At 63.4% G+C, this 56774-nt stretch carries 52 protein-coding genes, 1 other RNA gene and 5 pseudogenes (2 of these 58 only partly in view); 22 read left to right on the top strand and 36 right to left on the bottom strand.

Features of this window, described 5'->3' with window-relative positions; genetic code table 11:
* A protein-coding gene (cobF, locus tag NKK47_RS04000) for a precorrin-6A synthase (deacetylating) (protein WP_352456518.1) crosses the window boundary here: on the top strand, window positions 1-237 show its 3' end. Its footprint begins 537 nt before the window's first position; the window shows 237 of its 774 coding nt (coding positions 538-774); its start codon lies beyond the left edge, outside the window; it ends in the stop codon at window positions 235-237.
* Window positions 238-270: 33 nt separating this feature from the next.
* On the opposite strand, the gene NKK47_RS03995 is transcribed toward cobF, so the two are convergent.
* The 6 genes from NKK47_RS03995 to NKK47_RS03970 all read right to left on the bottom strand — a co-directional run bounded on the left by NKK47_RS03995 (window position 271) and on the right by NKK47_RS03970 (window position 4819).
* On the bottom strand, window positions 271-612 hold the full coding sequence (locus NKK47_RS03995; protein WP_023676697.1) for a winged helix-turn-helix domain-containing protein: 342 nt from the start codon (window positions 610-612) through the stop codon (window positions 271-273).
* A gap of 81 nt (window positions 613-693) precedes the next feature.
* Window positions 694-1806, bottom strand: a complete 1113-nt coding sequence (modC, locus tag NKK47_RS03990; RefSeq protein WP_352456519.1) for a molybdenum ABC transporter ATP-binding protein — start codon at window positions 1804-1806, stop codon at window positions 694-696.
* Window positions 1803-2507 (bottom strand): molybdate ABC transporter permease subunit, encoded by a 705-nt coding sequence (gene modB / locus NKK47_RS03985; RefSeq protein ID WP_023676699.1) that lies wholly within the window; start codon window positions 2505-2507, stop codon window positions 1803-1805. The genes modC and modB overlap by 4 nt, the downstream gene beginning before the upstream one ends.
* A gap of 15 nt (window positions 2508-2522) precedes the next feature.
* A complete protein-coding gene (gene modA, locus NKK47_RS03980; protein WP_352456520.1) occupies window positions 2523-3314 on the bottom strand; it encodes a molybdate ABC transporter substrate-binding protein in 792 nt (263 codons plus the stop codon).
* A 285-nt stretch (window positions 3315-3599) separates the two neighbouring features.
* Complete coding sequence (locus tag NKK47_RS03975; protein ID WP_352575146.1) at window positions 3600-4394, bottom strand: thymidylate synthase; 795 nt, start codon at window positions 4392-4394, stop codon at window positions 3600-3602.
* 113 nt (window positions 4395-4507) lie between these two features.
* Window positions 4508-4819, bottom strand: a complete 312-nt coding sequence (locus NKK47_RS03970; RefSeq protein WP_023676702.1) for a DUF2853 family protein — start codon at window positions 4817-4819, stop codon at window positions 4508-4510.
* Window positions 4820-4982: 163 nt separating this feature from the next.
* On the opposite strand from NKK47_RS03970, the gene ssrA reads away from it, so the two are divergent.
* Window positions 4983-5338, top strand: a transfer-messenger RNA (tmRNA) gene (gene ssrA / locus NKK47_RS03965).
* 97 nt (window positions 5339-5435) lie between these two features.
* On the opposite strand, the gene NKK47_RS03960 is transcribed toward ssrA, so the two are convergent.
* A complete protein-coding gene (locus tag NKK47_RS03960; protein ID WP_352575144.1) occupies window positions 5436-7232 on the bottom strand; it encodes an acetolactate synthase 3 large subunit in 1797 nt (598 codons plus the stop codon).
* A 401-nt stretch (window positions 7233-7633) separates the two neighbouring features.
* On the opposite strand from NKK47_RS03960, the gene NKK47_RS03955 reads away from it, so the two are divergent.
* Window positions 7634-8374, top strand: coding sequence for an SDR family oxidoreductase (locus NKK47_RS03955; RefSeq protein WP_352456522.1), 741 nt, complete (start codon window positions 7634-7636; stop codon window positions 8372-8374).
* 66 nt (window positions 8375-8440) lie between these two features.
* On the opposite strand, the pseudogene NKK47_RS03950 reads toward NKK47_RS03955, so the two are convergent.
* Window positions 8441-9262: pseudogene (locus NKK47_RS03950) on the bottom strand (LysR family transcriptional regulator); the annotation flags it as partial.
* A 101-nt stretch (window positions 9263-9363) separates the two neighbouring features.
* Window positions 9364-10569 carry a multidrug effflux MFS transporter gene (locus NKK47_RS03945; RefSeq protein ID WP_352575142.1) on the bottom strand — a complete coding sequence of 402 codons (1206 nt, stop codon included), beginning with the start codon at window positions 10567-10569 and terminating at the stop codon, window positions 9364-9366.
* Between the two features lie 168 nt (window positions 10570-10737).
* On the opposite strand from NKK47_RS03945, the gene NKK47_RS03940 reads away from it, so the two are divergent.
* From NKK47_RS03940 to NKK47_RS03925, 4 genes are all read left to right on the top strand, one after another.
* Window positions 10738-11427 carry a TetR/AcrR family transcriptional regulator gene (locus tag NKK47_RS03940; RefSeq protein WP_352456524.1) on the top strand — a complete coding sequence of 230 codons (690 nt, stop codon included), beginning with the start codon at window positions 10738-10740 and terminating at the stop codon, window positions 11425-11427.
* Window positions 11428-11561: 134 nt separating this feature from the next.
* Window positions 11562-12098, top strand: a complete 537-nt coding sequence (locus NKK47_RS03935; protein WP_023676707.1) for an SspB family protein — start codon at window positions 11562-11564, stop codon at window positions 12096-12098.
* A gap of 18 nt (window positions 12099-12116) precedes the next feature.
* Entirely contained in the window at window positions 12117-12320 is a 204-nt protein-coding gene (locus NKK47_RS03930; RefSeq protein ID WP_023676708.1) for a DUF4169 family protein, read from the top strand.
* 20 nt (window positions 12321-12340) lie between these two features.
* The gene (locus NKK47_RS03925; protein WP_352456525.1) at window positions 12341-12562 is read left to right on the top strand and encodes a ribbon-helix-helix domain-containing protein; all 222 of its coding nucleotides are present in this window, start codon (window positions 12341-12343) and stop codon (window positions 12560-12562) included.
* 3 nt (window positions 12563-12565) lie between these two features.
* On the opposite strand, the pseudogene NKK47_RS03920 reads toward NKK47_RS03925, so the two are convergent.
* Window positions 12566-14079: pseudogene (locus tag NKK47_RS03920) on the bottom strand (chloride channel protein).
* Window positions 14080-14233: 154 nt separating this feature from the next.
* On the opposite strand from NKK47_RS03920, the gene NKK47_RS03915 reads away from it, so the two are divergent.
* Window positions 14234-14671: a MarR family winged helix-turn-helix transcriptional regulator gene (locus tag NKK47_RS03915; protein ID WP_352575140.1), complete on the top strand. Its 438-nt coding sequence runs from the start codon at window positions 14234-14236 to the stop codon at window positions 14669-14671.
* An 11-nt stretch (window positions 14672-14682) separates the two neighbouring features.
* Here NKK47_RS03915 and NKK47_RS03910 read toward each other — a convergent pair whose 3' ends face one another.
* The 4 genes and pseudogenes from NKK47_RS03910 to NKK47_RS03895 form a co-directional block, all read right to left on the bottom strand.
* On the bottom strand, window positions 14683-18780 hold the full coding sequence (locus NKK47_RS03910; protein ID WP_352575139.1) for an AsmA family protein: 4098 nt from the start codon (window positions 18778-18780) through the stop codon (window positions 14683-14685).
* A 114-nt stretch (window positions 18781-18894) separates the two neighbouring features.
* Window positions 18895-19413, bottom strand: a pseudogene (locus NKK47_RS03905) (hypothetical protein).
* Between the two features lie 103 nt (window positions 19414-19516).
* Entirely contained in the window at window positions 19517-20074 is a 558-nt protein-coding gene (locus tag NKK47_RS03900; protein WP_352575137.1) for a hypothetical protein, read from the bottom strand.
* Between the two features lie 5 nt (window positions 20075-20079).
* Window positions 20080-21498 carry an FAD-binding oxidoreductase gene (locus NKK47_RS03895; RefSeq protein ID WP_352575136.1) on the bottom strand — a complete coding sequence of 473 codons (1419 nt, stop codon included), beginning with the start codon at window positions 21496-21498 and terminating at the stop codon, window positions 20080-20082.
* 119 nt (window positions 21499-21617) lie between these two features.
* On the opposite strand from NKK47_RS03895, the gene NKK47_RS03890 reads away from it, so the two are divergent.
* Window positions 21618-22103, top strand: coding sequence for a thioesterase family protein (locus NKK47_RS03890; protein ID WP_352575134.1), 486 nt, complete (start codon window positions 21618-21620; stop codon window positions 22101-22103).
* Between the two features lie 147 nt (window positions 22104-22250).
* Entirely contained in the window at window positions 22251-22448 is a 198-nt protein-coding gene (locus NKK47_RS03885; RefSeq protein ID WP_023676715.1) for a hypothetical protein, read from the top strand.
* Window positions 22449-22520: 72 nt separating this feature from the next.
* Here the strand turns inward: NKK47_RS03885 and NKK47_RS03880 are convergent, their stop codons facing one another.
* Entirely contained in the window at window positions 22521-23000 is a 480-nt protein-coding gene (locus NKK47_RS03880; RefSeq protein WP_352575223.1) for an Lrp/AsnC family transcriptional regulator, read from the bottom strand.
* A gap of 90 nt (window positions 23001-23090) precedes the next feature.
* Here NKK47_RS03880 and NKK47_RS03875 point away from each other — a divergent pair, with 90 nt between their 5' ends.
* The gene (locus tag NKK47_RS03875) at window positions 23091-23999 is read left to right on the top strand and encodes an EamA family transporter (protein WP_352575133.1); all 909 of its coding nucleotides are present in this window, start codon (window positions 23091-23093) and stop codon (window positions 23997-23999) included.
* Here the strand turns inward: NKK47_RS03875 and NKK47_RS03870 are convergent, their stop codons facing one another.
* Window positions 24000-24899, bottom strand: a complete 900-nt coding sequence (locus NKK47_RS03870; protein WP_352575131.1) for a dienelactone hydrolase family protein — start codon at window positions 24897-24899, stop codon at window positions 24000-24002. It lies immediately after the preceding gene.
* 253 nt (window positions 24900-25152) lie between these two features.
* Between NKK47_RS03870 and NKK47_RS03865 the strand changes: the two genes are divergently transcribed.
* Window positions 25153-25302, top strand: a complete 150-nt coding sequence (locus tag NKK47_RS03865; protein WP_352575129.1) for a hypothetical protein — start codon at window positions 25153-25155, stop codon at window positions 25300-25302.
* Window positions 25303-25311: 9 nt separating this feature from the next.
* Entirely contained in the window at window positions 25312-25743 is a 432-nt protein-coding gene (locus NKK47_RS03860; protein ID WP_352575128.1) for a hypothetical protein, read from the top strand.
* Between the two features lie 10 nt (window positions 25744-25753).
* Here the strand turns inward: NKK47_RS03860 and NKK47_RS03855 are convergent, their stop codons facing one another.
* On the bottom strand, window positions 25754-28066 hold the full coding sequence (locus NKK47_RS03855; protein ID WP_352456533.1) for a glucose/quinate/shikimate family membrane-bound PQQ-dependent dehydrogenase: 2313 nt from the start codon (window positions 28064-28066) through the stop codon (window positions 25754-25756).
* Between the two features lie 251 nt (window positions 28067-28317).
* Here NKK47_RS03855 and NKK47_RS03850 point away from each other — a divergent pair, with 251 nt between their 5' ends.
* Entirely contained in the window at window positions 28318-31041 is a 2724-nt protein-coding gene (locus NKK47_RS03850; RefSeq protein ID WP_352575127.1) for an ATP-dependent helicase, read from the top strand.
* A gap of 55 nt (window positions 31042-31096) precedes the next feature.
* Here NKK47_RS03850 and NKK47_RS03845 read toward each other — a convergent pair.
* Window positions 31097-31342, bottom strand: a pseudogene (locus tag NKK47_RS03845) (helix-turn-helix domain-containing protein); the annotation flags it as partial.
* A gap of 190 nt (window positions 31343-31532) precedes the next feature.
* On the opposite strand from NKK47_RS03845, the gene NKK47_RS03840 reads away from it, so the two are divergent.
* Window positions 31533-32471 (top strand): Bug family tripartite tricarboxylate transporter substrate binding protein, encoded by a 939-nt coding sequence (locus NKK47_RS03840; protein ID WP_352456535.1) that lies wholly within the window; start codon window positions 31533-31535, stop codon window positions 32469-32471.
* A gap of 111 nt (window positions 32472-32582) precedes the next feature.
* On the opposite strand, the gene NKK47_RS03835 is transcribed toward NKK47_RS03840, so the two are convergent.
* The 5 genes from NKK47_RS03835 to NKK47_RS03815 all read right to left on the bottom strand — a co-directional run bounded on the left by NKK47_RS03835 (window position 32583) and on the right by NKK47_RS03815 (window position 37572).
* Entirely contained in the window at window positions 32583-33632 is a 1050-nt protein-coding gene (locus NKK47_RS03835; RefSeq protein WP_352456536.1) for an ABC transporter permease, read from the bottom strand.
* On the bottom strand, window positions 33629-34426 hold the full coding sequence (locus tag NKK47_RS03830) for an ATP-binding cassette domain-containing protein (protein WP_352456537.1): 798 nt from the start codon (window positions 34424-34426) through the stop codon (window positions 33629-33631). The genes NKK47_RS03835 and NKK47_RS03830 overlap by 4 nt, the downstream gene beginning before the upstream one ends.
* 85 nt (window positions 34427-34511) lie before the next feature.
* The gene (locus NKK47_RS03825; RefSeq protein WP_352456538.1) at window positions 34512-35525 is read right to left on the bottom strand and encodes a substrate-binding domain-containing protein; all 1014 of its coding nucleotides are present in this window, start codon (window positions 35523-35525) and stop codon (window positions 34512-34514) included.
* A gap of 107 nt (window positions 35526-35632) precedes the next feature.
* On the bottom strand, window positions 35633-36538 hold the full coding sequence (locus tag NKK47_RS03820) for a sugar phosphate isomerase/epimerase family protein (RefSeq protein ID WP_502896708.1): 906 nt from the start codon (window positions 36536-36538) through the stop codon (window positions 35633-35635).
* On the bottom strand, window positions 36538-37572 hold the full coding sequence (locus NKK47_RS03815) for a Gfo/Idh/MocA family protein (RefSeq protein WP_352456540.1): 1035 nt from the start codon (window positions 37570-37572) through the stop codon (window positions 36538-36540). The genes NKK47_RS03820 and NKK47_RS03815 overlap by 1 nt, the downstream gene beginning before the upstream one ends.
* A gap of 195 nt (window positions 37573-37767) precedes the next feature.
* Here NKK47_RS03815 and NKK47_RS03810 point away from each other — a divergent pair, with 195 nt between their 5' ends.
* Complete coding sequence (locus NKK47_RS03810) at window positions 37768-38793, top strand: LacI family DNA-binding transcriptional regulator (RefSeq protein WP_352575126.1); 1026 nt, start codon at window positions 37768-37770, stop codon at window positions 38791-38793.
* A 10-nt stretch (window positions 38794-38803) separates the two neighbouring features.
* On the opposite strand, the gene NKK47_RS03805 is transcribed toward NKK47_RS03810, so the two are convergent.
* From NKK47_RS03805 to NKK47_RS03780, 6 genes are read right to left on the bottom strand one after another with little or no spacing between them, the layout of a single operon-like run.
* Window positions 38804-39721 (bottom strand): ribokinase, encoded by a 918-nt coding sequence (locus NKK47_RS03805; RefSeq protein ID WP_352575124.1) that lies wholly within the window; start codon window positions 39719-39721, stop codon window positions 38804-38806.
* Complete coding sequence (locus tag NKK47_RS03800; RefSeq protein ID WP_023676730.1) at window positions 39718-40593, bottom strand: MurR/RpiR family transcriptional regulator; 876 nt, start codon at window positions 40591-40593, stop codon at window positions 39718-39720. Before NKK47_RS03800 ends, NKK47_RS03805 begins: the two co-directional genes overlap by 4 nt.
* On the bottom strand, window positions 40590-41567 hold the full coding sequence (locus NKK47_RS03795; protein ID WP_352456543.1) for an ABC transporter permease: 978 nt from the start codon (window positions 41565-41567) through the stop codon (window positions 40590-40592). The genes NKK47_RS03800 and NKK47_RS03795 overlap by 4 nt, the downstream gene beginning before the upstream one ends.
* A gap of 16 nt (window positions 41568-41583) precedes the next feature.
* Entirely contained in the window at window positions 41584-43110 is a 1527-nt protein-coding gene (locus tag NKK47_RS03790) for a sugar ABC transporter ATP-binding protein (protein WP_352575122.1), read from the bottom strand.
* Between the two features lie 54 nt (window positions 43111-43164).
* Window positions 43165-44223, bottom strand: coding sequence for a sugar ABC transporter substrate-binding protein (locus NKK47_RS03785; RefSeq protein ID WP_352575120.1), 1059 nt, complete (start codon window positions 44221-44223; stop codon window positions 43165-43167).
* A gap of 42 nt (window positions 44224-44265) precedes the next feature.
* Window positions 44266-45255 (bottom strand): TIM barrel protein, encoded by a 990-nt coding sequence (locus tag NKK47_RS03780; protein ID WP_352575119.1) that lies wholly within the window; start codon window positions 45253-45255, stop codon window positions 44266-44268.
* 248 nt (window positions 45256-45503) lie between these two features.
* Here NKK47_RS03780 and NKK47_RS03775 point away from each other — a divergent pair.
* Window positions 45504-46984 (top strand): annotated as a pseudogene (locus NKK47_RS03775) (esterase-like activity of phytase family protein).
* 148 nt (window positions 46985-47132) lie between these two features.
* Here NKK47_RS03775 and NKK47_RS03770 read toward each other — a convergent pair.
* Window positions 47133-47921, bottom strand: coding sequence for a L,D-transpeptidase (locus NKK47_RS03770; RefSeq protein ID WP_352575117.1), 789 nt, complete (start codon window positions 47919-47921; stop codon window positions 47133-47135).
* A gap of 192 nt (window positions 47922-48113) precedes the next feature.
* Between NKK47_RS03770 and NKK47_RS03765 the strand changes: the two genes are divergently transcribed.
* Entirely contained in the window at window positions 48114-49586 is a 1473-nt protein-coding gene (locus tag NKK47_RS03765) for an MATE family efflux transporter (protein ID WP_352575115.1), read from the top strand.
* Between the two features lie 9 nt (window positions 49587-49595).
* Here the strand turns inward: NKK47_RS03765 and NKK47_RS03760 are convergent, their stop codons facing one another.
* Window positions 49596-50804: an MFS transporter gene (locus NKK47_RS03760; RefSeq protein ID WP_352575113.1), complete on the bottom strand. Its 1209-nt coding sequence runs from the start codon at window positions 50802-50804 to the stop codon at window positions 49596-49598.
* 156 nt (window positions 50805-50960) lie between these two features.
* Here NKK47_RS03760 and NKK47_RS03755 point away from each other — a divergent pair, with 156 nt between their 5' ends.
* Window positions 50961-51536 carry a TMEM175 family protein gene (locus NKK47_RS03755; protein WP_023676740.1) on the top strand — a complete coding sequence of 192 codons (576 nt, stop codon included), beginning with the start codon at window positions 50961-50963 and terminating at the stop codon, window positions 51534-51536.
* 7 nt (window positions 51537-51543) lie between these two features.
* Here the strand turns inward: NKK47_RS03755 and NKK47_RS03750 are convergent, their stop codons facing one another.
* Entirely contained in the window at window positions 51544-51825 is a 282-nt protein-coding gene (locus NKK47_RS03750) for a hypothetical protein (protein WP_029351415.1), read from the bottom strand.
* 129 nt (window positions 51826-51954) lie between these two features.
* Here NKK47_RS03750 and NKK47_RS03745 point away from each other — a divergent pair, with 129 nt between their 5' ends.
* Window positions 51955-52827: an SDR family NAD(P)-dependent oxidoreductase gene (locus tag NKK47_RS03745; RefSeq protein WP_352456548.1), complete on the top strand. Its 873-nt coding sequence runs from the start codon at window positions 51955-51957 to the stop codon at window positions 52825-52827.
* A 69-nt stretch (window positions 52828-52896) separates the two neighbouring features.
* Here NKK47_RS03745 and NKK47_RS03740 read toward each other — a convergent pair whose 3' ends face one another.
* The 3 genes from NKK47_RS03740 to NKK47_RS03730 form a co-directional block, all read right to left on the bottom strand.
* Window positions 52897-53328 (bottom strand): low affinity iron permease family protein, encoded by a 432-nt coding sequence (locus NKK47_RS03740; protein WP_352456549.1) that lies wholly within the window; start codon window positions 53326-53328, stop codon window positions 52897-52899.
* 169 nt (window positions 53329-53497) lie between these two features.
* Entirely contained in the window at window positions 53498-54139 is a 642-nt protein-coding gene (locus NKK47_RS03735; RefSeq protein ID WP_352575111.1) for a DapH/DapD/GlmU-related protein, read from the bottom strand.
* Window positions 54140-54236: 97 nt separating this feature from the next.
* Complete coding sequence (locus NKK47_RS03730) at window positions 54237-54725, bottom strand: CreA family protein (protein ID WP_502904971.1); 489 nt, start codon at window positions 54723-54725, stop codon at window positions 54237-54239.
* A 253-nt stretch (window positions 54726-54978) separates the two neighbouring features.
* On the opposite strand from NKK47_RS03730, the gene NKK47_RS03725 reads away from it, so the two are divergent.
* Both NKK47_RS03725 and NKK47_RS03720 read left to right on the top strand, forming a co-directional pair.
* Entirely contained in the window at window positions 54979-55557 is a 579-nt protein-coding gene (locus NKK47_RS03725; protein WP_352575109.1) for an SCO family protein, read from the top strand.
* 11 nt (window positions 55558-55568) lie between these two features.
* Complete coding sequence (locus tag NKK47_RS03720) at window positions 55569-56441, top strand: 50S ribosomal protein L11 methyltransferase (RefSeq protein ID WP_352575108.1); 873 nt, start codon at window positions 55569-55571, stop codon at window positions 56439-56441.
* A 39-nt stretch (window positions 56442-56480) separates the two neighbouring features.
* On the opposite strand, the gene NKK47_RS03715 is transcribed toward NKK47_RS03720, so the two are convergent.
* Window positions 56481-56774, bottom strand: partial view of a hypothetical protein gene (locus tag NKK47_RS03715; protein ID WP_352575106.1) — the 3' portion only. Its footprint extends 51 nt past the window's final position; only the last 294 of its 345 coding nucleotides appear in the window; its start codon lies beyond the right edge, outside the window; its stop codon occupies window positions 56481-56483.

The following is a 56774-nucleotide window of genomic DNA, read 5'->3' as shown; positions in this document are numbered from 1 at the left end:
AACGCCGGCAGCACCATCGTCATGCTGGACGGCAAATGCGCCTTCAACACGCTGGACGACAACGACGTCACCGTCCACTGGGGCGCCTATCTCGGGACGCCCGACGAGATCGTCATCTCGGGCCGGATTGGCGACGTCGGCGACAAGATCGTGAGCACCCGTGAGCAGGCCCGCCGGAAAAAAGGCTGGATCATGGACACCTATCTGCTGCGCAAGCCGGGCGAGCCTAAGAAGTAACAGGGATCACACGCGGCATGAATTCCGCCGGCGTCACGCTGCGTCGATCTCGGCCTGCAGCGCCTCCATATGCGCCGCCGCTGCTGAAGACGCAGCCCGCTCGATCGCGCGGAAGCGGCTGACCACAGCAAGCCCGACCGACGTCAACTGGGCGCCACCGCCTTTTTTGCCGCCCGTCTGTGCCGCAACCAGCGGCTTGCCGAACACGCGGTTCATGTCTTCGACCAGATCCCAGGCGTGCTTGTACGACATCTCCATGCCGCGTGCCGCGGCCGAAATCGAGCCGAAGGCGGCGATCTGTTCCAGAAGCTCGATCTTGCCCGGTCCGATGCGGCCATCTGGATCGAGATTTATCCGCAAACTCAGCGACGGCATTTGCTCCTCCGCGGTGACGCCATTCTACAAGTTCTGCAGCGATACCGCTATTCTAAAACGATATAGCGAATCATCGGCCGTTCACTCATCCGCCTCGGCGGGCAGGCCGGCGCCGGTATTCGCCCGGTCGAAGCTCACCGTCTTGACCACGGCGAAGACCTGTCGACCAAGCCGAAGCCCCAGTGTCTGCCGCGACTGTTCGGTGATGCGGGCAAGCACGGTTGCGCCATTGCAGTCGAGGCCAATCTCGACCGTAGGCCCTTCGCCCGGCTGTATCGCCACGATCGTGCCCGGCAATATGTTGAGCGCGCTGAGGCCAACCGGCTGCTCGGTGGCGATCATCACGTCGCGGGCACGGATGCGCACGCGCACCGGCGCAGCGACTGGCGTTGCCAGAAGCGGCACCCGGATCTCGCCCGCCAATGAGCCTAGCACCGTCATGCCAAAGGCTTCGTCGTGGCGCAGAACCGCGGTATCCAGCACGGCACCGCCCTCGCCGCGCTCTTCGGCCGGCAATAGATCCAGACGCTGCATGATCGCTCCGGTCGGACCGGAAGCGGCGACCTTTCCTTGCATCAGCACCACGACGTCGCTCGCCAGCCGCGCCACTTCGGCGATCGAGTGGCTGACATAGACGATCGGGATTTTCGTCTCGTCGCGCAGCCGCTCGATATAAGGCAAGATCTCGGCCTTGCGCCCCTCGTCGAGCGAAGCCAGCGGCTCGTCCATCAGCAGCAATTTCGGACTGGCAAGCAGCGCCCTGCCGATTGCCACACGCTGCTTCTCGCCACCGGAGAGTTTTGCCGGCCGCCGGTCGAGCAAATGGCCGATCCCGAGCAGTTCGACCACGCCATTGATATCCGCGTAACGCTCGGCAGCCGGCGTGAACCAGCGGCCATAGCGCAGATTGCTCGCCACGCTCATATGCGGAAACAGCCGTGCATCCTGGAACACCATGCCGATCCGCCGTTTGTGCTTCGGCACGAACAGACCGGCATCGCTATCGACCAGCACGCGGCCCTCGGCCGCGATACGACCTTTGTCGGGGCGGATCAGCCCGGCAATCAAATTGATCAGCGTCGTCTTTCCGGAGCCGGAAGGCCCGAACAGCGCAGTCAGCCGCCCGGCGCTCTCGAAGCGGGCATTGACGGCGAAATCGCCAAGCCGGTGGCTGATGTCGACCTGAACCGTCATTCGATGTCCATCCGCCGGCCGACGCGCCGCGCCAGCACTTCCGAGGCAACAAGTGCCGCCATCGAGATGACGATCGAGATCAGCGTCAGCCTGAGCGCGCCGGCGTCGCCGCCGGGAACCTGCGTGAAAGTGTAGATCGCCGACGGTAGCGTCTGCGTCTCGTTCGGAATGTTGGAGACAAAGGTGATCGTCGCGCCGAATTCGCCCATCGCCTTGGCGAAGGAGAGGATCGCACCGGCGATCAGCCCGGGCAGGATCAGCGGCAGCGTGATCGTGCCAAATACCCATAGCGGATTGGCGCCGAGCGTGCCTGCGGCCGCCTCGATTTTGCGGTCGACGGCCTCGATCGACAGCCGGATGGCCCGCACCATCAGCGGAAAGCCCATCACGCCGCAGGCGAGCGCGGCGCCAGTCCAGCGGAAGGAAAAAACGATGCCGAAATGTTCGGCCAGGAAAGCGCCGGCCGGACCACGCTTGCCGAAGGTCAAAAGCAGCAAATAGCCGGTCACCACCGGCGGCAGGATCAGGGGCAGATGCACCAGACCATTGAGCAGCGTCTTGCCCCAGAACTGGCCGCGGGCAAGCACAAGAGCGATCAGAATGCCCGGCGGCAGGCTGGCAATCATCGCCACGGTCGCCACCTTGATCGACAGCCGGACCGCATTCCATTCGTCGGGAGCGAGATCCAGCAGCCAGTTCATGTGCGGTGCCGTACGTCAGTTGCTCGGCGCGAGGATTGTAAAACCTTGCGCCTTGAAGAGTTCGCCAGCCTTGGCGGATTGCAGGCATTTCAGGAATGCCGGGGTATCCCTGCTCTTCGAATCCGCAAGCTGGGCGACTGGATAGATGATCGGCGGATGGGTACCCGCGGGGAAAGTGCCGACCACCTTCACGCCAGGCTCCGCATGCGCATCCGTGGCATAGACGATGCCGAGTGCTGCCTCGCCGGTCGATACCAGTTTTAGAGCGGCGCGGACATTCTCGGCCTGCGCCACCTTGCCTTCGACGGAAGACCAGACACCGAGCGATTCGAGCGCCGCCTTGCCGTATTTGCCGGCTGGCACTGCCTTGACATCGCCCATGGCAAGTTTGCCGTTACCGACCAGCCCGGCAAGATCGAACCCCTTTTCGATCCTGGTCTCGACCTTGGAATCCCGCGGAGCAATCAGCACGATCTGGTTACCGAGCAATTTCACTTCGGTGCCGGGCTTGGTCAGCTTCCTGTCGGCAAGATATTTCATCCAGTCGAGATCGGCCGAGATGAACAGGTCTGCCGGCGCGCCGCTTTCAATCTGCCTGGCCAGCGCCGAGCTCGCCGCGTAGGAAATGGTTGCCGCCTCGCCGACATCGGCCTCGCAGGCCTTGTTGACGGCATCGAGCCCGTCCTTCAGGCTCGCTGCGGCAAACACGACCACCTTGTCATCGGCATGGGCCGCCGGCACCGCGGCCATCAGGATGGCGGCGAGACCCGCGATGGCAATCGTCGTCGAACCTTTGCGCGCCAGCATGAAACTCTCCTCGTCTCGGAACGCCCGAAGCCGTCCATCGATATATTCATGTGAACATAACAAGGAAAGGCTCTTTACCGGCGACGGCATTCTGAACCGAGGTTTTCCCGGCCTGCGACAATCGTCGTTGGATACAGCGGCGTCGAAGCCGAAGGAAATATTCACATGAAATCAGCGACCCGGGATTGGGCGTGAGGTCGACGTCTGCCGATCGAGATGGATGCTGACAACGCCCGAGGGCGCAGCCGCAGTAGGCAATGTCGATATGCACGGTCAGCTATGGTGCTAGACCGCGATCGGCGCCTTGATCGTCGCGTCGGCGAAATAGTTCTCGAGCCGGAAATCCTCGAAGCGGAAGGCAAAGAGATCCTTCACCTCGGGATTTATCCAGAGCGTCGGCAACGCCTTGGGCGTGCGCCGCAATTGTTCGCGCGCCTGCTCGAAATGGTTCGAGTAAAGATGCGCGTCGCCGAGCGTGTGGATGAAATCGCCGGGTTTCAATCCGGTTACGTGCGCCACCATCAGCGTCAGCAACGCATAGGAAGCGATGTTGAACGGCACACCGAGAAAGATATCGCCCGACCGCTGATAGAGCTGGCAGGAAAGCTTGCCTTCAGAAACATAAAACTGGAACAGGCAATGGCAGGGCGGCAACGCCATGGCCTCCACCTCGGCCGGGTTCCACGCCGAAACAATCAGCCGCCGCGAATTAGGATTTTTGCGTATTTCCTTCAGAAGATTCGCAATCTGGTCGATGGCGCCGCCATGGCCGTCCGGCCACGACCGCCACTGTTTGCCATAGACCGGGCCGAGATCGCCGTTCTCGTCGGCCCATTCATCCCAGATCGAGACGCCGCGATCGTTAAGATATTTGATGTTGGTGTCACCGGCCAGGAACCACAAAAGCTCGTGGATGATCGACTTGAGGTGCAGCTTCTTGGTGGTGGTGACCGGAAAGCCGCGGGCCAGGTCGAAGCGCATCTGGTAGCCGAATACCGAGCGTGTTCCGGTGCCGGTACGGTCACCGCGATCAGCGCCGTTTTCCAGCACATGCTTCAGAAGGTCGAGATACTGGCGCATCGGCTCCGGTCCGATTCGGGTTGTCAGCCATCATAGCCGAATGACCGTCGGCCGAACACAGCAAAGCGAGACGATTCCAGCAGAAGCCTCACCGGCACCGGCGGCGAGGTTGCTCAGAGCGAGCCGAGCATGCCCAGATCCTTGGCGACGAGATAATAGAACGTCACCCGGCTCTTGCTGTTGTCGGCCGCCATCGCCTTGCAGGTCTTTTCGATAGCCGCATCTGCCTTGGCGCCGTCGGTGACGCCGAGCTTGCCGGCGACCCAGCTGTTCCTGACGCGCTTCAGTTCCTCCGGGTCGGTGCAGGACACCAGCGAGGAATCGCGGTTCCTGAGCGCGATGCCCAGATGCTTGACGATCTTGGCGACCGCGTCGGCATCCGCCGCCGCATCATATTTCTTTACGTCTGCGAGATAGTCGGCCATCGAATTTCCCCTCGTCGGCGCCACGGGATCCGGTCGATGAGGATTGTGGCGCGCTGCCGCAAATAATGCGCTAGGTCTCCTCACCGCCACAAAGCTTCGGTTGAGACCGGTGGCAAGTCAACCCCTTCATGGTCCACTTTGACACGGACGAAAGTGGCATTCCGGCCTTTCATTTTCCACCGCCAGTCCCTATATTCGCTTCGTCGGCTTGACCGACTATGGCGATAAACAGGCGATGAAATAAGCCGTTCGGACCCGGGGGCGGTACCCGGCGCCTCCACCAAAAACCGCTGCTCAAGAGCGGCTTTTGCTGGGGGCGAAATAGGATCGACGAAGGTGTAAAGATCGTACTTTTGCCCGGCATTGTACCACCGTTATCGGGCTAAACTTATAGTTGCCAACGACAACTATGCGGAAGCGCGTCTCGCCGCGTAAGCGGTGCGATAGCTTCAATTCAAGCCCTAGTGGTTCGCACTTCTAGGCGGGGTTCGGAGGTACCTGGCAACAGAAACCTCCATTTCTCCCCTTTTTGATATGTGCGGCTGCAGGCTCGCCCGATATGTGCAACTGCAGGTCTGGGCTTTTTACGCCCTGATACGCCCTGGCGCCGCGGCGTTCATACCAGTCCCTGGCTGATCGTTTCGATCGCGCTGCCAAAGGTCTCGTCGGTCGCCTCATGTGACAGAAGCATCTCATTGTGCGCCCTGCCCGTCCTGATCATCGGAAAACAATTGGCGAGCTTGGCAACACGACAGTCAAGGAGCACCGGCCGGTCCACATCGATCATTTCCTGGATCGCATCATCAAGGTCGGCTGGTTTGTCGCAGCGCAGGCCGACCGCTCCGAACGCCTCGGCCAATTTGACAAAATCGGGCAAGGCCTCGGAATAGGAATGCGCGAGGCGGTTGCCGTGAAGAATTTGCTGCCACTGGCGAACCATGCCCATATATCCGTTGTTCAGAATGAATATCTTGATCGGCGCGTCGTACTGGACTGCCGTCGACATCTCTTTCATGGTCATCTGAACCGATGCGTCGCCGGCGATATCGATGACGAGGCTGTCCGGATGTGCGATCTGCACGCCCAGCGCCGCCGGCAGGCCGTAGCCCATCGTCCCAAGGCCGCCCGAACTCATCCAGCGGTTCGGCTTTTCGAAGCCGTAGAATTGGGCCGCCCACATTTGATGCTGGCCCACTTCAGTGGTGATGTATGTGTCGCGATCCTTCGTCAGCGCGTAGAGACGCTGCACCGCGTATTGCGGCATGATCACGTCCTTGTTCATCTCATAGGAGAATGAATTGCGCGCGCGCCAGCCGGCGATCTTTCTCCACCAGTCCTGAAGGCCGCTTCCATCCGGTTTCTGAGGCAATGCGCGCCACAGACGAACCATGTCCCCCAGAACATTGCCGACATCGCCTTGTATGCCGATATCGACGTGGACGTTCTTGTTGATCGAGGACGGATCTATATCGATATGGATCTTCCTGGAGTTGGGCGAAAAAGCATCCACACGCGAGGTCACGCGGTCATCGAAACGCGCGCCGATACAGATCATGGTGTCGCAATCGTGCATCGCCATGTTCGCCTCATAGGAACCATGCAGGCCGACCATCTTGAGCCAGTTCTTGCCTGAGGCGGGGTAAGCTCCAAGGCCCATCAGCGTCGAGGTGACCGGAAAGTCGGTCAGTTGAACCAGTTCCTGGAGCAATCTCGATGCTTCCGGGCCGGAATTGACGATGCCGCCGCCGGCATAAATAACGGGACGGCTGGCATTGGCCATCAGTGCTATCGCCTGGCCGATCTTGCCGATATCACCCTGCAGCTTCGGTTGATAATTTTTCAGCGCAGCAACGTCCGAAGGCGGCGTGTACATGCCCGACGCAAACAGAACATCCTTTGGCATGTCGACGAGAACAGGCCCCGGTCGCCCCGACTGGGCGATGTGGAATGCCCTATGGATCGTCGAGGCCAGGTCGTTGACGTCTTTGACGAGCGAACTGTGCTTAGTGCAGGATCGCGTGATTCCAATCGTGTCACATTCCTGAAAGGCATCGGAGCCGATCAATGTTGTCGGCACTTGTCCGGACAGACAGACGATCGGCACTGAATCCATCAGCGCGTCCTGCAGGGGCGTCACGGCATTTGTCGTGCCTGGGCCTGACGTGACCAGCATCACGCCGACCTTGCCCGTGGACCGGGCATAACCCTCGGCGGCATGGCCGGCGCCCTGTTCATGGCGCACGAGGATATGCTTGATGTCGTCCTGCTGGAATATCTCGTCATAGATCGGCAATATGGCCGCGCCGGGATAGCCGAAAATATGCTCCACACCATTGTCTTTGAGTGCGCGGAGAACGATCTCCGCTCCTGTCATGCGGTTGCTCGTATGCTGAATGGAATTATCGCTTGTCATGGTTCTGTCCCGTAGCGTGATGAGGATGGGTTGACGGGGCATCGCCGAAATCGGGCGTAAGAAGAATTTCGGGCATAAAAAAAGGCCCCGTCGGGAGCCTGTTTGTCGCGCACGGACGGCTGTCGCCGGATGGTTACACCATCCTGCCCGTGCGCTTTCCTACCACTGCAAGAACCATTGCGATCTTCATGATGATCGCTGCTACACAGAAAATCGCGCATCGTCAACGTCTCAGGCTGAGGCGTCTCAGAGGCGAAAGCCCAAGGGCCTCCCATCATCGGAACCTCCGATGGCAGCATTCGTTTCTTCCCGTTTCCCTTCTTCCACGCCTTTGCGGGACAAGGCCTCAGTTTCTCGCCGCGTGTGGTCATGCCCGGCGAGCTGCCTCATGGAGAGATAAGATGAACCAGGAAACCACACCGAAACACGAACGCATCCTGATCGTTGGCGGCAGTTCCGGCATGGGGCTGTCGCTGGCCGAACAGCAGCTTGCCGCCGGCGCCGAGGTTACGATCGTCGGCCGCTCCGAGGACCGGTTGTCGGCCGCACGGCAGCGCGTGCCTCACCCCGAAGGGCTGAGGACGATCGCAGCCGACGTCACTAGCGAGGACGAGGTCCAGCGCCTGTTCCAGGATGTCGGCACGCTCGACCACATCGTCTCGACCGCCGCCGACGTTACCGGCGTCTATGTGTTGCTTCCCGAGATGGATATCTCGGTGGCGCGCAAAGTGATGGATTCCAAAGTCGTCGGGCCGCTTCTTCTTGCCAAGCATGGCGCGCCTCGTCTGACGCCCGGGGGATCGATCACGCTGACCTCGGGCATCGCCGCCTATCGTCCGGCGGCGAAAGGCTCGGTGGTGGCAGCCGTTAATGGGGCACTTGGCTCACTCGCCTACGCGCTTGCCGTCGAACTGGCGCCGATCCGCGTCAACGTCGTCTCGCCGGGCTGGGTCGACACGCCGATTTGGGATGCCGTCGTCGGCAGCGGAAAGGCGGCCGCGCTGGATGCCATGGCAAAGCGTCTGCTCGTCGGCCGGATCGGCCAGGCAGCCGACATTGCCCAAGCCATCACGTCCCTCATGCACAACGGCTTCATCACCGGAACCGTGCTTCATGTCGATGGTGGCCAGCGGCTGGTCTAGTGACGGCCAGACCTCGCGAACCATTGCGAGGAACAGCCGCATGACCGGCGCTTGAATGCGCCGGTGGCGCCATACCATGGTGACCGGCGTCACCGGACTGCTTCCGACCCAAGTCAGCACGACGAGATTGGCGTCAGCCGCAGAAGCCACGAGACGCGGAACCAGCGCGCAGCCAAGACCGGCTGCGACAAGGCCCCGTATCGCACCCATGCTGGCGAACTCGCCGACGAGTTTTGGACGGTCAGGCAACATTGCGGCAAACGTTTCGTCGAACATCCGCCTATAGACGCAACCGGGCTGGGTCACGAGGAAGGCCTCGTCAGCCAGATCGTCGGGCGTTATGGCAGAATATCCGGCCAACCGGTGATTTGCCGGCATTATGGTGACGAGCTCTTCTACTGCCACTTGCTCGCTTCGCAGCTCCGGCGCCGCCGCCGGGACGGCTCCGAAATGGAAAGATACGTCCAGCGCCCCGCTTGTCACGCCGGCACGCAACCCACTGCTATCGTCCGCCCTGAGGTTCAGTTCCACATCGGGATGGCGCCGATGGAATTCCGCCAGCAGAGCTGGTAAGCGTGTCGAGCAAAGCGTCTCCAGGCCGCCGACAGTCAGGCGACCGGCAACCGTGCCGCTCGCGTCGGCGACTGCGGAACGGGCTTCGTCCGCGAGGTCGAGGAGATCGTTTGCGTAGTCCAGCAGGCGTTGTCCCGCCGCCGTCAGCTTCAAGCCACGCCGTGACCTGTCGAACAGCGACGTGCCCAGATCGCTTTCCAGCGCCTGGATCTGTTCGGTCACGCTCGATTGGGCAAGATGAACCCGCTCGGAGGCGCGTGTGATGTTCGAGGTGGTGGCGACCGCCACGAAGGTTTTGAGATGTCGAAGCTGCATGTCCTGAACCCGTCATATAGGCATAGGCTGCTTTGAACCGGGACCGCAAACGTGAAAAGGCCGGGAACATCGCCCGGCCTTTTTGTCTCGATAGGCGAAGTTTACTCCGCCGGCGCTTCCGCGACGTCCCGGCTGCGGCCGAGCGTTATTTTGGCCAGTGTGAAGGAGATCGCCGCGCAGAGCGTGATGCCCGCCACCATCGGCAGCGGCGTGCCGTCGAAAAACACGCCGGCGACGCCCATGGCGACCGCCCCGATGGCGAAGTGCAGCGTGCCCATCAGCGCCGACGCGGTACCGGCGATCTCGCCATGCTCTTCCATGGCCAGCACCGACGTCGTCGGGATGACCAGGCCGAGAAAGCCGTAGCCGATGAACAGCAGCGCCGCCATCACGTCGAGCCGGTCGACACCCGATGCCATCACCGCGAACAGCACCACCATCGTCGTCGCATAGCCGGTCACCGCGACGCGCACCACGCGCTGCAGCCCGAACCGCTCCGACAGCAACCCGGTCAGCTGCGACATGCCGATGAAGGCAACCGCATTGATCGAGAAGAACACGCTGTAGACTGAAGGCGACAGCCCGTAATGATCGATCAGGATGAAGGACGAGCTCGACAGATAGACGAAGAAGCTCGCAATGCCGAAGCCGGCGATGGCCGTCAGGCCAAGGAAGTTGCGGTCGCCCATCAGGAAGCGGTAGCCGGAAAGTGCCGTCCCGAAGGACGAACCGGCGCGCTCTTCGACCGGCCGTGTCTCCTTGAGCGAGGTCGCCAGCAGGATGGTGGCGAGCACGGCCGCGCCCGTCACCGTCCAGAACACGGCGCGCCAGCCGAAATTCTCGATGATCTGGCTACCGGTCAGCGGCGCTAGGATCGGCGACACCGAAAACACCAGCATCAGCAGCGACATCAGCTTGGCGGCCTCGGTGCCGGTATGCAGGTCGCGCACGATCGCACGCGGCACGGCCATGCCGGCGCTGGCGCCGAGCCCTTGCAGGAAACGGAAGGCGATCAGCCATTCGATCGAGGGAGCCAGCGCCGAGCCGACGCCGCCGACCATGAACAGCGCCAGGCCGCCGTAGAGCGGCAGCTTGCGGCCGACCATGTCGGAGATTGGTCCGACGACGACCTGGCCGAAGCCCATGGAAAGAAAGAAGATCAGCAGGCTCATCTGCACCGCGGCAGTGCTGGCATGCAGATCCTCGCCGATTGACGGCAGGGCCGGAAGATACATGTCGATGGCAAACGGGCCGATCGCGGACAATAGGCCGAGCACGACCGCAATGCGGAGGAATTTGGCGTTCATGATAGCAGGCTCTTTCGAATTCTGGTTGCCGCCGAGGACCGGCGTGTAACCCTAGGACGTTCCATCCCGTGGAGTTCCGACTCTTCTGCGGAACGAAACCCCCTTCGTGCAAGTCCACAAATTTAGACAGGCTTGTCTAATTCGTCAACCATCTCTATCTAGTTTTGCATGAAGGCCAACGTCTCTCCTGACATTTTCCCGCCGCGAGGCCACGAGGCCAAGCGCATGTCGATTGTCGATGCCGCCGCCTCGGTCTTCTGCCGCGAAAGCTTTGCCGGTGCCAATATCGACATGATTGCCGCCGAGGCCGGCGTCTCCCGCCAGACCATCTACAATCATCACGGCGACAAGGAAAAACTCTTCGTTGCCATCGTCCGCGACCTCACCGAACGTTGCAATGCCGGCATCTTTGCTACGATTTCCACTTTTCCCGATCAGCCGAAGGATCTCGAGGCCGACCTCATCGCCTTTGCTGTGCGGATGAACCACAACTGCATCTGCAACCGCGACGGCAAATTCCTGCGCAAGCTGATCCAGACCGAGGGCGGGCGCTATCCCGAGTTGTTCGCCGAATGGCGCGAAGAAGGACCGGGCAGGACATGGCCGGCGATCGCCGCCCGCTTCGCCCGCCTCGCTCATGCCGGCTTCCTTGACATCGACGATCCCGATGTCGCAGCGCGCCAGTTCATGGCGCTTGCCAATGCCGAGTTGCAGACGACGTTCATGCTCGGCGGCACACCGACCGAGGACGAGGTGGTGCAGTCGGCGACAAATGGCGTGCGCACCTTCCTGCGCGCCTTCGGCAAGCGGCAGCCTATGGCCCGGGCAAGCAAACAGGGCGCGCTCGCCAGCGCTTGACGATCAAAGCCGTTTGACGATCAAATCGTCGCCAATGGGCTTCGCTTCCGCACGCCGGCGATCTATATCCGGTTTACGCCGCGCTCAAGCTTGATTACAGCTATCAGGACGATTCAACGGAACCCGACAGCCACATGGCCGACGACCACATCCGCTACGACATTCTGGCCCAGGAGGCGTTGCGCGGCGTCATGCGCAAGGTCCTGGCCGAGGTCGCGCGCACCGGTCTCCCGGGCAACCATCATTTCTTCATCACCTTTCTCACCGGCGCGCCGGGCGTGCGCGTGTCGTCGCGGCTGCGCGAGCGCTATCCCGAACAGATGACCATCGTCATCCAGTTCCAGTATTGGGACCTGAAGGTGAGCGACACCGGCTTTGAGGTCGGGCTGTCGTTTTCCGACGTGCCGGAGAAACTGGAAATCCCGTTCTCGGCCGTACGCGGCTTTTACGACCCGTCCGTCAACTTCGAGCTCGAATTCGACGTCAAGACCGATACCCCGGCGGAACAGGAGACAAAGGCCAAGCCTGCTCCCGAACCGCTGGCCATCGTCGCCGAGAAAAAGCCCGAGACGAAGAAGAAAACCGCCGAAGCGGAAAAGAAGCCTGCCGCGGCCGACGCCGGCGCCAAGGGCGCCGACGTGGTGTCGCTTGACGCCTTCCGCAAGAAGTGACCCGACGGGCGGCGTGACATGGCCGAGATCGTCAATCTCCGTCAGGCACGCAAGCAGAAGGCGCGAGCCGAGAAGGAGCGCCTGGCCGAACAGAACCGGGCGCTGCATGGCCGTTCCAAACCCAGCCGGGATCGCGACCGCCTGATCGCCGACAAGGCCGATAAATTCGTCGCCGGCCATCGCCGCGAAAATTCGGGCGATTCGGACAAATCCGATGCTTGAAGTGTGAGTAGGATCGTCTCGTGAGCCCGGTGGAAAAGCGCTCGGTCACCATTCGCGGCCACCGCACCAGCTATTCGCTCGAAAAGCCTTTTTACGACGACCTGGGCGCCATCGCGGCCGTGCGAAAACTGACGCTCGCCGCGCTTGTCGCCGAAATCGACGAGAGCCGCCCGCGCGATGCCAATCTCTCCTCGGCGCTCCGGCTCTATGTGCTGGATTGGGCCAAGCGCGGCAAGTTGTAGCCTTCAGGCAACGCTATCCTGTTTTCTGCGCCGGATACGGAAGCCCAGCAAAGCCGAGCGGTCGCGTTCTTCGGCCTGTTTCTTCGATCTGACGCGCATCAGGTCCTTCCAGCCGACATAGCCCACCAGCCGGGCATTTTCTCGCGTGACGACCGGCAAATGGGACACGTTCGCCATCAGCAGCTTGTCGGAGAGGCCCTCGAGATACTCATCCGGATAGGCCAGCGTGACCTTGCTGCCGGCCAGCAGTTCGCCAAGTGTCGTCGTGCGGTGCTTGCCGGCGCGTCTCCAGCGCAGGATCGCCGGCGGGTCGATGACGCCGAGCACGTGGCCCTCTTCATCGACGACCGGAAAGCTCGGATGCCGCGTCTCGGGCGCCGTCAGGAACGCTGCCGCGCCATGCAGCGTCATCGTCGCCGGCACGCTTTCGACCTCGCTGGTCATCACCTCGCGCACCCTGGTCAAGGCGAACGGATCGACACGGTATTCGCGAACCAGGTGATGCCCTCGCCTTGCGATTTTTTCGGTGAGGATCGAACGCTTCATCAACAGCACGGTCACCGCATGCGCCGTGGCAGTCGCCGCGATCAGCGGCACCAGGACATGGGTGTTGCCGGTCAGTTCGACCGCAAAGAAGGTGGCGGTCAGCGGCGCACGCATGGTGCCGCCCATCGTCGCCGCCATCGCCAGCAGCGCCCAGAAGCCCGGATCCGCGGCCGGCAGGAAGCCGGCGAGGACCGCGCCCATCGCTCCGCCCATGATCAGCAGCGGCGCCAGCACACCTCCCGACGTTCCCGAGCCGAGTGCGACCGACCAGATGATCGCCTTCACCACCAACAGGGTGAGCGCGGCGGTCGCTATCGTGCGGCCATCCAGCATGTCGGCGATATTGTCATAGCCACAGGAATGAAGCTGCGCGGCGTCCATTCGAAGAGCAGCAATTCCACCGCAGGCATGATGGCGGCGATCGGCGTTCCGAACACGGTGGTCATGCCGGCCGCCGCACCCGCCACCAGCAGCGTCTTGCGTTCATTGTCGCTGACCGGCAGCATCTGCGCGATCAGCGAACCGATGGCGCCGCCGGTCATGATGATCGGCCCTTCCGCGCCGAATGGCCCGCCGGTACCGATCGAGACCGCCGACGACAATGGCTTCAGGATTGCCACCTTGGCGTCGAGCCGCGAGCGTCCGAGCAGGATCGCCTCGATGGCTTCGGGAATGCCATGGCCGCGAATCTTTTCGCTTCCGAAGCGAGCCATCAGACCGATGATCAGTGCCCCGATGACCGGAACAAATACCGAGGCATAGCCAAGCGGCGTATCCTGCAGTTTCAGGTCGGCGAGCGTGAACTGGCCAAAATAGGCGATGTTCGTGGCAAGCCGGATCAGCTTCAAAAGGGCAATGCCGGCAAACAACCCCGCCGTCGCAACCACCACCGCTATGCCGGCAATGAGCAATACCCGGGCATCGGTGGTAAAATCGCGCAGATGGCCGGGGTTGGCGTGATCGGACTTCATTTGCAAACCTTGCTTTCTGGCGGCGTGGCGACTTGCGGATGGGTCGCCGGCCGTGCCACCGAAGATGGCGGGCACGAGCCATGTTGGTGCGCTCTGTATCGTAACACGATATAAATGTTCAAGGCCCGTTTGCGGCTTTGTCGGAAAGGAATCGATGGCAGACACTTCGAAGCCACAAAAGCGCGGCGCAACGATCGGGCCGGCCGACTACCAGAGGCTGTCCGAATTTCGTTACCTGATCCGCCGCTTTCTCGAATTCAGCCAGATCCAGGCGCAGGAAGCCGGCCTGACACCACGCCAGCATCAGGCCCTGCTTGCAATCAAAGGGTTCCCCGGCGGAGAGCCAGTGACCATTGGCGACCTCGCGGAGCGCCTGCGCATCCGCCATCACAGCGCAGTGGAATTGGTCAACCGTCTTTGCGAAGCCGGGCTGGTCGCGAGGGACCACGACGAGGAGGACCACCGCCGCGTGCTGCTGCGGCTGACCGAGCGCGCCGACGACAGTCTCGCCGATCTGTCAGCCGCTCATCTCGACGAACTCGGGCGGATCGAGCCGATGCTGAAGCGCTTGCTTGCTGGACGCGACACATAAGGGATGCGCCGTCACCCGCCATTCAACGATTTTAGCAGATCGTCGATCGACGAGGGATCGAACTTGAGCTTTGGCGGGGGCTGCACTGGCGGTGGCACGTTATTTGCGGCCGGTGGCGCCCGTTCCGCGCGCTCCGCCGCGGCCTTGCGTTCGGCGTCGAGCCTTGCCTTCTCTTCCGAGGCGATCCGCAACGCCTCTTCCGCCCTCTGGCGTTGCTGTTCTTCGGCCTGCGCTGCTTCCTCGGCAGCCTGTTGCGCCGCCTTGGCTTTGGCTTCGGCATCCGCTTCGGCCTTTGCAGCCGCCTCGGCTTTCGCCCTGGCCTCGGCTTCGGCTTTCGCCGCTGCATCCGCCTTTGCCTTGGCTTCAGCCTGCGCCCTGGCCTCCGCTTCGGCTTGGGCCTGCGCCTCAGCTTCGGCCTTTGCCTTGGCGTCCGCTTCAGCCTTCGCTTTGGCCTCAGCCTGGGCCCTCGCCTCCGCATCCGCCTGTGCCTTGGCGTCCGCTTCAGCTTTCGCCTTGGCTTCAGCTTGCGCCCTCGCCTCGGCTTCGGCCTGGGCCTGAGCCTCGGCTTCGGCCTTCAGCCGCGCTGCTTCCTGTTGCCTGCGCAGTTCCTCCGCCGCTCTTTCACGCTCGGTTTGCAGCGCAGCGTAGTAGCGCACCTCACGCCGCAGCCTTTGTTTCTCGAGCAGTGCGGCTTGCATGGCTTCGACCCGCTGCTGCTCCTTTTCCAGCGCACGCTGGGTCAGGAACTGTGCCAGCGGCTCGCTGTCGAACTGCCGCTTGGTGGCGCCAAACGGCCCGTCGACGCTGAAATTCAAAATCGGTTCGGAGCCGACCAGCGCCTCGTCGCCGGGCCGGTAAGCGATCTCGCCCTTGGCATCGACGGTGCTGGTGTTCAGATCGGCGGTGATGTCGGCGGACAGCGTCGCGCCCGGGCTTTCGGATTTGACCGGCGGCGTCCTCAGCGTGCCGCCGGCGATGGTGAAGGCAATATCGGTGTCCTGCGCCGGAAAACTGCCCGCCGCGGCGATCTGCGGCACAAAGCCGGCAGTCTTCGAGGCGTCGATATCGCGCCCTATCGCGTCGGCCTTGGCGATGAATGCGCCAAAGGCATCGGGATTGAAGCCGGCAATAGTCATGCCCTTGAGCGTTGCCGTGCCGGAACCGGACAGCGCCGCAACCATCGCGTCGACCGATTTGCCGCTGGTCGAAAGCGCCGTCGAGAACTCGCCGCTTCCGCTGATGCCGGCCTCCGGCAGCACGGCTGCCAGATCGGCGCCGGCGAGTTTCATCTGACCGGAGAAAAGCCCGGTGCCGTCATTGTTCTTGAGCTCGAACAGGCCACTCAACGCGCCGCCGAGGAACTTTGCCTTGAGGTCGGAAACACGGATGCCCTCCTGGTCGAGCTGCAGCGACAACGCAGCGTCATAGGCGGTGGCAAGCGGGCCGGCGGCAAGCGACGCCGCCGTCAGATCGAGATCGGCGGTAAATGGCAGACTGGATTTCTGGCTGAACGGTGCCGTCGGCCAGGTCCTGTCATTGACAAGGAAGGCCTGGTCGCCGAACAGCATCACCGCCATCGGATCGAGGTCCAGCTCGTCCAGCGACAGCGCGCCGGCAAGATGCGGCAGCCCCTCTTTGATGTCGATATTTACGTCACCGGAAACCGCCGCTTCGTTGACGGCGCCGCTGAGGCCGCTCAGCACCAGGAGACCATTGCCGTAATCGGCATCGGCTGCAAGCGACGTCGACATGCCGGTGCCCATGCCGGGCAGGCCGACGCCGGTCGTCATCAGCCATGGCTCGATGTCGGCCGTTTCAATGCTGACCTTGCCCTTGGCGGCCGCGCCTTGAGGCGTGTCGGCAATTGTCCCGTCGAAACCAGCTTTGAAGTCATTGCCGGCCAGGCTGAATCGTGTCGCCAGGCCACCGCCAAGCGTGCCTTTGGCCGAGACCTCGGTGGTCGCCTCGCCGAGCATGCCGAGTGGCAGCGCCGGCAAACCGTAAAGCGCCAGCAGCGCGGTGGCGTCGGCGTTCCTTGCGTTGAAGGTCAGCGTCACCGGCGCTTCGAGAGGCCGGTCGAGCGCCCCTTTGCCGGACAACGACGCCGAAAAGGCCGAGCCACCGGCCTTGCCCTGTGCGCTCATTGCCAGTCCGGTCGTACCGTCGCCATTGTCTGCGGCACTCGTGACCGCGTCGATACGCGCATCCTGGAACAACTCGGGATAGGCAGCAGCACGCTCCGCCAGCCCCTTCAGCACCGCATTATCCGGATAATGCCGGACGGCGACGTCGATCAGCGGCTTGAGGTCGACGGCGACCACCGAGGCGTCGAGCTTACCGGTCGGGCTCGCCGGGAAATCCTTGATCCGGCCGGTAGCGCTGATCGAGGCGCCGGCAAGTCCGCCGACCGACAGGCGATCGATCTCAAGCAGCCCATCGCGCAATCTAAGCGCGGTGTCGACGCTATCGGCGGTCAACCCGCCGGCGCTGACCGGCCCGGCCTTGATCTGGAAATCGAGGTCGCGGTCGGAAAAGCGGTTGGCGCCCTTGTCGCTGACGAAGATCGAGGCGAAGGCGGCGAGCCCATCGACATCGAGTTCGCCACCTTCCAGTTGCATCAGCACCGATGGACGGGTGTCGTCGGGCTGGCTGGAATCGATGCGGCCGGAGAACTTCGCCTTGCCGAGGATGAGTTCGAGATCGCTGAAGGCCTGGTGCTTCTCGCTCAAATCCACCTTGGCCTTGAAGCCGGCGGCCGGTAAGCGGCGGATCGCCTCGTCGACGTTCTTCGACAGCCATGCGGCAAAGCCGGAGGGCTGCGCCACCGCCAGAAGCAGCGATCCGGTGAAACCGAAATGGTCCTCGACGCTGACCATGCCGGTGGCTTCCAGCTTGGCGCGGCCGGGCAGCGTGGCGGCCAGCGATTTTACCGCCCAGCCGCCCTCGGCTGGCTCGGCGGACAGGTGCACGTCGCGAACGGTGGTATCGCCTGCCACCACCGCCGGCAGTTTCACCTCGACCGTGCCCGGTATGGTCGGCTTCGGCAGATCGAGCAGCGCCTGCTTCAGCGCCGCCACCCGCTCGGACAGCGTCAATCCGGCACCGGCCGCCGCCCCCACCGCCTCGTCGAACTGCACCTGCGCGCCATTGGCCTCGATCGAGAAATGCGGCTTCAGCCCAAGGTCGACCGCAGCCTTGCCGTCGGCGGTGTAGGGATTGTCGCGCGGCCCCGTCTCGAAGCGGAATTCGTCGACGCCGAGCTTCTGGTGGTCGAGCGAAAACTTGCCGTTCAGCCTGAAGCCCGGGTCCGGTTTGCCAGCGCTGACTTTCAGCGCCTCGCCGCCGGTGCCCAGCTGCCGCGCCGCAGTCTGGTCAGCGCCCGATATCTTGAACTGGCCCGAATAGACGGCGGCGCCCTCGACGAGGCCCACATTGCCGTCGGTCTCGATGACCAGCGGATAGGCGTCCGGCTCGGCCTTGAGCCTGAGCCGCATTTGCCCGTCCGGTTCGGCCTTGCCGGTGGAAGCGGCGATCGTGGTCCGCAACCCGTCCAGCAACAGCGAGCCGTCCAGCCGCCAGGGGCCGGCCAGCGACTTGGCCGAGATCGTCGAGTTGATCTCGGAAATAAGATGGCTGCGCCCGCCGGCGGCGTGGCTGAGCGCGATCTGTCCTTCCGTCACCGTCAGCTTCTCGATGGAGATCTGGCCGGGATCGAAGGGCGAGGACGGCCGTATCGTCCAGTCGACCGTGCCGTCGGCGGCGATGTCGATCGTCGCCTTCGGCCGCACCAGCCGCATGTCGAAGATCAGCACCTCGCCGCGCAGGAATGGCGCGAGTTCTGCATCCATCGAAAAGGTTTCGACGGTCATCGCCGGCTGGCCGTTGGGGCCACCGGCAACGGCGACGTTGGAAAAGGTCACCGAGGGGAACGGCAACAGCCTTGCCGTCGCATCGCCTCGCACGGTCACCTTGCGGCCCAGGACGGCACTGGCCTCGCGCTCGAAATCGGCACGGTAACCTGTCCAGTCGACAAAGTACGGCACCACCAGCGCCGCACACAGCACCAGCACGAGAAGCCCACCGAAGATCACGAACAGGCGTGCGAGCATAAACTCCTGGATAGTTGATTGAAAGTCAGTGGCACTCTACCCGCATCAGCGTGTCGATAAAGAGGCAATTCCCGCCAGACTGGCTCCAGAGCAAAAGAAGGTAGCCGAGAAAACTCAGCGCGCGTCGCGCTTTGCTTGCGCCACCTTTGCCGCCTGCCGCTGCCGGCCGCGTTCCATCGGTCGGATCAGATTCTCTGGCCGCCGGCTGGCGACCGCGCGCATGCCTTTGTGCACGGTACGCGTGTTGAACTCGGGACCGTCCGCGGCAGCGCCTTGCTCATGGACAGCGCCTTGCGTGCATTCTCGACCAGCGAAACACGCGCCAACAGTTGGCGGCGGCGTTCGGTCTCGCCATTGAGCCGTCGCATGGCCATCGCCAGCACTGCAAGCTTCAACTGCGAGCCGCCATCAGCTTTGAGGCGGCAGTCCCCTTCGGCGAGCCTTTGCCGCGTATTTCGCGTCGGCGCCGATGCGCCTCGGTCTGCGCCTCGTCGCGCCGCTCTCTCAGCAGCTTGACCAGGCCGGCAAGCTCGGCGTCGGCAAGACCCTGCACCGCCGGATGGTGCGATTCTGGACCAGACCGTGCTCGTCGGCGCTCAGTGCCCGAGCCTCTTCCTTGCACGAAATCGCCATGACACCGCTCCTCCGTTGGTGAAGACCGCTTCTTCCCGGTTCTCTTGGGCCGAAGTCTGCGACCAAACGGCGATGCGATCAAGACACATGGAAGTCTCGGCGATCAACCGCGTCTCAAAAGCCGTGTGAAAAATCCAGTTGGTTTGACACGATGCGCTGGAACAGAATGGCCAACGCTCTCCATCAGTGCGCTCAACACCGCTCCCTCGCGAACACTAGTCGAGAAACTCTTAGCGATGAATTCCAGCGTCGAATCTTGAAACGTCAGGATGAAATGGCGATAGCCTGAAAACAGCTCAGGGGTATGGGATGGGTGAACCCGATTTGCCCTTTCCAGAGAAGCGATCCAGGACGAGTTGAAAACTTCGAACGCGGAATATGGCTTCAACCCGAGCCCATAAAGCCGATGCCCGTTGATGGCTTCGTCATTCGGCGGGCCGAATTGCAGTGCCAGATAAGGATCCGCCGTCAGGATTGCGATGGGCTGGTTATCCGTTGCCGGCGAAACCGAACGCGGATTCGTGCCATCGAATGACGGCTCCGGCCTGTTGGCGACGTAGGTGATGAGCAGCTTGCCTTCATCCGCAAAGACGTGAGGCAACGGTGCACCGGCGGACGACGGTGGCACCTCGATTGGCAGAAGTGTCTCAAGGGCGGCCATACCCCTTACTTCCCCACGCCCGGCAGTATCTTCCCCGGGTTCATGATGTTCAGCGGATCGAGCGCCTGCTTGATCGTGCGCATGATGTCGACGCCATGGCCGAGCTCATGCCGCAGGAAGCCGATCTTGCCCTGCCCTATGCCATGCTCGCCGGTGCAGGTGCCGTCCATGGCGATGGCGCGCATATTGAGCCGCGCCACGAATTCTTCCGCCAGCGCGATCTCTTTCGGATCGTCCACGTCCATCAGCACCAGCACATGGAAATTGCCGTCGCCGGCATGACCGACGATCGGCGCGATCAGGCCCATCTCCGCGATATCCGCCTCGGTCTCGGTGACGCATTCGGCAAAGCGCGAGATCGGCACGCAGACATCGGTCGACAGGCCCTTGGCGCCCGGCCGCAGCGTCAGCGACGACCAGTAGGCATCGTGCCTGGCCTTCCACAATTTCGTTCGCTCTTCGGCGACGCTGGTCCACAGGAACGGACCGCCGCCATTTTCCTCGGCGATCATGCCGAAGGTCTCGGCCTGCTCGGCGACGCCGGCATCGCTGCCGTGGAATTCGACGAACAGGCAGGGACTCTCCGGATAGTCGAGCTTCGAATAGGTCTTCATCGCCCGCATCTGCAGCGCGTTGACCAGTTCGATGCGCGCCACCGGAATGCCCATCTGGATGGTCGCGATCACCGCGTTGCACGCCGCCTCGAGGCTGGGAAACGGGCAGACGCCGCCTGAAATCGCCTGTGGAATGCCCTGCAGCTTCAAGGTCAGCTGGGTGATGATGCCGAGCGTGCCCTCCGAACCGATCAGCAGCCGCGTCAGATCATAGCCGGCCGAGCTTTTCTTGGCGCGCTTGCCGGTCGTCACTGCTTCCCCGTCGGCCATCACCGCCGTCAGCGACAGGACGTTCTCGCGCATCGTGCCGTAGCGCACCGCGTTGGTGCCCGACGCCCGCGTCGCCGCCATGCCGCCGAGCGAGGCGTTGGCGCCCGGGTCGATCGGAAAGAACAGGCCGGTGTCGCGCAGGTGCCGGTTCAGATCCTCGCGCGTCACGCCGGGCTCGACGGTGCAGTCGAGGTCCTGCGGATTGACCGCAATGATGCGGTTCATGCGTGACGTATCGAGCGAGATGCCGCCGCCCGGCGCATTGGTGTGGCCTTCCAGCGAAGAGCCAACGCCGAAGGCAATCACCGGCACGCGATGCGCCGCGCATGCGCGCACGATCTCCTGCACTTCCTCCGTCGTCTCGGCAAAGGCGACACCGTCCGGCGCCTGCGTCGGGATATAGGTCGTGGTGTGCGCGTGCTGGGCGCGGATCGCCTGGCCGGTCTGGAATCGCTCGCCGAGCCGCTGCTTGAGGATGCCGAGTACGGCGGCAATGCCTTCTTCGTTGCGCTCGACCGGATTGAGGTCGCTTAGAGCCATCGATTCCTCCGCGAATGGACCAGCGTCCACCCTTGTTCTGCATCTAGGGATGCGTAGTCTCACCAACCACGCTCTGTCCAGTCCACGCTCACCCCGGCATGACGAGAAGGAAGTTTCCGATGCCCATCCCCGCCCCTTTCGTCTCTCGCGCCATGGACATCGAGGAGGCCTGGATCGACTACAACGGCCATCTCAACATGGCCTATTACAACGTGCTGTTCGACCGGTGCTCCGACGAAGCATTCGAGATGATGGGGATGGGGCCGGACTATGTTAGGGAACGGCGGCTGACCATCTACACCGCGGAAGTCCATGTCTGCTACCTCCAGGAGTTGCATCTCGACCACAAGGTCACGGTCTCGTTCCAACTCCTCGACCATGACGACAAGCGGCTGAGGGCCTATCAGGAAATCCGCCATCTAGACGGCTGGCTTGCCGCCACATCCGAAACGCTGTCGCTGCACGTCGACATGGCTGGCCCGAAGGTCGCGCCCTTCCCCGCCGACGTCCTGGCCAGGGTGGAAGCGATGCGCGCCGCCCATGCCGCCCTGCCGATGCCGGAGCGCGCCGGCCGCTCGATCGGTATTCGTCGTAAGCCGGCTTGAACCACGGTCCAACCGCCGTTAACCTTACCGAGGTTTTAACGTGAACAAGCCGAATTGAGACGTTGAACGACTCAGCGCGGCGTTGGAAAACCGTCCGCATCGAATTGCGATACGGGCGGCGGAGCAGCAGCGGTTCGGGGAACGTGCATGAAAACCGATATCAAGGTCGAGGCGGACAGGCTGGCGGCTGATCCACGCATCACCGACTATGATTTCTGGCGCTCGCTGAAGAACCTCAATAACGAGATCTTCCACATCGCCAACAACAACGAGCCGATCCCCTTCGCCATGATCCGCTGGCGCGCCATCCTGAAGCAGGCGCGGATGAAACGCGGCCACGCCTGAACAGTGGGGGAAGAAACAGACCGGCCGTCCGGTTTGCATTTCTGATGATGTGCTGACGAACGATCCCAAGCGTCAAGGCTGGCGCTTCACCGGCCCCAGCGGCGATCGCGGCACCACCGGCGACGACTGGATGATCGCCGTATTGGTCATCGCGAACGGAATGATCCGGTCGATCACCCGCTCGAGCTCGGCCACCGAGGCGACATGCGCCAGCGCGATGAAACAGTCTTCACCGGTGACCCGGTCGCATTGGGCGATTTCCGGTAGGTCGCGGATGATTTCGGCCACGACAGCCAGTTGCCCCGGCACCGGCCTGATGCGCAGCCATGCCGACAGCTTCATGCCGAGCGCGGCCGGATTGATACGCACCGTATAGGCCTCGATCACACCGCTTTCCTGCAGCCGCTTGATGCGCTCGGCAACGCTCGGCGCCGACAGGCCGACCGACCGCGCCAGTTCGGCGGTGCTGGTGCGCGCGTCCTTTTCCAGCAGGCGCAGGATTTTCAGGTCCGCCGCATCCAGATCGCTATTTTCATTTCGAAGGCGTTTCAGCGGAATACTCCTTGCTTTCGGAAAGGAAATGGCTGCAATGCCCGGCCATCATCCATATCAATGGCAAAAATCGCCTGCGATACTGACCCCATGGAAGATCGGACGCAAGCCCCCGCAGCAAGTCCGGCACTCACCGGCCCCGCCTTTGCCTTGGCAAACGCGGTCCCGCCGCATCTCTGGTTCGGCGTCAGCGCCGTGTTCCACTATCTCGGACCAGCCTTGGCGGTGCTGCTGTTCCCGCATGTCGGCGTGCTGGGCATGGCTTGGCTGCGCATCGCCACCGCGGCACTCGTCTTTGCCCCATTGACCCGGCCATGGGCGGTCTTCGCCCGCGCCGATCGCTCGACGCGGTTGTTGCTTGTGGCTTTCGGCGTCTGCCTTGGGGTGATGAATTGCTCGTTTTACCTGGCGCTCGACCGGCTGCCGATCTCGCTGGTGGCGGCGATCGAATTCGTCGGCACCATCGGCGTTGCGCTTGTTGGCCTCAGAAGCCCGCGCAATCTCGCCGCCCTCGCAATCGCTGTCGCCGGCACCCTGTTGCTGATCGACGTCAAATGGTCGAGCGATCCCGTCGGCCTGTTCTGGGCCTTCCTCAACGGCGCGCTGTTCGTTGGCTACATCGTGCTCGGCCACCGCGTCGCACGCGGCGGCGCCGGCGATGGCATCGCCGGGCTGGGTGCCGCCATGGCGGTCGCCCTTCTCGTCGTTCTGCCGATCGGTTTCGCCGATGCTCTGCCGGCTTTCTCGGCGCCGCCGCTGCTGCTTGCGGGGGTCGGCGTCGGCATCTGCTCGTCGGTCATTCCCTATATTTGCGACCAGCTTGCCATGTCGCGGCTGCCGCGCTCCAGCTTCGCGCTGATGCTGTCTTTGCTGCCGGTCACCGCGACGTTGATCGGCGTCATTGTGCTGCGGCAGGTGCCGAGCCTCACCGACTGCATCGGCATCGCGCTGGTGGTGGCCGGCGTCGCCCTTCACAAACCGGCGCCGGCGCCCACCTGATCAGACCAGCTTCTCCTTGAGGAAAGCGATCGTCCGGCCCCAGGCGAGGTCAGCCGCCTTCTTGTCGTAGCGGGCCGCCGACGTGTCGTTGTTGAAGGCATGGTTGGCGCCTTCATAGACATAGACCGAGTATTCGACATGAGCCGCGTCGAGTGCCTTCTTGAAGGCATCGATGCCGGCATTGGTGCGGGTGTCGAGCCCGGCATAATGCAGCATGAGCGCGGCCTTGATCTTCGGCACGTCCTCGGCCTTTGGCTGCATGCCGTAATAGGCGACGGCGGCGGCGAGGTCCGGCGCGTTGACGGCCAGCATGTTCACCGTGCCGCCGCCCCAGCAGAAGCCGACGGCGCCGACCTTGCCGTTGCCGTCCTTGTAGCCTTTGAGATAGGCGACGGTTGCCACGGCATTGGCGGCGACCTGTGCTGGATCGAGCTGGGAAAACAGGTCACGTGCCCTGTTTTCATCGTCCGGCGTGCCGCCGAGCGGTGTCATGAAGTCCGGCGCAAGCGCCACGAACCCTTCCAGCGCCGCGCGCCGCGCCACATCACGAATATGCGGGTTGAGACCCCTGTTCTCGTGCACCACGATGACGGTGCCAAGCTTGCCGGTCTGGTCCGCCGGCCTGACCAGATAGCCCTTCATCTCGCCGCCGCTGCCGGGATAGCTGATGTCCTCGCCTTTCACACGCGGATCGTCTTCCGCGACGATTGCCGCCTGGGCCGAGTTCGCCGCCAGCAGCGGCGCGATCGCGGCAGCTGCCGCACCCGATCCGGCAAGCCTGGTCAATTGCTCCATGAAGCGCCGCCGGTCGAGCGTCAGATGCGTGTATTCGTCATAGGCATCGATCATCGCCTGGGTAATGACAGGCTCGGCGGCAGTGGGTCCGGCAGGTGTTGTCATGGCGCGCTCCTCGTCGGCCCCCCGCGGCAACATAGAGCCGAAGCTTGTCTGGTCCAGTCACGGCTGAGTGAGGCTGCCATAAGTCCCTGCACGAGGGCCGTGATGCCGCGCGCCCCACTGTCGTTAAATTTTGGTCCTTTGTGGCAATGCTAAATGCACGCACCACCATATAAAACAAACTTACCAGGCTAGGCCTCGCTCGCGCCATTTGGCGAGGAAAGAATGCCTGATTGACGACGAAGGAATTACGCCCATGACCTTTCCCTCCCCGCTTCTGGCAAGTGGGTTCGCCCTCGCCGCTATGGCTTTGCTGGCGCTGCGGTTCACTGCCTTCACCGCATTCAAACGATCGTTGATCAAGATCCGCGCCAACCGGCACCCGGCCGCAAACACCAAAGCCTGAGGAAAGGTCATGGACGTTCAGGACATCATCAACACCGTCTCCCAGAAATCCGGTCTCAACCAGGCTTTGACGGAAAAGATCGCCGGCACGATTTTCTCGGTGCTCGAACACGAAGCGGAAGGCACGACTCTGTCCAGCTTCTTCGGCAAGATCCCGGGAGCCGACGCCCTGGCCAAGCAATATGATGTCATGGCTCCCGGCGCAGCTTCCGGTGGTGGCCTGCTGTCCTCGCTGGAGGGCGCGCTCGGTGGCGCTCTCGGCGAAAAGACCGGCGCGCTGATCAACGGCGTCGCCATACTCAAGGCATCAGGCCTCACGCTCGCACAGATCAGCCAGGCCGGCACGATGCTGGTCCAGCAGGCCGAGACAGCCGCCGGCCCGCAGCTGACCAGTGAGGTACTTGCATCGGTACCCGACCTGAAAGGGCATCTCGGGCTCTGAAGGAACTTCTCTATTTCGGCAGCGTATAGGCCATCACATAGTCGCCCGGCTTGGTACCGACCGAGCCGTGGCCGCCGGCAACGATGACGACCAACTGGCGCCCGTCGGCTACCGTGTAGGTCATCGGTGTCGACTGCCCGCCCGCCGGCAGCCGCGCCTGCCAGAGCTGTTTGCCGGTTGTCAGGTCATAAGCGCGCACATAGTCATCGACCGCCGCACCGAGGAAGGCGACGCCGCCGGCAGTGATCATCGGCCCGCCAATGCCGGGCACGCCGACCTTGAATGGCAGCGGCAATGGCGTCATGTCGTAGACGGTGCCGTTGCGATGCTTGTAGACGATCTTTCCGGTCCGAAGGTCGGCACCCGCCACATAGCCCCAGGGCGGCGCCTGGCAGGGAATGCCGAGCGGCGACAGGAACGGCTTCAATATGACTGCGTAAGGCGCACCGTCATTGCGGTTCAGGCCCTGTTCGCTGCCCTTGGTGTCGCCGGGCGGCGGCACGTCGGCGCGCGGCACCAGCTTGGAGATGAACGCCAGGTATGTCGGCATGCCGAACATCACCTGCCGGACCGGATCGACTGCCACGCCGCCCCAGTTGAAGGTGCCGAAATTGCCGGGGTAGATCAGCGAGCCCTGCAGCGACGGCGGCGTATAGCGGCCCTCATAGCGCAACTTCCGAAGCTCGATCCGGCAGGCCAACTGGTCGAACATGGTAATGCCCCACATGTCCGCGCCGGTCAGCGGTTTCGGACTGAAGCTCAGGTCCGAGACCGGCTGCGTCGGCGAGGTATGGTCGCCTTCGATCGCGCCGCCCGGCGCCGGCACTTCCTTGACCGGAACGATCGGCTCGCCGCTGCGCCGGTCGAGCACATAGAGGTCGCCCTGCTTGGTCGGCCCGACCAGCGCCGGCACCACGCCACTTTCCGTGGTGATGTCGACCAGCGTCGGCTGCGCCGGCACGTCCATGTCCCAGAGATCGTGGTGCACGGTCTGCCGCACCCAGCGCAATTGTCCGCTGTTGAGATCGAGCGCGGTGATCGAAGAGGAGAATTTCTCGTCATTGGCACTGCGTCCGGCACCGAGTTGGTCCGGCGTCTTGTTGCCGAGCGGCACATAAAGCAGCCCGAGCTTCTCGTCGACGCTCGCCGTCGACCACATGTTGGGTGAGTTGTTGGTGTAGGTCTGGTCCGGCGGCAGCGGCGTCGTCTGATCCGGATTGCCGGAATCCCAATTCCACAACAGCGCGCCGGTGTCGGCATCGTAGGCACGGATGACCCCGGACGGCTCCTGCGTCGAATAATTGTCGTTGACCGCGCCGCCGACGATGATCTTGTTGGCGACGATCAGCGGCGCCGAGGTCGAATAATAATAGCCCGGCTTCGGATATGGCATGTTGGCGAGCAGGTTCAGCGTGCCGCCTTCGGCGAAAGTCGGGCAGACCTGGCCATTCGCCGCATCGAGCGCGATCAGCCGGGCGTCGGATGTCGGCAGGTAGATGCGTGTGGCGCAGGGCTGGCCGGCGGCGACCTTGGCATCGGCATAATAGGACACGCCGCGGCAGGTCTGGTGCTGGCGGTCCTTGTTGAGCTTGACCTGCGGATCGAAGCGCCATTTCTCCTTACCGCTCGCGGCATCGATGGCGATGGCGAAATTATGCGGCGTGCAGATGTAGAGCGTGTCGCCGATTTTTAGCGGCGTCACCTGATAGGTCGTCTCGCCGATGTCGTCGGGCCCTTTCACGTCGCCGGTGCGATAGGTCCAGGCCGGCTGCAGATTGGCAACGTTTTCGGCGGTGATCTGGTCGAGCGGCGAATAGCGCTGGCCATATTGCGTGCGACCGTAATAGTGCCATTCGCCAGCCGGCACGTTGCCGCCGAGATCGGCCGTCGGCGTCACCTTGTCGGTGTTGAGTTCACCCGCAATATCCTTTGGATCGGTCGTCATCGAATAGCCGGCGACCGCAAGCGAGGCCAGCACGGCGAGGATCAGCGGCGCGCGTCCGTCGGGACCGGTAAGCCCGCGCCGCGCCCATGGCGTCAACAGCCATAGCGCGACAAGCACGATGATGCCGCCGCGCGGGCCGAGCTCCCACCAGTCGAAGCCGGTCTCCCAGACCGCCCAGGCGAGCGTGCCGAGCACGATCGCCGCGTAGAGCCACAGCGCCGTGGATCTGCGCCTGTAGAGCAGCCAGGCCGCGACAAGGAAAGCTAGACCGACGATGACGTAGTACCAGCTGCCGCCCAGCGTCACGAGCCAGATGCCGCCGCCGCCAATCGCCAGGCCGATGAGGAAAAGGATCAGGGAGGTGATGACCACAGCCAAGACGGTGCTCCTTCGACTGGTGCGCTCCGCGACGCGTCCATGGGCAACCCCGCATTGCGTTCCTGCCCCCACGCAACTTTCTCCGGCCCGCTTCCCCTGTCAAGCAAGCTCGGCGTTTTACGGTGCCGGCCCATCGCAAGCCCGGCGTTTTGGTTAGCAGACCCATTCAGATTGTGAGTCTACCGACTGGACAGAGAACAAAACGGAGACACTTCTGGCCTTTCGCTGCCGAATCACTACATTCGGGGGAGATGTCCGGCTTTTCGGAAGACATGCCCTTTTTTGACGAACCGAACGCGCGGCCCGTGGCCCCGTCGGGCATTGCCGCGCGCGCCATGGCTGCCCGCAGCAACCAGAACAACGCGCCCGATTATCTCAACGGCCTCAACCCCGAGCAGCGGCTGGCGGTGGAAACCACCGAAGGCCCGGTGCTGGTGCTGGCCGGCGCCGGCACTGGCAAAACGCGCGTCCTGACCACCCGCATCGCCCACATCCTTGCCACCGGCAAGGCTTTCCCCTCGCAGATCCTCGCCGTCACCTTCACCAACAAGGCGGCGCGCGAGATGAAGCAGCGCATCGGCCTGTTGATCGGCGAAGGCAATGTCGAGGGCATGCCGTGGCTCGGCACCTTCCACTCGATTGGAGTGAAGCTGCTGCGCCGACATGCCGAGCTGGCCGGGCTCAAATCCGACTTCACCATTCTCGACACCGACGACGTGGTGCGCCTGATCAAGCAGCTTATCCAGGCCGAAGGGCTGGACGACAAGCGCTGGCCGGCCAAGCAGTTCGCCCAGATGATCGACGGCTGGAAGAACAAGGGCCTTGGCCCCGCCGACATCCCCGAGGGCGATGCCCGTGCCTTCGCCAACGGCAAGGGCCGCGAGCTCTACAAGGCCTATCAGGAGCGGCTGAAAACGCTGAACGCTTGCGACTTCGGCGATCTCCTGTGCCATCCGATCCGCATCTTCCGCGCCAATCCGGACGTGCTGAAGGAATACCACAAGCGCTTTCGCTACATCCTCGTTGACGAGTATCAGGACACCAACACCGCCCAGTACATGTGGCTGCGGCTGCTGGCGCAGCGGCCGCAATCCTCCCCCCTTGAGGGGGAGGTGCCCGCGAAGCGGGCGGAGGGGGTTGCCGCAGAAGGCACCGCTAGAGCGTCGAGCACTGCCGCCGGTAGGTCGAGCACTGCCGCACGGACCCCACCCGACCGGGCTTCGCCCGGCCACCCTCCCCTCAAGGGGGAGGAAAGCCCGCGCCTGTCCACCGTAAATATCTGCTGCGTCGGCGACGACGACCAGTCGATCTATGGCTGGCGCGGCGCCGAGGTCGACAACATCCTGCGCTTCGACAAGGATTTTCCCGGCGCCACCATCATCCGGCTGGAGCGCAACTATCGCTCGACCGCGCACATCCTCGGCACCGCCTCCCACCTCATCGCCCACAATGAGGGCCGCTTCGGCAAGACGCTGTTCACCGAAAAGATCGCCGAGGACGACGAGAAGGTGCATGTCCATGCCGCCTGGGATTCCGAAGAGGAGGCCCGCGCCGTCGGCGAGACCATCGAGGCCTACCAGCGCCAGAAGCACAATCTCAACGACATGGCGATCCTCGTCCGCGCGTCCTTCCAGATGCGCGAATTCGAGGACCGCTTCGTCACGCTCGGCCTCAACTACCGCGTCATCGGCGGCCCGCGCTTCTACGAGCGCCTCGAAATCCGCGATGCGCTGGCCTTCTTCCGCGTCGTCGCACAAGGCGCCGACGACCTCGCCTTCGAGCGCATCGTCAACGTGCCGAAGCGCGGCCTTGGCGAGGCCACCATCCGCCAGATCCACGACACCGCACGGGCGCTGCGCATCCCGATGTCGGAGGCGGCGGCAAAACTCGCCGAAAGCGACGAGCTGAAGCCGAAGCCGCGCGCCGCACTGCGCGAGGTATCGGCCAATTTCGAGCGCTGGCAGAAGGCGCTGGAAACCACGCCGCACACCGAGCTCGCCGAGACCATTCTGGAGGAGAGCGGCTACACCGACATGTGGAAGAACGACCGCTCGGTTGAAGCGCCCGGCCGCCTCGAGAACCTCAAGGAGTTGATCCGCTCCATGGAGGAGTATGAATCGCTGCGCTCCTTCCTCGAACATGTCGCGCTGGTGATGGACGCCGAGCAGAACGCCGAGCTCGACGCCGTCAACATCATGACGCTGCATTCGGCCAAGGGCCTCGAATTCGAAACCGTTTTTCTCCCTGGTTGGGAGGAAGGTCTTTTTCCGCACCAGCGTTCCCTCGACGAGGGTGGCCGCTCCGGGCTGGAGGAGGAACGCCGCCTCGCCTATGTCGGCCTGACCCGCGCCAAGAAGAACCTGCACATCTGGTTCGTCTCCAACCGCCGCATCCACGGCCTCTGGCAGTCAACCATCCCGTCGCGCTTCCTCGACGAACTGCCGGAAGCCCATGTCGAAGTTTCCGAGAGCGGCAACTCCTATGGCGGCTACGGCAATGCCTATGGTGGCGGCTCGTTCGCCTCCGGTCGTGGCGGCCAAGGGGCAGGCAGGCAGAACCCCTATGGAGCATCGCGCTTCGACAACATCGGCGGCAATAACGGCGCCGAGAAATCCGGCGCTTTCTCCAGCACCTATGCGACGCCGGGCTGGCAGCGTGCTCAAGCCAACCGCACCGAGGCGACCGACCGCAATTGGGGCACGCGCTCCGGCCACCAGGTCGAGCGCATCGGCTACGGCGAAACCGACTCCGGCTACGGCGCCGGCCGCACCTCGGTCAAGGGGCGCACAATCGACGGCGAGCTGGTCGCCAAATCCGTCGCCGACACGCCGTCCCCCTTCAGCGTCGGCGACCGCGTCTTCCACCAGAAATTCGGCAACGGCAACATTTCCGCCATCGAAGGCAACAAGCTGACCATCGACTTCGACAAGGCCGGCCAGAAACGCGTGCTGGACGGGTTTGTCACCGGGGTGTGAGGCATGTGGAAAATTGTCTGGCACCCCCAGAACAAATAGGGTACAATCGCTTGCAAGGTCGCGTCTTGTCGCGCAACAGCCCTTCGAGGCCTTCCTCGGCAAAGCGTTCCTGCCAGCGCCACACGCAGGTCTTGGACTTGCCGGTCTGCCGCATGGTCTCGACGGTGCCGACGCCGTTGGCGCTCAACAGGATGATTTCGGCGCGCCAAACATGCTTTTGCGGCGCATTGCGGTCTTTTACGACAGCCATCAGTCGCTGGCGATCGGTCGGCGAAACGGTGAAGGATATTCCTGTGCGCACGCGCCAGACTCGCATTCGCTTTCGCCGAAGGGAATCCCAAGCCGGATTCTTATGTTAGGCTATGTTGGGCCGATACCAGTAGGTAGCTTTTTGAGTCACACAAGGAGAAATCTTATGGGACTGACGCTTCGATCAATTGCGTTGCTCTTTGCTATTTCTCGTTGGCTGTGCCGAGGCACATGAGGACACGATGAGAAGCGCAACAAATCTGGCCGCGTCCGCACGAGACTATCCGGCCAAGCCGGTACGCATCATTGAGCCGTTCGGGGCGGGCGGCGGGCCTGATCTGTTGGCCCGCGCCCTGGCCCCGAAGCTTTCTGAGCTGTGGGGCCAACCGGTGACAGTGGAGAACATCCCAGGTGCGGGAGCCACTGCGGGCCCTGCCCAGGTCGCGAAGTCACCGGCCGACGGCTACACGCTGCTGATAAACACCAACGCTCAGGCATACAGTGCGGCGCTCTTGAAAGACCTCCCGTATGACCCGTTGAAGGATTTCATTCCGATCATTCCGCTCACGAGGCAAGCCTACGTACTCGTGGCAGGCAAGGCGACTGGTGTCACCACCGTCGGCGGACTCATTGCGGCGGCGAGGGCGAAGCCAGGTGAGCTCAAATTTGGATCCACCGGTATAGGCACCGGCACACATGTTGGAGTCGAGAAATTCAATCAAGCGGCGGGAATCAAGGCGCTGCATGTGCCTCCCTCGCCGAATGATTCGAACGCCGATACGATCGCCAACGCGATAGCGATGCGCTTCACTTACTATTTGGTGCCAATCTCTCTTGCCCTGCCCCACATTCACGACGGCACACTCGTTGCGCTAGGCGTGAGTACCGCTCGGCGCTCGACCTTGCTCCCGGAGGTACCGACAATCGCGGAGGCGAGCGTCGTCAGCTTCGACTTCCCGATCTGGTATGGAATGTGGGCGCCGGCTGGCTCTCCGACCGGCGTGGTTGAGAAGCTTTCGAACGACATCGGGCGCGTGCTCACTGGACCGGACCTGCGCGAGTGGATCGCTAAACACGGAGGCGAGCCAATGAGCATGACGCAGCCCGAGTTTGTGCGTTTCGTGGAAAGCGAGAGTGAAGCTACGGCGCGACTCATGAAAGCCGCCAGTGTCAAGCCCTAATAGGGAACGGCCTGATGAGGTGTCTGCATAATTCGCGCAACGAAGGATATTCCTGTGCGCATGCGCCAGAAAGGGAATCCCAAGCCGGACTCTTATGTTAGGTCGATACCACTAGCGATACCGCGCCTGGTTCCACTTATGGCCGAGCAGCGACAGGATGATGATCAGGCCGTTGAAGAACTGGACGTAGAAGCCGCTCAGGCCCGCCGCGACGACGCCGGTCTGGATGAAGGAGACGGTGACCGCGCCGATCGCGCCGCCGACGACGGTGCCGATGCCGCCCCAGGTCGGAGTGCCGCCGACGAACACCGATGCCAGCACCGGCAGCAGGTATCCGTCGCCCGCCGTCGGCCACCAGGTGAAGTTGATCATCACCGAGAACGTGCCGGCGATTGCCGCGCCGATGCCGACGAAGACGAACACCTTCACCCTGACGCGCTTGACGTCGATACCCATCTGCTGGGCGCTGTCGGGATTGTCGCCGACCACCTTGACCTGCGCGCCGAAGCGATGGCGGTTGTAGAGCAGCGCCGACAGCACGACGAAGGCGATGGCCCAGAAGATTTGCACCGGAATGCCGTAAACCTGGCTGGAGAAGATCTTGTAGGCCCAGCTGTCGGCAAGGCCGGTCAGCGCCGTCGACCTGCCCTCGTTGATGATCTGGATCAGGCCGCGCAGCAGGAAGTTCATGCCGAGCGTGGCGATCAGCGACGACAGCCCGCCATAGACGACCAGCGAGCCGACCAGGAAGCCGAGCAGCATGCCGGTGACCATTGCGGCGGCGATGCCGAGGAACGGGTCGTAGCCGGCCTGCACGACCAGCGCGAAGACCCATGAGGCAAAGCCCATCGTCGCCGGAAACGACAGGTCGATCTCGCCGCAGGTGACGACGAAGACCAGCGGCACCACCACGAACAGCGCCACCGGCAGCGTGGTCAGCACGGAGCTGTAAAGATACCAGGTGGTGAACACGATCGGGTTGGCGATCATGAACACCGCCATCATGACGATGAACACGGCAAGCGTGCCGAGCGCGGCGCGGTTGTCGAGGATGAACCCGCGCAGCCAGTTGTCGGACGGGTGTCTCCACTCTTTCCCGGCGGCCTCATTATGCGTGCCGCCGAGGGGGCTCTGCAGATCGGGTTCCATGGTCTTGCTCATCGTGCCGCCCTCTCCGCATCGCCCGCGTCGTGCAACCCCGGCAATCCGCTGGGGTGGGCGACGTCTTCCATGAAATTGATCAGGTCCTCGGCCGATTTGACCTCGCTGCGGTCGGCGCTGAGCGCGACCTTGCCGCGGTCCAGCACCACGAAGCGATCGGCGATATCGAAGACGTGGTGGATGTTGTGGCCGATGAACAGGATCGAGCGACCGCTCGCCCGCACCTGGCGCACGAAGTGGAAGACCTTGGCGGTCTCGGTCAGCGATAGCGCGGTCGTCGGTTCGTCGAGGACTATCAGCTCCGCCTTCTTATAGATGGCCCGCGCGATCGCCACGCCCTGGCGTTCGCCGCCCGAGAGCTGGCCGACGATCGACTGTGGCGTGAACACTTTCGAGGTGAAGCCGATCTCGCGCATCAGCCGGCTCGCCTCCGCAATCTCCTTGTTGACCTTCAGCCAGCCAAGCCAGCCGGTGAGCTCGCGGCCCATGAAGATATTGCGCACGATCGTCTGCTGCACGGCGAGCGCCCGGTCCTGGAACACCGTTTCGATGCCGGCGTCGCGCGAGCGCGCAGGGCTCCATCCGGTCACCGGCTTGCCGCGGACGAGAATCTCGCCGCTGGTCGGTTTGACCACGCCGGACAGGATCTTGATCAGCGTCGACTTGCCGGCGCCATTGTCGCCGATCAGACCGACCACCTCGCCGCGATCGACGCTGAGATTGACCCCGCCCAGCGCATAGACCTGGCCGTAGGACTTGCTGATGTCGCGCAGTTCGATGATGCGTTCGGCCATGGCGATCCTCGCTTGATGTCGCGTGCCGGCCTTTTCGCCGGCGGTCCCGCCGGCCGGGCTCGATCCCGGCCGACGGCTTGGGAGGTCAGCGCAACGCCTGCTTGGCGAGCTCGGCGACGATCTCGTAATTCTGCGGCGTGACGAAGCCGGCGCCGGTATCGACATTCATCGGCGCAAGGCCGAGCACTACCTGCTGGCAGAGGCTGAGGATCGGCAGATAGCCTTGCAGGAACGGCTGCTGGTCGGCCGTCAGCTGCACCCAGCCGCCCTTGAAGCCCTCGACGATCTGCGGGCTGGTGTCGAAGCCGAAGTTGAAGATATCGCCCGGCTTCCTGCCCGCCGCCTGCATGTAAGTCGGGACGTTGCCCAGCATCTGTCCGCCGGGATAGCCAACCGCCTTGACGTCGGGATTGTTGAGCAGTGCCGCGGTGATCACCGGAAGGGCCAGATTTGGGTCGGAAGCCCATTCGCCGCTCGGTGGCGAGGAGAGTTGTATGACCTCGACGCCCGCTTCCTTGAGGGCAGCGACAGTGCCGCGTTCTCGCGCGCCGCGGCTCTCGTTCTCGAACGGGCCGATCATGATTGCCTTGTCGCCGGCCTTGAGCCCGGCCAGCTTGACCGCCTCGGCGCCAAGCGCGCGGCCCTGCTGCTCCTGCTGGGCACCGACATAGCCGCCGCCGAACGCCGCCGTGACCGTCGGCACCGGCACGTTCTGGTACATTATCTTGATGCCGTCCTTGTGCGCCTGTTCGGCCAACGGCATGATCGCGGCGTCGCCGGGGTGGCCCATCATGGCGATGCCTTGGGGCTTGACCGCGACAGCCTCGCGCAATTGCTGCACCATCTTCTCGACATCCCACTGGGAAAAGATGTAGTCGACTTTCGGCCCGAGATCGGCCGCCGCCTGCTTGGCGCCATTATAGACGATCGTGCCGAAGGCATCGCCCTCCGCCCCGCCGACGAAGAAACGGATATGGACATCCTTGCACCACTGGGCATCGAGCGCCTGCGCCGGCAAGGTCGAGAGTGCGGCGGCGAGCGCCATCGCGGCTGCCGCGACGGTCGAGCGCAGAACTGTCCTTCTCATCGTAATGCTCATGCACTTATCCTCCCTTTGTTCCCTCGCTAGCCGAGGGGTTTCGACGATCGCTTCGGCATTGCGCCGCAATCTTTCGCTGGCCGGCACCTCCCGCCGGCCGAAACTTCTCACACCGGGTTCGGCAGGTAGCTCGCGCCTCCCCGGCATTGTTGGAGATAATCCAGCGCACGCGCCTGGCCGGTGATCTCGAGATCGCCGCGATAGACCGGGTCGTGCCAGCCCTCGATGTCGATGGCGCCCTTGTAGCCGACCAGCCGCAGCTCGCTGATCACCCGCGTCCAGTCGCTATCGCCGAAGCCAGGGGTGCGCATCTGCACGAACGGCAGGCGGCCGAACACGCCATGTTCGCGGATCACGTCCCAGCGCACCGTCGCGTCCTTGCCGTGGACGTGGAAGATACGCTGCGCCCATTTGCGGATCTGCGGGATCGGATCGATCAGATAGACCAGCTGGTGGCAGGGCTCCCACTCCAGGCCGAGATTGTCGTCCGGCAATTCGTTGAACATCAGCTCCCAGGCGTCCGGATTGTGGGCGATGTTCCAGTCGCCGCTGGCCCAGTTGCCGTCCATCGCGCAGTTCTCGAAGGCGATGCGCACGCCCTTGTCGGCGGCCCGCTTTGCCAGCTTCCCCCAGACCTCGCGGAAGCGCGGCAGGCTGTCGGGCAGCGGCTTGCCTCGGATGCGACCGGTGAAGCCGCTGACCACATTGGTGCCGAACAGATGCGCGTTGTCGATGATCGTTTCCCACGCCTCGAGCACGCCGCGATCGATCTCGCCGCTCTCCAGCGGATTGCCGAACACGCCGATCGACGAGACGATGACATCGGCATCGCCGATCGCCTCGCGGATCTCGCCCGCCAGCCGCGGAATGTCCTTGCCGCCCAGCGTCTGCCAGAAGAACGGCTGGATGCTCTCGAATCCGAGCGGCAGGATCTGCCTGACATAGGCGGCCGGGTCGTCGAGGTTGGCGCGCACCATGGTGCCGATCCTGATGTCGAGCAGCGGGTTTGGCATCATGATCCTTCCTGTGAGGCGATAGCGACCCGGCGCCCGGTTTCGGCGCTCTCGATCGCAGCGAAAACCATGGACAGGCTCTTGATGTTGTCGGCGCCGCGCGTCTCCGGCGCGGTGCCGGTCTCGGCGGCGCGGACGAAATCCTGGATGATGCCGAGATGGCCGCCGACGCGATCTGCCGGGTCGAGCGGCGGCACGGCTATCGGTTCGGTGCGGTCGAACAGGCCTTCACGGACCGGCCGCACGACTTCCGCCTTCAACCCGTCCGCGCCGTCCCAGACAATGCTGCCGCGCTCGGCGACGATCCGCCATGTACTGTCCCAGCTGGTACGGAAGCCGGCCGCGCACCAGCTGCCGGCATAGGTGAACAGCTTGCCGCCGCCGAGGTCGAAGCTTGCGGTTGCCGACGACCCTTGCCGATACCAGGAGTTGGCCGGCTCCCACTCCTGGCAATAGACGCCGGCCGGTTCGCCGGCCACCATGTAGCGGGCTGCATCGAATGTGTGGATCGCCATATCGAGCAGCAGCACATGGCGCATCTCTTCGCGAAAACCGCCGAAATGCGGCGCAACGAAGAAATCGGCGTGGATGCTGGTTGGCGCACCAATGGCGCCGGAATCGAGAAAGCGCCGGATGCGCCTGACGTTGGCGACATAGCGGCGGTTCTGCACGACGGCATGGATGCGGCCGGCGCTGCGGGCCGCCTCGACAATGGCACGCGCATTGTCCGGGCTGTCGGCCAGCGGCTTTTCGGTCAAGAGATGGCAATGGTGGGCAAAGGCGGAAAGCGCGACCTCGCGGCGGGCGGCGGGAACCACCACGTCGAACACCGCGTCGGGCCTGGTCTGGTCGAGCACGGCGTCGAGGTCGGTTCCGATGACGGCGCCGGAAAGCTCGTATTCGCGCGCCCTTGCCCGCGCCCTTTCGGCGTCGAGATCAACCAGGCCGACAATGGCGAGCCCGTCGATCTGCTTGGCTGCATCGAGCCAGGCTTTGCTCATCGCGCCGCAGCCGACCAGGACGACATTGATCATCCAGCACTCCTCCCTCTCGGCCCCTCCAGACCGATCGTCACGGCGTTCACGGCAGGGCCGCAAACGTTCTTCCGTAAACGTTTACGAGAACACACCCGATGGCGTAGAATGTCAATTGGCCGATAGCGAAAAACGTGATGCCGGCTTGGCCTGAAGAGCGGCCGGTGCTAGCCAAGCAAGGGGGAGAACTGTCCTTTGGCGTCCAGTATTCACGACCTTGCACGTCACCTGAACATTTCGATCGGCACGGTGTCGCGCGCGCTCAACGGCCGCGCCGACGTCAATGCCGACACACGCCAGCGCGTGCTCGATGCGGCCAAGAAGCTGAATTATTCGCCGAACCAGTCCGGCCGCAGCCTGCGGCGCGGCGCCACCCATTCGATCGCCTTCATGCTGCAGCCTCATCCGGGCGACCAGGAATATGGCGAGCCGTTCTTCATTCCGTTCCTGACCGGGTTGCAGGCCAAGCTCGCCGAAAGCGCACTCGACCTGATCGTGGTGATGGGCGCGCCGGGCGACTATCAGCAGGAGCGCCTGCGCCGTGTCGTCGAGACGCGGCGGGCCGATGCCGTGGTGCTGGCCTGGACGCGGCGCGAGGACGAGCGCATCGACTATCTGACCCAGGCCGGTTTCCCGTTCGCGACGCTCGGCCGCAGCCGCTCCGGCGGCGATTCCTATCCCTCGCTCGACCTCGATTTCGAAAAAGCCGGGGCTGACGCGGTCGATCGTCTCGTCGCGCGCGGTCACCGCCGCATCGCCGCCATCCGCCCGTCGCTCGACCTCAATTTCGGCTATCTGTTCCTCGCCGGCTATCGCAAGGCGTTGCGGCGGCACGGCATCGAATTCGACCTCGAGTTGATCGCCGACGGCTTCATCAACGAGGCCGGCGGCTACGCGGTGACGCCGAAGGTCATGCGCTCCAAGGACCCGCCGAGCGCAATCATCTTCAACAACGACGCGATGGCGCTTGGCGGCTGCAAGGCTTTGGCCGAGGCGGGCATCAAGCCCGGCCACGACATCGCGGTGATCGTCATCGTCGACACCCCGCTCTGCCGCTATTTTTCGCCGGCGCTGACCGGCTTCCGCCCGGCGCTTGAGCCGATGGGCGAGCGGTTGGCCGAAATGCTGCTGGCATCGATCCCGGCTTACGCCGGCGCCGAAGGCGCACGCATCATCCGTGAAGTCTGGCCGCTGGAACTGATCGCGCGCGACAGCGATTGAATCGCGGCGGTCACTGAGCAGGCTCAGATTGATCAAGACCCCCGCGCTCGCGCTCCGGCGTTGCGACCAGCGAGGCAGCGGCGGCATTGGCGGCGGCAAGTGCCGCCTCGACGGGCTCTCCACGCGCAAGCCACGCCGCAAAGGCGCCGACGAGTTCATCACCGGCACCGTGGGTGCTGACCACCTCCACCGGCATCGCCGGCAAGGCGAATGCCTGGCCGTCGCGGTCGCAATAGGCAACGCCCTCGCCGCCGGCCGTGACGATTGCAGCCGGATAGAAACCGACGAGCATGCCGGCCGCCTTCGCAGCACCCTCGAGCGTGTCGACGACCGAAACGCCGGCCAGGAACTCCGCCTCGATGGCGTTGACGATGACGATGTCGGTCAGCGCGATCAGTTCGGCTGTCAGCTTTCGCGCCGGCGCCGCATTGAGAACGACGCGGCCGCCATGCGCCTTCACCGCTCGCGCCGCGGCAATGTTGGCGGCTTCTGGTACCTCGTTTTGCAGCAGCAGAACCGCCGTTTGCGCGATCAGCTCGGCCGCCTCCGCAATGTCCTTTTCGCCGAGAGTGAGATTGCTGCCCGAGACGATCACCGCGCCATAGTCGCCGCTGTCGTCGAAAATCGCTACGCTCATGCCCGAGCCGGCGCCCGAAGCCACTCCCACGAAGCGCTGGTCGACGCCGTTGCGGTCGAGATTGTCGAGAAGCGCGCGGCCGAAATCATCGTCGCCGACAGCGCCGATCATCGCCGCACGCACGCCGGCCCGCGCTGCCGACACCGCCTGGTTGCCGCCCTTGCCGCCGCATTTCGGATGCCAGGCATGACCGGTGACCGTTTCGCCCTTGCGTGGGCGATCGGGGGCTTCGACCATGATATCGTAATGCAGGCTGCCGAATACGGTCACCAGCGGCGGGGAAGCCGTCATGTGCCCTTATCTTTCCGTTTCGACGTCACCGCAGACATGGTGCGGCCGAGATTGCGCTCCGCCGCCTGGTAGTCGCGTTGCGCGACCGCCACGAACAGCGCGTCGAGGATGTTGAGCTGGGCAATGCGCGCCGCTGCGTTCTCACCCATCAACGGCGAGCCTTGCGCGGTCGAGCAGAGCACGATGTCGGCGACGGCTGCCAATGGCGAGTTGTCATAGTTGGTGATGGCCAGCGTGCGCGCGCCGCTTTTGCGCGCGAGTTGGATGGCGTCGATGACGGCGCTCGTGTTGCCGGAATGCGAGAAGCCGACAGCAATGTCGTCGGCGCCGAGCAGCGAGGCCGACATTAGCATCATGTGCGAATCGTCGTAGACAGAGGTGCGGATGCCGATGCGCAGGAATTTGTGCGAAACGTCGCGTGCGATCTGCGCCGAGCCGCCGACGCCGTAGAAATCGCGATTCCTGGCGCGGTAAAGCAGATCGGCGGCACGGTCGAAATCGTCCATGTCGAGGATCGCCAGCGTCTCCTCCAGCGCCTGGATGGAGGTGCGGAACACCTTCTGCACGATCTCGGCCGAACTGTCGTCCACCGACAGCTCCTGATGCATCTCGGCGGTCGGCAGGCGGCTGTATTCATAGACCGCCGTGCGAAAGTCGCGATAGCCGGAAAAACCCAGCTTCTTGGCGATCTTGACCACCATCGCCTCCGAGACACCGGCCTCCTCGGCGATCTGCTTGAGCGGTATGGTCTCGTCGAAGCCGCGCCGTCCGAAGACCGTTTCAACCACCTTCGCCTCGAGCGGCGTCAGATGCGGCATCATCATGCGAATGCGCGGTCCTACTGCTTTCAGGTCCAGCCCGGTCAAGGTCATCCACGTCCCCTCGTCACGCGATCGATAAGCATCGCGGCGAGGATTATAAGGCCAGTTGCCAGGAGCTGATAGAAGGACTGGACGTTCATCAGCGTCAGGCCGTTGCGCATGCTGCCAAGAATGACGGCACCCAGGATGGTGCCGACGACGCTGCCCTTGCCGCCCATCAGCGAGGCACCGCCGATCGCCGCCGCCGCTATGGCGTCGAGCTCCCAGAGATTGCCGAGAATGGGCTCTGCGGCACCCAGCCGGCCGATCAGGATCTGCGCTGCAAGCGCCGCCAGCAGGCCCGAGATCATATAGGCGGCGATCTTGGTGCGGGCGATCGGCACGCCGGCTATGTAGGCCGCCTCCTCATTGCCGCCGACGGCGAGCAGATATTCGCCAAACGGCGTCTTCTTGAGGATGATCCAGGCAATCAGCGCGACCACCGCCACGATGATGACCGCCAACGGCAATCCGAACAGCGAGCCGTTGAAGATGGCACGGAAGCCGGCAGGCAGGCCGAGCACCGGATTGCCGCCGGTATAGATCAGCGCCAGCGCCCGGTAGGTGCTGAGCGTTCCCAGCGTGACGATGAAGGGCTGCAGCCCGACATAGGCAACCAGCACGCCGTTGAGCAGTCCGCAGGCAAGGCCGATGGCGAAGCCGGCGGCGATGGCCAGCGGAAACGGCACACCGGCAACCAGCATCGAGGCCGAGATGACCGCCGAAAGGGCTGCCGTCGGCCCGACGGACAGGTCGATGCCGCCCGAGATGATGACCAGCGTCATGCCCAACGCCAGGCAGGCATTGATGCTCGACTGCTGCAGGATGTTGATCAGGTTACGCTCGGCAAAGAAGCCGGGGACCAGCGCCCCGAAGACGGCAAGGATCACCACCAGGCCGATCAGCGTGCCGGCGTCGCGCACGGAAAACCGGTGCAGGAAATCTGCCCTTGGGCGCGCTGCTGTGTGTTGGGTTATATCGGTCATCCGCTGGTCCTGTCCGTTATGCACCGGCCCGATGGCCTTGCGCCTTGCCGGCCTCAATCTCCGTTTGGGGTATGGCGTGCGCGGCGATCGCGTGTTCGCTGAGACTTGCGCGGCCCAGTTCGGCGGCGACCGTGCCGTCGCGCATGACCAGCACGCGGTCGGCGAGCCGGATCACCTCGGGGAGTTCGGACGACACGACGATTACCGAATGGCCTTCGGCGGCGAGTTCCTCGATCAGGTGGTAGATCTCCGCCTTGGCGCCGACATCGATGCCGCGCGTCGGCTCGTCGAACAGAAGGATCCGCGTTCCCGCCGCCAGCCAGCGGCCGATGATCGCCTTCTGCTGGTTGCCGCCGCTGAACAGGCGGATCGGCCGGTCGAGCAGGAACGGCCTGAGATTGACTCGCTTCATCTTCTCGGCTGTCACGCGCTTCAGCCGGCGATGGTCGATGAGGACGCGCGGCGCGAACACGCCCATCGAGGCCAGCGCCATGTTGCTGGAGATCGACCGCAACGGCACGATGCCTTCGCGCTTGCGCTCCTCCGGCACCAGGCCGATGCCGGCCGCGATCGCGTCGCGCGGACTGGAAAGCTTTACCGCCTTGCCGTCGATCTCTATTGCGCCTGATGAGGCCCGGTCGGCGCCGGCCAGCAGCCGCAGCAGTTCGGTGCGGCCGGACCCGACCAGGCCGGCAATGCCCAACACCTCGCCGCGATGCAGGTCGAACGAAACGTCACGGACCTTGGTCGCCGAGGCGAGGCCACGCACGCTCAGCCTGATCTCGGGGGAAGCATGCGAGCGGTGTTGTTCCTGGGCAAGCTCGCGGCCGACCATCATCGAAACGACGGCCTTTTCCGACACCTGCGCGAGATCGACGGTTTCGACCACAACGCCGTCGCGCATGACAGTGGCGCACTCGCAGATGCCGAACACCTCGTCCAGCTTGTGCGAGACATAAACGACGGCGACACCGTCGCGTGCCAGACCGGCAATGACTTCCGCCAGCCGTTCGAACTCGCTCGGCGTGAGGCTCGACGTCGGCTCGTCCATCGCCACGATCCTGGCGCGGTCGAGCAGCGCCCGGGCGATCTCGACGATCTGCCGCTGCGCCACCTTCAGGCTGCCAAGCGGGGCTGCCGGATCGATGGTCGGGTCGATGGCGGCCAGGGCTTCCGCAGCGCGGCTTTCCTGCTCGCGCCGTGCGACGAAGACGCCGCCGCGCGTCAACGGATGGCCGAGAAACATGTTCTGGGCGACGCTGAGGCGTGGCACCTGCTGTAATTCCTGATGGATCATCGCCACGCCGGCGGCGCGCGCCGCGACCGGGTTGTTCAGCGTCACCGGTTTGCCGTCGATCAGCACGCTTCCCGCCGTCGGCCGGTAGACGCCTGACAGGATGCGCAGCAGCGTCGATTTGCCGGCGCCGTTTTCACCGAGCAGGCCATGGATCTCGCCGGCGCCGACCGAAAAGGACACATCGCTCAGCGCCCGCACGGCCGGAAACACCTTGGAAATGCCCTCGAATTGCAGCCGCGCTGACATTGCTTCAGTTCTCCCGGCAAGAGTGCCGAAAGGCCGGCACCCGTCGCCCCAGCTCTATTGGCCCGCTGCCGCGTCCTCGAGCAGCGCCTTGCGCACGGCATCGCCGGCGCCGGAGTAACGGTCGGCATTGTCCTTGGTGATCAGCGCCTGCGGCGTGGCAACGACGCGCGGCAGCTTCTGCCCGGCCACCAGCCGCAGCGCAGATTCCAGCGCCACCTCGCCGGTCAGCACCGGGAACGAATCGACGGTGCCGGTCAGCTCGCCGGCGCGGATCGAGGCGTAGGCGTCGGAAATCCCGTCGGTGCCGAACACGGCGACCTTGTCCTTTAGGCCGGCGGCTTTGACCGCTTCGACGATGCCCAGCGCCATGCCGTCATTGTTGGCATAGAAGCCGATCAGATCGGGGTGCTGCTGCAGGATGTTGGTGGCCGCGTCGTAGGAGGTCTGACGATCCCAGTTGCCGGGGACGCTGGCCACGACCTCGAACTTGCCGGCTTCGGTGATGGTGGTCTTGAAGCCGTCGGTGCGCTGGACGGCGGCGTAAACGCCGGCCTGGCCTTCGACGATGGCGACCTTGCCGCCATCCGGCCGGTTCTTGATGAACCATTTGGCGACGCGCACGCCGTTGTCGCGCTGGACATTGCCGACATAGTGCTCGGCCTGCGGGATGACCGCGTCGTTGACGTTGACCACCGGCACATTGGCTGCCTTGGCCTGTTCCATGATCGGCTGCAGGTTGGAGTCGGTCTGCGGCGAAACGAGCAGCACGTTGTAGCCTTGCGTGACCAGGCCTTCGGCGATGGTGAGCTGACCGAGCTGGTCGCCCTCGCTCTGCGCTGCCTGGTAGACGACGGGCACGCCGATGCGGTCGCCGAACGACTTGTAGCCCTCTCCCAGCGAGCGCCAGTATTCATTGGTCAGCGTCTTGGAGACCGCACCCGCCTTGGTACCCTCGGGCAGCTTGGGGAACGCACCGAACTTGGCCTCGAGCTGCGACCAGTCGATGCGATCCTTCTCGGTGTCGGAATTGAGCGGCGCGAGGTCCGCGGAAAACGACGAGCCTATAGACAGCGCCATCAGGGCAGCGGTGGCGGTGGCAAGCAGAAATTTCATGGTCCTTCCTCCCTGGTTGAAAACGGTGATGGCGCCGGAGCTTCAGCTGTCCGGCCCGAGCATGGCTTCCTGGATGATGGCCTGCGAGGCGACCGCGTCCTGACGGTCGACGGCAGTGGACAGGCGATTGTCCTTTTCCAGCCGATCGACGACGCGCAGCATGCGCTTGACAGTCGCGATGTTGACTTCGCATTCGTGGACCGGGTCGAGCCCGGTCATGTCGGGGAACGTGTCGAAGTAGATGGCGCCGGCATAGCCGTCTCGACGGATCTGCCTGAGCAGCTCGATCGTCTGCAGCGTATGCACGGCCCCGACCATCAAGCCATCGTCGCGCTTGGCGTAGCCGTCGTTGAGATGCACGCCGAGCAGCTTGCTGTGTCGCGCCACCAGCGCAGCGGCGAAAGCCGGCTGCTCGTCGGCGTAGAGCACATGGGCGAAATCGAGCGTCACGCCGAGATTGGGCAGGCCGATCTCGCGGATCGCCAGCAACGTCGTCGCCGCATCGGGCATCAGGCTGTAGGAGCGCGGCTCGTTGGGTTTGTATTCAAGGCTGATCTGGCAATCGGGGTCATGCGCCGAAACTTCACGAATTCCATCGATTTCGTGTTGCCAGAGCGTCGCATAATCGGCCTGGAAAGCATAATCGAAGCCATCCTGCCCGAGCCACAGCGTCATCAGGCTGGCGCCAGCCTCGCGCGCGGCGTCGATCCCGGCCTTGGTCATGTCGATGGCCTCGCGGCGAACGGCCGGATCCGGATTGGTGAAGGCGCCGAGCTTGAAGGCCGGGTTGGAGTAGTAGCGCATGGCGAAACCATTGATGGAAAGCCCGAGATCGCCGAGTTTGCGCGCCATTTCCGCAGGATTTTCATCGACATGGTCGGGAAAGTTGAGGTCGAGATCGGTCAACTCCGCAACCTTCGCCGCACGTGCCGCCATTTGCAGCATGGACGGTTTGCCGACAAGATCGGGCCACTCGGCCTGTGGCCGCGAGGCAAAGGAATTGAGGCGGGTGGCGAAACGGCAGACTGTCATCGGTGACCTTTCATCGTCATGACTTCACATAAAAACGATCATTTGTAAAGTTGCTAATTGTGTTCTCGGCGGCGGCGGATTCGCCATGCCCAGGCCAGTTGCGACCACAAGGGTCAAAGCAAGCGCGGCACTGTCACGCAAGTATCATGTTCGCGTCCTAGATCGCTTCTCCGAAGGCTTTCGTGGCATCCTCGATGCGACGCGGCGCTTTTTCGGGCCCCGGCAGCTTTGTCTCAAAGAGGATATCCATGAAAAACCTGCACCGAACCGCGTCCCTCGCTGTCGCGCTGGCGATGTTCACCGCCTTGACTCCGGCCCTGGCAGAAAACTCCGCGACCGTCGGCGGCGTCAGCTTCGTCAACAAGGGCCTGGTCGGCGTCGGCCGCATCCCCGCCAGCCAGAAGGACAAGTTCGGCGAGACGTTTGGCTCCGGCTCAGGCATGTCGATCGATGCTGCCGGCTGGACGCATGGCGCCGACGGCTACAAGGGCTCGTTGTGGCTGTTGCCGGATCGCGGCTACAATGTCGTCGGTACTACCGACTACCGGCCGCGCCTCAACACGATTGCCATCGAGTTCGCCCCGATCACGCCGGGTGCAGTGCCAGCCGCCGGCCAGGAACAGTCGGGCCTCAAGGCGACGCTTGCCGACACCATGCTTTTGACCGACGACAAGGGCGCCGACGCAACAGGGCTCGATCCGCTCAACGGCGTGCGTGCCGCGACCGACGACATGCCGATCCTGCCCGAAGCCAACGGCAAGCTCGCGCTCGATAACGAAGCGATCGCACGGCTGCCCGACGGCACGATGTTCATCTCGGACGAATACGGTCCGAACATCTACCGCTTCTCCGCCGATGGGCGTCTGATGTCGGCAACGCAGCCGCCGGCGGCGCTTGTCCCGATGCGTCACGGGACGCCAAACTTTGCTTCCAACAATCCGGGACCTGGCGCGGCAGACCCAGATCCGAAGGATCCCGAAACCGGCCGTCAGAACAACCAGGGCCTCGAAGGGATGGCGCTGACGCCGGACGGCAAGTTCCTGATTGCCGTGCTGCAGTCGGCACCCAGACAAGATGGCGGCGATTCCGCCTCGACGCGCCAGAACACGCGCGCGCTGGTCTACGATGCCTCGGATCCCGGCCAGCTCAAGCTCGCGCATGAATATGTCGTGCCGCTGCCGGTGTTCACCGATGCCAAGGGCAAAACCAAGATCGCCGCGCAGAGTGAAATCGTGGCGCTGTCGGACAAGACCTTCCTGATGCTGGCGCGCGACAGCGGCAACGGCCAGGGGCTGAAGGGCGACACCTCGCTCCATCGCGAGATCAGCGTCGTCGATGTGTCGGCGGCAACCGATATCGCCGGCACAGAGTTCGACAAGGACAAGCCGCTGGCGCCCAAGGGTGAGCTCGATCCATCGGTGACGCCGGCCAAGCTGACGCCGTTCATCGACATCAACGACAAGAGCGAGCTCGGCCGCTTCGGGTTGCACAATGGCGCGCCCAACGACCGCAACAACCTTTCGGAGAAATGGGAGGCGATGTCGGTGGTGAGCGTCCTCGATCCAAAGCTGCCCGACGACTATTTCCTGTTCGTCGCCAATGACAATGACTTCCTCACGCAGGACGGCTTCCAGGTCGGCGCGGCCTACAAGGCCGAGGATGGCGCCGATGTGTCGACACCATGTTCCTGGTCTATCAGGTCACGCTCCCAGGCCTCACCGGGAAGTAGCGGCAGCCATACAGGCGGAGGCGCGCCGAACGCGTCCGCCTGAGCTGGCGCGATTGAACGGTCGTGCCCCTTCAGTTGCGGCTCGCCCGCGAAAAGACGGTGTCCTAAGCATCGCAAAACCTGCGACTGACGATCCAGTCGAAGGCACTTACCTCAACATCTCCGCGTCCCTTGGCACGCCTGCATCGATCGGCTCGGCCGTCCTGTTCGACACGGCGGCGATCTTCCCGGCGGCCGACAGGTTCGGGCGCACGAAGACCGGCACGACGCCATCGACGCGGCTGTAGAGGTCGATAATGTCCTGATTCATGAAGCGCACACAGCCGGAGGAAGCGTTCTTCCCGATGGAATCCCACTCCGGCGTGCCGTGCAGCCTGTACATCGTGTCCTTGCCGTCACGGAAGAGATACAGCGCGCGGGCACCAAGCGGGCTCTGCGGGCCGGGCGGCATGCCGTCCTTGTATTTCGCCAGTTCCGGCCGGCGTTGGATCATTTCCGGCGGCGGCGTCCAGACCGGCCACTTCTTTCTCGCCTGAACCACGGCGCTGCCGGTCCATCCGAAACCGGCCTTGCCGAGGCTGACGCCATAGCGAATTGCCTTGCCGCCGTCGCGCACCAGATAGAGGAAGTGCTCGGAAGTATCGACGACGATCGTGCCGCGTTTTTCTCCAGTCGGGTCGGCCACGATTTGACGCACGAATTTCGGATCGACCTTGGCTACCGGAATTGCCGGCAGTTGATAGCCCTCGTCGATGCGCGCGGCATACATGCTTGCGGCATCGCCGAGAGCCGGATCGCTTGGTGCCGCGGGCACCGGCGGCGCCGCCACGTCCGTCGTGGTGCACGACGAAAGAGCCACGGAGGCCGCGCCCAGAGCGGATGCACCAAGAAAGGCGCGCCGGTTCAGGCGCTCAAAAAACAACGGAATATCGGACATGAGCCCCCCGGCTTACCGATGAGATCCAGGAAAATGCGGCCCCACGCGTGCGGGATCAATATACGATTCCGAAAGGTTTGAGAAATGCTTAGATCAAGGCACGCCAGGCGGAATTTACAGCGCCGCATCGACCTCTCCCGTTAAATCGGCAATCATTGCGGACTCAGACAAGCCTTCGCCGAGTTGCCTGCCATGGACGACAACATGCCCCCGCGCCGGCAGACCGGCGACCTCACCAGTGGGCCTATCCCGCGCACCCTTTTGCTGTTTGCCCTGCCGGTGCTCGGCTCCAATGTGCTGCAGTCGCTCAACGGCTCGATCAATGCCGTGTGGGTCGGCCGTTTCCTCGGTGAAGCGGCGCTGACCGCCACGTCCAATGCCAACCTCGTGCTGTTTCTCATCCTCGGCACCGTCTTCGGCATCGGCATGGCGGCGACCATCCTGGTCGCACAATCCGTCGGCGCTCGTGACCTGCCCGAAGCCCGGCGCATCGTCGGAACCAGCGCCACCTTCTTCTTCCTCGTCTCGGTGGTGTTCGCGGTCTGCGGCTGGATCTGGGTCGATGCGATCCTCGATGCGCTCGGCACGCCGGCCGATGCGTTGCCGCTGGCGCGCTCCTATCTGCGCATCATCTTCCTCGCCGTGCCGATGATGAACCTGCTGTCCTTCGTCATGACGGTGCTGCGCGGCGCCGGCGATTCGCGCACGCCTTTCCTGTTCATGGCGCTGGCCGTCGTGCTCGACGTCGTTTTGAACCCGTTGCTCATCCTCGGCATCGGCCCGTTCCCCGAACTCGGCATCGCCGGCTCGGCCGCGTCGACGCTGATCGGCCAGACGGTAAGCGTGGTTGCCATCCTGATCGTGCTTTATGCGCGCAAGCACCCGCTTCGGCTGGCCGGCGCCAATCTCGTTCTGCTGCGGCCGGACCCGGCGCTGCTGCGCATTGTCGTCTTCAAGGGCGTGCCGATGGGCCTGCAGATGATCGTCGTTTCGGCCGCGGCGCTGACGGTGATGGGCATGGTCAACTCGTACGGCTCGCAGGTCGCGGCTGCCTACGGCATAGCCGCACAGCTCTGGACCTATATCCAGATGCCGGCGCTCGCCATCGGCGCCGCGGTGTCGTCCATGGCGGCGCAAAATGTCGGCGCCAGGCGCTGGGACCGGATTGGACGCATCGCCGCCTCCGGCGTCGGCTTCAACCTTGTGCTCACCGGCATGCTCGTCGCGCTGCTGTTCGTATTCGATCGCGCGGTGCTCAGCCTCTTCCTTGGCAGCGACAGTGCAGCAATCGAGATCGCCACTCACATCAACAAGATCGCGTCGTGGTCCTTCATCCTGTTCGGCATCACCATCGTGCTCTTCGCCACCGTGCGTGCCACCGGCGCGGTGATGCCGCCGCTGATCATCCTGGTGATCTCGGTGCTGCTGGTGCGCACCAGCTTCGCCTATTTCTTCCGAAGCGTGATCGGCGAGGAAGCTCTGTGGTGGAGCTTTCCGGCCGGCTCGATAACCTCGCTCGTGCTGGCCGCGGCCCATTATCGCTTCGGCCGCTGGCGCAGCCTGCACATGATCGAGAGCCGGCCGGCTGCCGGCGAACCGCCGGATACCGGCCTCGGCGTACCGCGCCAGCGCGCGCATCTTTCGCCCGAGACACCGAACGGCTGAAAGGTCGGCTCAGCGCGCGTATTTCGCGCCAAACCCGAGAGCGACCAGGGAAAAGACGACAATCATGCCGGCAAAGGCCAGGCTTGCCACGGTCGCACCTGCCACCGTCGACAGAACGCCGATGCCGATGACCGGCAGCGCGTTGCCGCAAAAACAGCAGATGAAGAAGGCCGAGACGACTTCGGCGCGCCGGTCCGCCGGCGCGATCTCGTTCACCACTTGCAAGCCGCCGCGATAGCCGAGCGCTGCCGCCACGCCGCACAAGGCGGTCCCGGCAATCATTATGGCCATCGAGGCGAAGACCTGCGCCGCAACAATCAGCGCGACGGTTGGGATCATCAGCGCAAGCGCCGCGAACATTGTGGCTCGGCTCGAAAGACGCGTCGTCGCCAGAATGGTGGCGGCAGCCACGATCGCCAGTTCGAAGAACAGAGCGCCAGCTTCGGCATGGTTGGTTACCTGCAGTTGCTGCGCCAGGATGCTCGGCGCCAGTGCTGCATAAAAGCCGACCAGCGACATTGCGCCAAAGCCGGTCACCGCCGGCGCGACGAAACCCGCGCGGATGTCATCAGGCACCGAAAGCCGCGGCCGCATCGAGACATCAGCCAGTTTCCCCGGCCGCGAAACGGTTTCCTGCGTGCGCCAGATCAGCAGGGTTACGATCGCAAGCATTGCCAGGTAGACGACGAATGTCAGCCTGAGCGGCCAAGGCGCGTATTCGGCGAGCAACCCGGCCCCAAGCGCACCGAGGCCGAGGCCGAGAAAATTGGTGCTGGTGGCAATCGTCGCCGCCTGTGACTTGTCGTCGGTCGGGAGCAATTCGGCGAGCCAGGCGGTGCCGGTGCCCGCGCCGACGCCGATTCCCAGTCCGCTCAGAATTCGGGCGATGTCGAGCCATGCGACATTTTCGGCGAACAGGAAAACCACCGCGCTGACCACGGCCACCGCCATCCCGGCCAATGCCATTGGACGGCGCCCGATGACATCGGACACACGCCCCAACATCAGCAGCGCCGCCAGATTGCCGATGACATAGACGGCGTAGACCAGCGTCAAAGTGATCTGCGAGAAGCCGAAGACCTGCTTGTAGATGATGTAAAGCGGCGTCAGCGCCGTGCTGCCGGCGAAAAGAGCCGCGATCATAGCGGCCACGGTGGCCGCTGCAGCGCGGCCGCCGAGTTCGTAATCGCGCGTCATGACTTGAGCGTGAGCGGTCATTTTTTCGACCTTTTGCTGTTCGGGATCTGACATCCTAACGCCTTTTTCGCGTCAGCCGTTCCCCCTCCCCGGCTTGCTCCTGACAAGTTTGGCAGCTTTGCCGATGGCGCTGAGCGAGATCCTCTTTTAACTTCAGCGGATTGTCAGGGGAGATTCATGGGCAAGGGACGAGTCGAGGCATTCACCGATGGCGTGGTCGCCATCATCATCACCATCATGGTGCTGGAATTGAAGGTGCCGCATGGCGAGGATTTTTCCGCGCTGGCACCACTCTGGCCGATCTTCCTCAGCTATGTGCTGTCCTTCATCAATGTCGGCATCTACTGGAACAATTTGCACAACATGTTCCATACCGTGCAGCGGGTCGACGGCCGCGTGCTGTGGGCGAACCTCAACCTGCTGTTCTGGCTATCGCTGATGCCGGCGACGACAGCCTTCATGGGTGAGAACCATTTCGCGCCGGTGCCGGTTGCCGTCTATGGCGTCGACCTGGCGCTCTGCGCCATCGGCTTCAACATCCTCACCATGGCCCTGCATCGACTGCACGGCAACGAGACTCTCTTCGCCAGGGCGTTGGGCAATGACCTCAAGGGAAAGATCTCGCTGGTCCTCTATCTTTCCGCCATCGCGCTGACCTTCGTCAATCACTGGATCGGTGTCTCGATCTATGTCCTGGTGGCGATGATCTGGTTCGTGCCGGACAGGCGCTTCGAGCGGCTGATCGAGAAATAGGCCCCTTCTAGCCTCGCATTGCTTTCAGCTTTTCCGCTACCGAAGCGGCAAGGTCGGCGTAGCGCTCCTCCAGCCGCTCGGCCGCCTTGATCACTGAAAAATCATGGCCGAATTTCTCAAGCGCCATACGCAGCTTTTCGACGAACTCCGCCTGTTTTTCGAGCGCCGAAAACAGCGTTTTCACTTGCGCTTCGCTGATGTCGGGATTGGCAAGCATTTGCGGCACTTCGCGGCTCATCTGGTCGCCGGTTGCGGTCTGTTCTTTCAGGATCTCGATCCAGTCGGTCAATCGTCAGTCTCCTTTTTCGATATCAGCATGCGCAGCGCCCGCCGATGCGGTCAACCCGAAGATGCCGGCACCGGCTTGCGCGAGCCTCTTTCCGCGCTAAGTTCGCCGCGGCCAGAACAGGAGAAAATCATGACCACCGACGCCGAGATCCAGACCGCCCTGCCCGCACTTGCCTCCGGCAATGTCGCCGTCATCACTGGCGCGGCCAGCGGCATCGGCCTTGCCGCGGCCAAACGGCTGGCGGCGATGGGCATGAACATCGTGTTGGTCGATATTGGCGGCGCACGCCTCGATGAGGCCCGACGCGCCGTCGCCGCCATCGCCGGCGACAGCGCCGTACTTGCCGTCGCCACCGATGTCTCGAAGGCCGACGAACTCGACCGGCTGGCCGAAAGGACATTCGGCGCCTTCGGCGACGTATCGCTGCTGATGAACAATGCCGGCGTCGGCAACAATCCCGGCAAGCCGTGGGAGAACCGCGACGCCTGGAAACGGCTGCTGGATATCAATTTCTGGGGCGTCGTGCATGGCGTCGAGGCCTTTGCGCCGCGCATGCTGGCGGCGGGAAAGCCGGGCCTGATCGTCAACACCGGCTCCAAGCAAGGCATCACCACGCCGCCCGGCAACCTCGCCTACAACGTTTCCAAGGCGGGCGTGAAGACCTATACCGAAGGCCTGGCGCACGCGCTGCGCAACGAGCCGGGCGCCAGTGTCGCGGCGCATCTGCTTATCCCCGGGTTCACTTTTACCGGCCTGACCGAAGGTGCGACCGAAAAGCCGGCCGGCGCCTGGACCGGCGAGCAGGTCATCGACTTCATGCTGGCCTCGCTACTGCGTGGCGATTTCTACATCCTGTGTCCCGATAACGAGGCGACCCGGTCCATGGACGAAAAGCGCATGGCCTGGGCGATTGGCGACCTCATCGAGAATCGCCCTGCCCTGTCGCGCTGGCACCCGGACTACAAAGATGCTTTCGCGGCATTCATGACACGCACCGCATGATCCCGAACCGAAGATCACAGTAGCAAAGAATCGGATCCGATCTTCGCAGGTATGCGCCGGACCTTTATATTACGCCGCCGCGTGCTTCTTCGTGTTCCGCTTCTTCGCCATGGCTTTCTCGGCTGACAACTCGGCAAGCTTCTGATCATGCCGCTTCGCTGCCTGTTCGCATTTCTTGCGGATCTCTTCGACCTCGGTCTCAGTCAGGTGTTCGATACCGATGAAGGTGTTCTGGGCTGTGCTGACCCGGATCAATTCGTCGAGCTTCGCCTGGATCGCGGCGCCATCGCGGTTCTGGGTGTTCTGGATGAGAAACACCATCAGGAAGGTGACGACCGTCGTGCCGGTGTTGATGACGAGCTGCCAGGTGTCCGAAAAGCCGAACATCGGCCCGCTTGCCGCCCAGACGACGATGATCAGGAAACAGACGGCAAACGTCGGCGGCAGGCCGGCAAAATGGGCGACGTTGTTGGCGATCCTGGTGAAAAGCTTCTCAATCATTCAAACTCCCTCAACAGCCGGGCGACGAACCCGGACGGAAGCCGAGTTCATTGTGTCTGCAGAAACAGTTGGCAGCCGCTCCTGGTTCCCTCGTGGCGGAAGGTCGCGGGTACATTGTTGGAGGAGCAGATCGCGCAGGCCGTCGGACCGCTTGCAGATACGCCCGAAGTCAGGCGGCGCCGTTTTCCCAGCGGTCGAGGAAAGCCTCGATGGGCAAGGCCTGCATGTCGGGGACTGCCCTGGCCAGTTTCTCGAGCGGCCAGTCCCACCATGCAAGCCGTTCGATCCGGGCCGCAGTTTCCGCGCTGAAGCGCTGCCGCACTGGCCTGGCCGGAACGCCGGCGACGATTGCATAGGCCGGCACGTGGTGCGTCACCACCGCGTTGGCACCGACGATCGCGCCGTTGCCGATCACTACGCCAGGCATGATCACGGCGCCATGGCCGATCCAGACATCATGGCCGATGCTGACGGCTTTCGCCCGCCGCCGGTCGCGGAACGCCTGATCGACACCCAGCCAGCGGAAATACTCGTTGGGCCGATAGCTGATCTTGTGCTGCGTCAGCCGCTCGACCGGATGCTCCAGCGCATTGATGCGGCTGTTGGCGGCGATCGAGCAGAATTTGCCGATCGTCGTATAGATCGCCTCGGCGTGGCGCTCGAAGTAGGAAAAGTCGCCGACCGTCACCTCGCGCAGGATGACCCGCTCGCCGATCGACGCGTAGCGTCCAAGCTTGCACGCCTTCAGCTCCGCCGTCGGATGGATGCGCGGCTCGGGATCTTTCAGGACAAGGTGTTCGGGACGGTCCATGCGCGCGCTTTACGCCCGCGCGCATAGTCTCGCAAGCCGAGTGCAGCGCCGCGCATCCGTTTGGACGCGCCAAGGACCCTGTAGCACCTTCCAGTCTCTATTTCGGCTTGCCGCTGGTCCACACCACGTTCTGGCCGTAGAGCGGCACGGTGGTGACCGACATTTTTGCCGAGCCATCCTGCACCTGGCGTGAATGCGACAGGTAGATCAGAGTCTCGTTGGCCCTGTCGTAGATGCGGTTCACCACCTGCTTTTTCCAGATCAGGCTGATGCCTTGCTTGAACACCTCCTCGCCGGCCTCGCTCATGTCGATGTCGCCAATGGTGATCGGCCCGGTCTGGCGGCAGGAGATCGAGGAATCGGACGGGTCCTCGAACCAGTTGCCTTTCTGCAGGCGGTCGATCACGCCACGGTCGAAATAGGAGACGTGGCAGGTCACGCCCTCGACCTTCGGATCCTTGATCGCCTCGACGATGATATCGTTGCCGAGCCAATCGACGCCGACCTTGCCGACCTCCTCGGCGGCGGCCGCGCCGGTGCCAATGACAAGGCATGCGGCTAACGCGCCGCCAATCAGTTTTCGCAAAGAGGCCTCCTGCGGTTCGAATTTTGCCGACCTCAGGTGGGACAAACGGCAGCGCTTTGCAAGCAGATCGCCTCCCCACAGGATTGCCGGTTGCGGCAACGCGACATCTTTGCGTGTGCTGTCCTGAGCATTATAGGTGTTGCCTTTAGTGAGAACGGAGTGGCACTTAACATGTTGTCGTTTGCAGACCCGTGCTTTTCATTGCTTTTCCGTTCAAGAGCAGCATCCTAAAATGTACAGTGACGCCTCCCCTATGATGCGCTTTATCCTTGTCGGCATCCTCGTGCTAATGGCAATTGGGATCGGTGCTCTAACCGTCAAATCGTATCTTCCCTACTACAGCGGCAAGCCGTACGGCGAGCCTTTCACGCTGGTCGACCAGAAGGGCTCGCCGGTCACCGAAGCCGCGTTTCGCGGCCACCCCAGCGTCGTCTTCTTCGGCTTCACGCACTGTCCGGAAGTCTGCCCGACCACGCTTTTCGAGTTGGCCGGGTGGCTGAAGACGATGGGCGACGACGGCAAGAACCTGCGTGCCTATTTCGTTACGGTCGACCCGGAGCGCGATACGCCCGAAATCATGAACACCTATGTCAGCAATTTCTCCGATCGCATCCTCGGCATATCAGGCGATCCCGACAAGGTCCACGCCATGGCCAAGTCCTTCGGCATCTACTGGAAGAAAGTCGACACGAACGACGGCGACTACACGATGGACCACACTGCTTCGGTGCTGCTGCTCAACGCCAAGGGCGATTTCGCCGGCACCATTGCCTATGGCGAAAGCCCGGATGCCGCCATCGCCAAGCTCAAACGGCTGGCGGCGGAAGGTTGACACATCCGGTAATGACGCAGACGCGTTTGTATTTCACCGCGGGCAAGATCGAGGCTGACCGCATCTTTGCGGCGCTCGGTGCGGCATTCGACGATGAGGGCCTGCCGATTGCGGTGCTCGAGGTCGACGAGGACCGCGACATCCACGAAGTATCGCTCTATGCCGACGACGACGTCGATGCGGTCGAGGCGCGGCTTAGGGACATCCTTGCCGGACTGTCGCTGTCGAAACCGATAGCGCGCGAAGCGCTGCCCGACATCGACTGGGTGGCGCGCTCGCTGGAGGGATTGAAACCGGTGCGGGCCGGGCGCTTCTTCGTCCATGGCGCGCATGACCGCAGGAAGCGCCACAGCGGCGAGCTCGCCATCGAGATCGAGGCCGGCCTTGCCTTCGGTACCGGCCATCACGGCACCACCGCCGGCTGCCTCGAAATGCTGGAGCAGGTCATACGGCGAGAGCATCCGCGCAACGCGCTCGACCTTGGCACCGGCAGCGCGGTGCTCGCCATCGCAGCGGCCAGGCTCGCGCATGTTCCGGTGCTGGCGACCGACATCGACCCGGTCGCCGTCAAGGTGGCCGGCGCCAATGCGCGGCTGAACCAGGTCAAGGGGCTCATTGAAACGGTGGCGGCGCCCGGTTTTCATCACCCGATCTTTGCCGCGCGTGCGCCCTTCGACCTGATCGTCGCCAACATATTGGCGCGGCCGCTGATGCGTCTGGCGCCGCAAATGGCCGGACATATCGCGATCGGTGGCTCGATCGTTTTGTCGGGCATCCTCGAGCGCCAGCGCGATGCGGTAATCGCGGCCTATGTCGGCCAGAAATTCCGGCACGTCCGCACCTTGCACCGCGAGGGCTGGGTGACGATTCACCTCAAACGCTGAGGCGCTGCGCCTTCAACGCAAGCCGGAATCAGCTCGGACCTAGCGCGAGTTCGCCGCTTTCTTCAGCTGTTCGCGATCGTAGCCGTGAGCTTTCAGCGTTTCGTCGTCAAAGCCAAGCAGAACGCCGCTCACATACCGGCTCGCCTCGCGCTGGCGAGCTTCGATCAGCGCTTTCACAGCGTTTCTGAAAAATCCGCGTCTAGGTGAAATCGTGGACATGACGGTCTCCTTTGCAGGGCAATAGGACTCTTTCCTCCACGTGAAGAAGGTAAGCCTTGCTGACGCTTTTTGAAATCGCCGATTCTGCATGGCCTCCATGCGCAAAGAGACACG

Origin of the sequence: Mesorhizobium sp. M0019 (assembly GCF_040323975.1) — a bacterium.
Taxonomy (GTDB): domain Bacteria; phylum Pseudomonadota; class Alphaproteobacteria; order Rhizobiales; family Rhizobiaceae; genus Mesorhizobium.
Note: the sequence above shows the minus strand (reverse complement) of the source record. Positions and strands in the feature narration are given on the sequence as shown.

Coding starts and splice junctions, on each gene's coding strand:
- NKK47_RS03995 (WP_023676697.1), bottom strand. CDS start 612: ATGCCGTCGCTGAGTTTGCGGATAAATCTCGATCCAGATGGCCGCATC.
- modC (WP_352456519.1), bottom strand. CDS start 1,806: ATGACGGTTCAGGTCGACATCAGCCACCGGCTTGGCGATTTCGCCGTC.
- modB (WP_023676699.1), bottom strand. CDS start 2,507: ATGAACTGGCTGCTGGATCTCGCTCCCGACGAATGGAATGCGGTCCGG.
- modA (WP_352456520.1), bottom strand. CDS start 3,314: ATGCTGGCGCGCAAAGGTTCGACGACGATTGCCATCGCGGGTCTCGCC.
- NKK47_RS03975 (WP_352575146.1), bottom strand. CDS start 4,394: ATGCGCCAGTATCTCGACCTTCTGAAGCATGTGCTGGAAAACGGCGCT.
- NKK47_RS03970 (WP_023676702.1), bottom strand. CDS start 4,819: ATGGCCGACTATCTCGCAGACGTAAAGAAATATGATGCGGCGGCGGAT.
- NKK47_RS03960 (WP_352575144.1), bottom strand. CDS start 7,232: ATGACAAGCGATAATTCCATTCAGCATACGAGCAACCGCATGACAGGA.
- NKK47_RS03955 (WP_352456522.1), top strand. CDS start 7,634: ATGAACCAGGAAACCACACCGAAACACGAACGCATCCTGATCGTTGGC.
- NKK47_RS03945 (WP_352575142.1), bottom strand. CDS start 10,569: ATGAACGCCAAATTCCTCCGCATTGCGGTCGTGCTCGGCCTATTGTCC.
- NKK47_RS03940 (WP_352456524.1), top strand. CDS start 10,738: ATGAAGGCCAACGTCTCTCCTGACATTTTCCCGCCGCGAGGCCACGAG.
- NKK47_RS03935 (WP_023676707.1), top strand. CDS start 11,562: ATGGCCGACGACCACATCCGCTACGACATTCTGGCCCAGGAGGCGTTG.
- NKK47_RS03930 (WP_023676708.1), top strand. CDS start 12,117: ATGGCCGAGATCGTCAATCTCCGTCAGGCACGCAAGCAGAAGGCGCGA.
- NKK47_RS03915 (WP_352575140.1), top strand. CDS start 14,234: ATGGCAGACACTTCGAAGCCACAAAAGCGCGGCGCAACGATCGGGCCG.
- NKK47_RS03910 (WP_352575139.1), bottom strand. CDS start 18,780: ATGCTCGCACGCCTGTTCGTGATCTTCGGTGGGCTTCTCGTGCTGGTG.
- NKK47_RS03900 (WP_352575137.1), bottom strand. CDS start 20,074: ATGGCCGCCCTTGAGACACTTCTGCCAATCGAGGTGCCACCGTCGTCC.
- NKK47_RS03895 (WP_352575136.1), bottom strand. CDS start 21,498: ATGGCTCTAAGCGACCTCAATCCGGTCGAGCGCAACGAAGAAGGCATT.
- NKK47_RS03890 (WP_352575134.1), top strand. CDS start 21,618: ATGCCCATCCCCGCCCCTTTCGTCTCTCGCGCCATGGACATCGAGGAG.
- NKK47_RS03885 (WP_023676715.1), top strand. CDS start 22,251: ATGAAAACCGATATCAAGGTCGAGGCGGACAGGCTGGCGGCTGATCCA.
- NKK47_RS03875 (WP_352575133.1), top strand. CDS start 23,091: ATGGAAGATCGGACGCAAGCCCCCGCAGCAAGTCCGGCACTCACCGGC.
- NKK47_RS03870 (WP_352575131.1), bottom strand. CDS start 24,899: ATGACAACACCTGCCGGACCCACTGCCGCCGAGCCTGTCATTACCCAG.
- NKK47_RS03865 (WP_352575129.1), top strand. CDS start 25,153: ATGACCTTTCCCTCCCCGCTTCTGGCAAGTGGGTTCGCCCTCGCCGCT.
- NKK47_RS03860 (WP_352575128.1), top strand. CDS start 25,312: ATGGACGTTCAGGACATCATCAACACCGTCTCCCAGAAATCCGGTCTC.
- NKK47_RS03850 (WP_352575127.1), top strand. CDS start 28,318: ATGTCCGGCTTTTCGGAAGACATGCCCTTTTTTGACGAACCGAACGCG.
- NKK47_RS03840 (WP_352456535.1), top strand. CDS start 31,533: ATGAGAAGCGCAACAAATCTGGCCGCGTCCGCACGAGACTATCCGGCC.
- NKK47_RS03835 (WP_352456536.1), bottom strand. CDS start 33,632: ATGAGCAAGACCATGGAACCCGATCTGCAGAGCCCCCTCGGCGGCACG.
- NKK47_RS03830 (WP_352456537.1), bottom strand. CDS start 34,426: ATGGCCGAACGCATCATCGAACTGCGCGACATCAGCAAGTCCTACGGC.
- NKK47_RS03825 (WP_352456538.1), bottom strand. CDS start 35,525: ATGAGCATTACGATGAGAAGGACAGTTCTGCGCTCGACCGTCGCGGCA.
- NKK47_RS03820 (WP_502896708.1), bottom strand. CDS start 36,538: ATGCCAAACCCGCTGCTCGACATCAGGATCGGCACCATGGTGCGCGCC.
- NKK47_RS03815 (WP_352456540.1), bottom strand. CDS start 37,572: ATGATCAATGTCGTCCTGGTCGGCTGCGGCGCGATGAGCAAAGCCTGG.
- NKK47_RS03805 (WP_352575124.1), bottom strand. CDS start 39,721: ATGACGGCTTCCCCGCCGCTGGTGACCGTATTCGGCAGCCTGCATTAC.
- NKK47_RS03800 (WP_023676730.1), bottom strand. CDS start 40,593: ATGACCTTGACCGGGCTGGACCTGAAAGCAGTAGGACCGCGCATTCGC.
- NKK47_RS03795 (WP_352456543.1), bottom strand. CDS start 41,567: ATGACCGATATAACCCAACACACAGCAGCGCGCCCAAGGGCAGATTTC.
- NKK47_RS03790 (WP_352575122.1), bottom strand. CDS start 43,110: ATGTCAGCGCGGCTGCAATTCGAGGGCATTTCCAAGGTGTTTCCGGCC.
- NKK47_RS03785 (WP_352575120.1), bottom strand. CDS start 44,223: ATGAAATTTCTGCTTGCCACCGCCACCGCTGCCCTGATGGCGCTGTCT.
- NKK47_RS03780 (WP_352575119.1), bottom strand. CDS start 45,255: ATGACAGTCTGCCGTTTCGCCACCCGCCTCAATTCCTTTGCCTCGCGG.
- NKK47_RS03770 (WP_352575117.1), bottom strand. CDS start 47,921: ATGTCCGATATTCCGTTGTTTTTTGAGCGCCTGAACCGGCGCGCCTTT.
- NKK47_RS03765 (WP_352575115.1), top strand. CDS start 48,114: ATGGACGACAACATGCCCCCGCGCCGGCAGACCGGCGACCTCACCAGT.
- NKK47_RS03760 (WP_352575113.1), bottom strand. CDS start 50,804: ATGACCGCTCACGCTCAAGTCATGACGCGCGATTACGAACTCGGCGGC.
- NKK47_RS03755 (WP_023676740.1), top strand. CDS start 50,961: ATGGGCAAGGGACGAGTCGAGGCATTCACCGATGGCGTGGTCGCCATC.
- NKK47_RS03745 (WP_352456548.1), top strand. CDS start 51,955: ATGACCACCGACGCCGAGATCCAGACCGCCCTGCCCGCACTTGCCTCC.
- NKK47_RS03740 (WP_352456549.1), bottom strand. CDS start 53,328: ATGATTGAGAAGCTTTTCACCAGGATCGCCAACAACGTCGCCCATTTT.
- NKK47_RS03735 (WP_352575111.1), bottom strand. CDS start 54,139: ATGGACCGTCCCGAACACCTTGTCCTGAAAGATCCCGAGCCGCGCATC.
- NKK47_RS03725 (WP_352575109.1), top strand. CDS start 54,979: ATGATGCGCTTTATCCTTGTCGGCATCCTCGTGCTAATGGCAATTGGG.
- NKK47_RS03720 (WP_352575108.1), top strand. CDS start 55,569: ATGACGCAGACGCGTTTGTATTTCACCGCGGGCAAGATCGAGGCTGAC.